Here is a 57671-nt window from a genome sequence, read left to right on the forward strand (position 1 = left end):
ACGGCGTCGCGCACAACCTGGAGATCGAAGGCATCAGACGGCTGTCCGAAATCAGCGGCTATCCCGTTGTCGCGGGCGGGGGCGTGACCGCGGCGGACATGCCCGAGTTGGCCCGCACCAAAGTGGCGGGGTGGTTCGTCATCTCAGCCATCGCGGGCAAGGCGGATCCCGAACTGGCCACCAGGGAACTCATCGAGGCCTGGAAGCAAGCGAAGCGGCAGCATGCATAGAATCTAGGCAGAGACTCATTCAGCGATCAGCCGCACGATCGGCACGAATGCGGAGCACACCAGCACACCCATCAAGGAGACGATTATGGAATCACCACAGGAACAGCAGACAACGGATGCCGGCAAACCATACATCAATACCGTAGCCGCACTGTGCATCGCACCGAGCGGAGTCGGCGATGAGTTGTCGGAATACGTGGCACAGGCCGTAGCCACCATACGGGACTCCGGTCTTCCCAACGAGACCAACGCCATGTTCACCAATATCGAAGGCGATCTCGATGAGGTGCTCGAAGTCGTGCGCGCCGCCACGATGAAGCTGGCAGGGCAGGGTTATCGCACGGGAGTCACCTTGAAGCTCGATATCCGCCCGGGATTCAAAGGGCAGCTCACCCGCAAGCCGCAATTGGTGGATGAGATCCTCGATAAGCGTCAGTGAACCCCACTGAACGCGGCTGAAACGACAGCGCCGCCTCATCAGGGTGATTTCGGACGTATCACGGTCCGGCATCATCCAGATGAGGCGGCTCTCTGATTTCAGGGAGACTATGGCTTCACCGGAATTATGGCTTCAAGTGGATTATGACTTCACCCCACCGAAACGGCGGTCGCGATGAATGTAATCGTCGATCGAGCGCCACAACACGTCGCGGCCGCAATCGGGGAAGAGTTCGTCAACGAAGTCGAGTTCCGAATAAGCAGCCTCCCAAGGCAGGAAATTGCTGGTGCGCTGCTCGCCCGAAGTGCGGATGACCAGATCGCAGTCCGGAATATCCGGGTTGTAGAGATGCTCGGCGATCATCTTCTCAGTGACCCTGCCGCCCTTGATCTTTCCTGATGCGACCTCTTTGGCGATGGCGCTCGCCGCATCCGCGATCTCCGCACGTCCACCGTAATTGATGCAGAACACCACATCGATAACCGAATTGTTCCTGGTGCGCTCCATCGCGACATCCAGCTCGTCGATCACTGACTTCCAGAGTTTCGGCCTTCTGCCCGACCAGCGCACACGCACACCCCACTCATCCATCTGCGCGACGCGGCGGTGGATGATATCGCGTGAGAATCCCATCAGAAAGCGGACTTCCGACGGACTCCTCTTCCAATTCTCCGTCGAGAAGGTATACAGGCTCAGATACCTGACCCCGGCTTCGATGGCACCTGCGATCGTGTCGAACACCACCGGTTCGGCCGCCTGATGGCCTTTGGTGCGTTCCAGTCCGCGCTGTTTGGCCCAACGCCCGTTACCGTCCATGATGACGCCCACATGCTGCGGTACCGCGCCCTTCGGAAACTCAGGGATCCGAGATCGGTCGGAGAAGGGTGCTGCCGGTATATCCAAGGAGGTGTAGTCGACCTGTTCAAAGCTCATGGTCACGAATCTAACAAGCGCAGTGAACGAATAGGACGCTCCAGATAATATTCGCCCCATTCCTCAACAATACGGTCGCATTGCCGGAGTCCGACCTCCTCCACATCACCGATAGCGTCCAGGACCGACCAATCGCCTGCGACCAGTGCCGCGATAAGACCCCGGCAGGGGGCGCTTACACGCCTGGCCTCGGGAGTACGGTCGTTGACGCACATCACGCCTCCGGCCGGAACCGAGAAGAAGTCGATATCCTCTCTGGCCCCGCAGACCACGCATGCGTCGAGTCTCGGCAACCAGCCCGCGAGCGCCAACGCCCTCATCACATACGAGGCGCTGATGACATGCGCCTGATGCCGCCCTTGGGCGAGCGAGGCCAACGCGGCAATGAGCAGGCCGTACTGTTCGGTGGCGGATTCATGCTCCGTGCTGACGAGCTTGTCCATCGTTTCGAGGATGACCGCGCCATTGGCATAGGAGTCGTAATCGGCGCATATCGGATCCGCATAGGTCGCGATGCTTGCGGCCTGGGCGATCCTGTCGAGGCTTCTGCCCTGCGCCACCAGAACATCCGCCCTCATGAAGGGTTCAAGTCTTGCGCCGAATTTCGATTTGGTACGTCGCACGCCTTTGGCGACCGCACGGATCTTACCGTGCCGTTTGGTCAGCAGGGTGATGATGCGGTCCGCCTCGCCCAGTTTTACCGTGCCCAGCACCACACCTTCGTCACGATATGTGGCCACGGCCCACCTCCCTGTCAGCTTTCGACACTACAACAGTCGGGCCTCGCCTCGTGGGATGGGCATGCCGCTTTCCTTTACCAGATGAACATTAATAGACGAACATGCCCCAGAAGGCGAAGACCAGCAGGATGCAGAACATCGCGATCGCCGTGACCACGAACAAGGCTCTGCCCAATCGCGTTGAGGCCAGGACGGGTTTCGCCTTCTGCTCCCGGATCATCGACTCCTCCTCGGCGGAGAGCTCCTTGCCTTTGCCACCCTGATGAACCTTGGTCAGCCCTCGCAGCGATGCCACCTCGAACAGACGTCCGAAGATCCTCGACCAGGCCCAGACCACCAGCGTGGATACGATCTGGATAACCGGCCAGCTCCAATAGATCATTCCCGCAGGTTCCGGGGCCCCTCCCCAGGCGAGCTTCACCACCCCCACGGCCACCTGTCCGAGTCCCGATATGAACAGCACCAGGGTCGCCAAGGTGGTACCGGTTATCATCAGCAGGATGCCGCCGAAACCGTGCGCGAAGCCAAGCGAGCGCCCTTTGCGTTTGATCATGCATTTGACTTTGGAGACCAGCGCGATGATGGAAAGCACGATGGAGGCCAGCATGAACAGCAGAGCCGCCGCATGCACGCCGATCATATAAATGGTCAGGGTCGGCCGTGCATGCAGATCGGTGGGTACCGCGATGGATTGCCTGATCGTTTCGCCGGCCACCCGTTCGGTGGTCTGTGTGAGGTCATTGACCTGCCCGACGGCCCAGTTCGTCATATCCTCCGGATAATGATCGGCCAGCGGGGTTCCTGATTCGGCTTCGTCACCAAGACGCAGGACGTGGTTCGCCACCGGATAGTTGCGCACCGTCACGTTCCAGTTCCCGGCCTGATGGGCCAGCTTCAGTATCTCCTGGGTTCCCTCGACCTGGGCCGTCATCACATCCTTGGAACCATACGCCACGAAGGTGGGGATCGCATACGCGCTCGCCTTCATCGTATCGATGTCGATGTTGTTCAGACCGAAGAGGGCGGCATCGGTGCTGAATAACCGACGCACGATCGATTGGTACCCCGGGTTCGCTCCCACCAGGGCGAAATCCTGTGCCGCCAGGAAACCCAAGGAGTGCCGAGGCGAATTCACCATCGGACTGAGCAGGATCTGGAATGCTATCTTCTTGTCCTGTTCAAGAAGATACGCGCTGATCCAGGTGCTCTCGCTGGTCGCGTATATGCCCACCTTGTCCGGGTTCACATTGTCCTGCTCGCGCAGATATTGCACCGCCTGCTCATACGCCTTGGCCGAGGCGGGATAGTCACGGGTCAGATCACTGGTATTCCATACGGGTTTGTCGATCACCACAGTGACGAAACCGGTGGAGGACAGATCATTGGCGACATCCCCGAAGGAATTGTCACTCGTCCCGTATCCGGCTCCATGCATGAACACCACGGCCGGCAGTTTTCCGCTTGCCCCGACGGGCTCCCTGATCAGCATGCTGATGCGCTGCTTGTCCCCGGTGGATTCCTGCGTGGCGGTAAACCACTCGTGATGTTCCTTGACCTTGTAATCGCCCTTCTTGCTCAGATGCACCTGATTGGGGTTGGAGAAGGACACGCTCGTATCCGAGGTCAGCGTGGCGACGCTCTGGTTCGTCGGCTCGTTGTTCCAAGGCACCGTGGTGATGTGGGACACCGAAGTGAGGATGCCGATCATCATGATGAAAATGGGAAGGCTGACCATCAACCGCCTTGACCGGCTCCACGGTCTGCTCGCCTTAGCTGTATATTCATCATTCGACACGGGAGACATTCTAACCGCACAGCCCGTACACCAGCCCGGGAAGCCGGAACCACCGGGCGATGCCGGACGTCCTGCCGAGGCATGGGATCCCGGCGTCAGACTGCAAAACACCGGGATTGCAGGCGATTCAGGAGCGTGCGCGCTCGCCTGTTATGACATGTGGGAGTGTTGCGGAATAATCGGCACCACGATCGGCCCACCGGCAACGGAACCTCCAAGCGACCCTTCAATGGAGCCATCCGAGGCGGCGCTGGCGGGAACCGCGGCATCGGTGGCCTGCTGCATATGGTCGGCTATCGCATGCGCCCGTTCGAGTAATGTGGCGACGATGCGATCCTCGGGAACCGTTTCGACTACCTCGCCCTTGATGAAGATCTGTCCTTTCCCGTTGCCGGAGGCGACTCCCAGATCAGCCTCCCGCGCCTCGCCGGGCCCGTTGACGATGCATCCCATCACTGCCACGCGGATCGGCGCCTTGATGTCCTTCAATCCATCGGTCACCGCATTCGCCAACTCAATGACGTCGACCTGCGCCCTGCCGCAACTGGGGCAGGAAATGATGTCAAAATGCCGTTCGCGCAGACCCAGATATTCGAGCACCTTGCATCCGACCTTGACCTCCTCCACAGGTGGTGCGGAGAGTGAAACCCGTATGGTGTCCCCAATGCCCTCGGCCAGCAGCACACCGAATGCCAGACACGACTTGATGGTGCCCTGCCATTGCGGTCCGGCTTCGGTGACGCCCAGATGCAGCGGCCAGTCACCCTGCCGCGCCAGCAGACGATAGGTGCGGATCATCGTCACCGGATCGTGGTGCTTGACGGAAATCTTGAAATCGTGGAAGCCGACCTCTTCGAACATCCGGGCTTCCTTCACCGCTGACGCGACCAGTGCCTGGGGCGTCGGGCCACCGTACTTCGCGTAGATGTCCTTATCCAGGCTTCCGGCGTTCACACCGATACGCAGGGATATGCCCGCCTGTGTGGCCGCCTCGCAGATGGAGGACCCCACCTCATCGAATTTGCGGATGTTACCGGGATTCACGCGCACGGCCGCGCATCCCGCATCGATCGCCTGGAAGACGTATTTGCTTTGGAAGTGCACATCGGCGATCACCGGTATCGGGGAATGCCTCACGATTGCCGCGAGCGCATCCGAATCGTCCTGACTGGGTACCGCGACGCGCACGATGTCGCATCCCGCGGCGGCGAGTTCGGCGATCTGCTGCAGTGTGGCATTCACATCGGAGGTTTTCGTATTCGTCATGGATTGCACCGAAATCGGCGCGCCCCCACCGACAGGGACCGGGCCGACCATGATGCGCCTGGAGTGACGCCGCTCGCTGAGCGCTTCGTCGGTCGGCATGGATGCCGCAGTGGTCTTGCGGAATGCGCCGGGCTCCCCACTGATGCCCTTCACGGCACTACCGGTGCCATGACTGCCATTGTCACGCTGATCGTTCATCTGCTCTCCCCTATCACCGCATCCGCGGCCTCCCGAGCCTGACCTTCGATGTCGAGCATCTCCTCGACATCCGCAAGGGCGGCACCCGAATCGAAATGCGCATCCATCCGATCAAGTACCTCAGTGACCGTCTCGATAATGCCCAGATACGGGAGGCGGTGTTCGAGGAAGGCTTTGACCGCCTGCTCATTGGCCGCATTCATGGCGGCCGTATGCTTCTCGGAGGCGGCAAGGGCCTGTCTCGCCAGGCGCACCGCGGGGAATGCGACATCATCCACTGCTTCGAACGTCCATTGGCTGGCCTGCGACCAATCGCAGGGGGATGCGACATCGGGCATCCGGGCCGGCGCAGACAGACCGAGCGCTATCGGCAGTCTCATATCCGGTGGCGAGGCCTGGGCGATAACCGCTCCATCGCGGAACTCGACCATCGAATGCACGATGGACTGCGGGTGAACGGTCACGTCGATGTGTGCCTGATCGATGTCGAACAGACGGCTGGCTTCGATGACCTCAAGACCTTTGTTCATCATATTGGAGGAGTTGATGGTGACCACCGGCCCCATGCTCCAGGTTGGATGCCGTAAGGCCTGCTCCGGTGTGATGTTCCGCATCTCTTCCCGAGACCAGCCACGAAAGGGCCCACCCGAGGCCGTGATGATCAGCTTCGAAACCTCGTCGCGTCGGCCTGAACGCATGGACTGCCATACCGCGGAATGTTCAGAATCCACCGGGTTGATCTGATCCCTGCGAATCTGCGCGTCAAAAAGCAGATGACCGCCGGCGACAACCGACTCCTTATTCGCCAGGGCCAGTTGTGCACCCGATTGCAAGGCCGCGATGGAGGGCCGCAGACCCACAGACCCCGTTATGCCGTTCAGCACTACATCCGCACCGCAGCCAGCGACATCGGCGACCGCGTCCTCCCCCACCAGAATGCGCGTTCCTACGACGCCGAGCTGCGCCAGCGCCTCATCGAGCGCTGGGGCTGCCGAAGGCGATGAGAGCGCCACGGTAGGCACGTTGAATCGTGCTACTTGCTGTGCAAGCAGCGGAATCCGTGCGCCGCCAGCGGCAAGGGCGAGAATGTCGAAGCGATCACGATGGCGGGCGATGACATCCAGGGCCTGGGTGCCGATCGAACCGGTGGATCCGAGAAGCACGAGGCTCCGGGGACTGTCGCTTACTGGTGGGAGTGGGTCCGAGGGATGCGGGGCATTCGATACAAGCGAATCCTGAACGTGGTGGGTAGTAGTCACCGGCGACCTCCGACTGTGGCATGCGTATGGCATCGATTACACATCACTGTGCACGCTATCGTGGGTGCTTCGTCGGGATAGCAATCATTATTGACACGATGTACACATCAATGTGCGGGCTCTGTGACGACCGCTCGCCCACGACACGACAGTCCGATTCACCGCCACTCGGGCGCAGGGCCCGTATACGCAAGAGTCCCACCCGGACAGCGCCGAATGGGACATGTGTTGCTTTGGATCTGTTGTGCCGCGTGCCGAAAGGATATGCCCTTTATGGCACTGCGTATCGCCGTGAAGCTACTCTGCGGGCTTATCCGTTGCGGATGACTCTCCGCTCTGCTTCGGCGCATCCGACTCATCGTTGTCGAAACTGGGGAAGGACAGATCAGGGATGTCCAGATCGACTTTGGGGAAGGTGGAGCTGTCAAGCAGGGAGGTCAGCTGGGCCAAGTACTGATCCGGATCCTCGCGCTTGTCCGGAACAGGAGTTGATTGGCCAGCGCCCTGTGTGGCAGCGTCACCCGTCTGCGGGCGTGATGCAGCGGATGCATCAGTTGCCTGTGACGGGAAGACCTGAGCGGGGGCTGATTGCTGCGTGTCCTGCCGACCTGTCTGTGCGGACCAGGAGTTTTGCGGGGCATCGCCACGAGACGGCGATTCCTGGGCCGGCTGTGCCTGTGAGGACCGGGCGAATGGGTTGACCGGTGTCGAAGCGCTCTGCTGCCCGTTATCCGAGGATGGGCTCGGTGCCGTCTGGCGGGTCCCCGTGGCGGGCTGCTCCGGCTTCCATGAACGAGGCTGCGCTTCGTTGAAGCTCAACGGATCGAATTGTTCGGTTGCGGCATCCTCCACCTCGAAACGCTGCTGTGCGGCCGCGGCGATGGCATCACCCTTGGGTGCGGCAGCTGCGCTTTGATTCACCTGTGTCGCCTGGGCATCCTGGCCATAGCCGGATGGGAGGGCGGCGCTCTCGTTGGAGACCGCCTGGGTGGCGGCTTCCTGGGACGGCGTGGACTGTGATGGTGCCGGCTCCGAGTGGTCGTGATGAACCTGGGCAAGGGCCGCGAGTGATGCGTTCGACGATGCCGGAGTTGCACCGGACGCCGCGACTCCCGCAACGCCAGACGCAGCACCCGCTGCACCCGAAGCTCCCGAAGCCTGGAAGATCGCTTTCTCGGCCGCATTCAGACGGTTGAAATCGTCGACCGAATCCTTTTCGTCGGCAGCGGGGGTCTCCTGGACAGGCTGCCCGAAGGCCATGGCCGCCTCTTCGGCATGCTCGGGTGCGAAGCCCTGGGGATGCTCCTCCTGCGAATGTCCGTTGTTACGGCCTGCCATGTCGAACAGAGGTGCGACCACCTGCGTTGCGCCATTGTTCAGGGAAGACTGTGAGGGGATGAAGCTGGTGGCCTCCGCAGAGGTATCCGCGGCAAGGTGTTGACGGGCCTCATCATCCGCCGGTGTGTAATCGTTGACCCTGATATAAGACTCGACGCGGGAAAGCAACTGAATGGCGAAGTTCAGGAAGTAATCCACCTGACGCTCATCGTATCCACGCTTGCCCCTGCTTTGGGTAAAGATGACGTTGGATACCCGCTTGGCGTTGAGATCGACCAGATCCTTGGCATCTTCGGAGTCGTGATCCTGATTCAGATCGACGGACAGTTTCCTGGAAATCTGATCGATCAGACGATCTACCTGTTTGCGTTTGTATGATGGGCGTTTCGGCTCACCCTCTTTGAACCGTTCCCCCAACAGACGCGAGGCGTGCTCACTGTATCTGCGGAACATGGATTCCGTCTCCGCCCGCCAGGCGACGCGGCCATGTTCGTTGAGCTCCCACGTTGTCCGCTTATCGACCACGGCACGTTCCAAACGCGCCAGCGTGGCATCGACCTGCGAGATGACATAGCCGTTCTTCTTGAGCTCGAAGGAGACATTCTGGATGTCGTCCTGACCAAGGCGTGGTTCATCGCTTTCATACAGGGCGTGAGCACGTTCGAGGAAAGCATCGACCTGTCCCGTGTCATAACCCCACTTGCGCTTGCCAGCGCGTGCGATCACAGATCCACGTTTCTCGGCATCCGGCTCTTGCGCCATAGGACATCGACCTCCCGCCCATCAGGGCATCAGACTCAGACAATCCAACATTACGTGATTGTTGCGACTCATTCAGTAAAGCACAATCAACACCAGGAAAACGAACATCGGCTGAAGCAAAGCTGTGAAGGCCCTGCATCGAGGCCACACTTCCCGTCCGCCATCAATATCCTACGCACCGTGTTTCCTGGGCGCGTTGTGCAAGCGCTCCAGTGATACGCTATTGTAGTTCGTTGCGGGCGATTAGCTCAGTTGGCTAGAGCGCCACCTTTACACGGTGGATGTCGGGGGTTCGAGCCCCTCATCGCCCACCCACAAATACCGGCTGAAAACGTTGAGATAACAACGGTTTCAGCTTTTCTTTTTGCCCACAATCTTCCATTCTGCCCACATCTAGCCCACTTGCTTTGACAGCTCTGTCTATAGCAGCGGACACATGGTCCGGATCCGAGTCGAACAGATCCGCGTAAATGTCCAAGGTCATCCACGCACTGTTATTCCCCAGCATGCGCGTCGCGACGCCTTAACGTTCGCTCAGGTATGCACGGCTCTGGAAGCCTGCCATATGCCTCAGATCATACGGAGACACCATAGGCAAACCCGCACGACGCAAGGCGGATACATACGAAGTTCTGTTATGCCCATGTCCTGTTATGCAGATCACTCACGGACTGCTCGTGAATCGGGTTGCCCGACGGTTCCAGGAACAACAGTTCATTCCCACCGAGCCGCGGTTCTGCTCGCGAGAGCGACAGTTCAATCAATAACCAAGGATAAAGGTATTCATACCAAAAACCTTTATGGCGACATCGAGAATGTGGCTGATGAAAACATCATCACTAGCCAACTCAAAGAGAAAGCGTATGCAATTCGATTCCTGGTTAGCGACACGGCTGACGGCGATCTAGAAACCCCCAGTGGATGAGCATGATGCATCGCACATCCTCGGATTCCTGGATATGTTGCTTGACTACATCTATCAGCAACCGATCGCCATACAGAAACGTCAAGACCTCAGAAAGAAGCGCAAGCAGGCCCACACTCGTAAGGTTTAACTTGTTGAGTTTATATACACATATCACCCCGTATCACTAAGTGCTGCGGGTTTATTCTTGCTATCAAATAGCATGTTCGACTCCCGCCAGAGGTCTGATGGTATTCATAGACTGACGACATGATTCAGAGCTCTTCACTTCGAGTAACAACGGCTGATGGCAGGACACTCTCCGGTCGATCTTTCGGGCCGACAGATGGAACCCCGATACTGTTCATTGCCGGAGCCGCGACGGGGAAGAGCATGAGCTTCGGCGACGAGCTTCTTGACAGGTTCAATGTACGTCTTCTGACCATGGACCGGCCAGGGATGGGAGATTCCAGCGGATATGAGACTCGAACGCTCGACTCCACCTCGAACGACTACCGTGTCTTCGTTGAGCAGACACTCGGCATACGGGGAGTATCCATATCGGTAATAGCCAATTCGCAGGGAGGCGTTTTCGGTCTTTCGACCGCATTACACGGATGGGTATCGCGACTGGTGCTCGCATCGCCTGCGGACGAGATCTCGAATCCGACCATTCATGCAATGCTGCCACATGAGGCGACACAGCTTGCTGATATTGCCTGTTCCGACCCTGAACAAGCCGCCAATATACTCGCAACCTTCACCCCGCAAGGCATGGAGACCATGGTCATCAATGGTTCGCACCCCAGTGATCAGGCCTTCTACCAGCAGCCAGCATTCCTGGCCCGTTACCGCAAAGCTCTTGAGGAAGGGTTCGCGCAGGACGGCAAGGGGTACGTTACCGACACCCTGATCGCCATGAGGCCTTGGAATCTGAAGTTGACTGATATTCACGTACCGACAACAATTCTGTACGGGGCACATGACCGAAGCCATTCACCGGACAAGACGGCAACGCTCACCAGCAGAATACCCGGCGCCAAGCGTGTGGTCATAGACGACGCTGGCGGGGCTTTACTCTGGACGCACTCCGAGCAGGTACTGCGAGCGGCGCTCGAAAACTGACAGATCATCTGATCGGCAGGATGCGTCACATGTCTGATCGCTTAGGCCACGGCTGCTAAAGGAGGTTCAAGAGAGCATCATGACAATTTCGTGCTCGCCTGTGACTTCATCTATATCCTCTTTCATTCTTGTGAAACCCTCACGGAGATAGAACGCCAAGGCTTTCGAGTTTTTTACATACACGTTAAGCGTGAGCGAACCGTGATCGTCTTTGACCGAATCAAGCAAAGCCTTCCCGATTCCCCGTGAACGGTATGCTCTGCAAACGAACAAACCTGCTATGTAATCTCCGTCAAGGCCGATGAAACCCTTCACGCCTTCGTCGTCATAGACCCGAATATCGGCGTTGCCGATCATGCCGCGGACTGCTTCAAAATTGCTGTTCCAATGTGTGATGGGAATAAAATCGTGTGCGTCCGTGTTGCCCTCGATCCACAGTTTCATCACTGTATCCAAATCGTCGGGTCTCATGACTCTAATCGATGCGTGTCCACAATTGCTCATGCGTATGGAGTATAGCCAACCCTGTTATAAATACACTTGCCCAACCTCGCCATCGATCAGAAAAACCACTTAGCCATCTCCGACACAGCCGCAACGGCTTTCGCGAAAGCACCAGCCCGGAGGCAACAATGAAACAATTCACCAAACAGGAGGAGACCGAGCTCAAATAACTCCATGAGCAAAGCTTCATCCGCAACAAAATCGCCCGACAACTCCACCGCAGCCCAGCACCATCGGCAAATACGCCAAACAACTCGGACTGAGCTTCGCCCGACTGCATTAATGACCCGTTGCATATCCATCCCGACAACATCGCACAATTCCTTGTCGATCAACCACAGCGGAGCTTGATTTTAACGACCGAAAAAATAGCCAACTCCGCCACTCGCCCCGAAGTACAACTGCCATCGATGAAGAATCGAAGCGATAGGAATGTTCGAACTGTGAATATCCGTTTCACTATTCCTCTCCAAATGTTGTCGCCGTAACCACTGGACACATCCTTACGCTTCGCGAATGTTGTGGAGACACTGTACATTCCATGCCCGAAAGAGTTGAGCCGGATACGAGGCAGAAACGTTCTTATTCACACGTTATCGTGCGTCCATTAGAACAGAGCGCTGTAAGAACGATCAACGGGGGGGTGCCGACCCTGCTCAATAAACTTCGGACATATTCACCACATACCTTGCAGTTCGTTCACCCTAGTATGTGACATGAAGACCACCTTTATCTCTTATTTCCAACGGAGAGCACGAACGCAACTGAGAAACGCAATAATTCGAAAACGCCAGAGGTTGCAGTCAGTCGAAAACCTTCTGAAAGCTCCGCTTTTTGTTTAGGTGGACAAGACATAATACCAACTCACCTCCTTTCGTGTAATTCAAAGAGGTGTGCCCCGTTTCATCGGCGAATATCACCATCCGAAATATAGGGCAGACGAAATCACATATACCAGGGCCAGCCCTAAGATAATCCATATTCCACCCCAGCGTTCCTGTCATAATTCGACATGGACATAAGTGGCCTCCATCAAATCATCTTCCTGATTTCCTGTAAGACGAATTTCACTGTATTTCAGCACTCAATGATTTCTGGCGCTGTCCGAAAGATTGTTGACTTGAGGGCCATTAAACGAGGACGAAAACCCAGGGATTAGCAAAACCTAATTGCTCTTTCACTTCAACAATGATTCAAAGCATTCAATCCCCCCCCGTTTTACTCTCAATAAGAGAATCCACCTTCCGTGCGGAAAATACGTAGCAAATAAAGTAATTCATCCTTGCACAGTCAGTCACAGTGTCCTGAAATGGCATCAAGAGAGCAACATCCCAACATTCACTGAGCAGAGTTTGCTCCGATCTAATCGACTACAAAACATGCTTCGTCTGGAGAGTATTGTTGACTCTCGACAACGAAGAAAGGTTCAGGTTGGAAAAGCAATCCAAAGCAGAGATTCCTGCACTACTAGAAGAAATCATTCTTCCTGTAACAGATGCCACGCATACCCATGTTTTTCGTGGGCAAACAAATATTAGATGGGAACCGATTCCCGGTCTATATCGGCGGCTGCTTAGCAATGGATATTCAAAACCCGAGATAACCGAAGCTTTAATAGAAGAATATGAGGAGGATTGTCTGTGCGAGGCTAACGGACTCGGTTTTTATGAATCAAACAGATTAGACACGATGATAAATCTGCAGCATCAAGGAGGCGCAACTCGACTCCTCGACGTATCAAGAGACCCTTTCATCGCCCTTTGGTTCGCCTGTGATGAGAACGAAGATGAAACAGATGGAGTCATATTCGACTATGCGGCCGAAAACTCAATAACTCCTAAATCTGGCCAGATAAACAGTTGGGATCAGCTATCATCTAATATTTCGCCAGGAGCCGCCTTGCTCTATTTTCCAACTTGGAAGAATGAACGCGTAAAAGCTCAATCAGCAGGTTTCTTGACATGTTCAATTCAAAATACCCTCCGTGAAGATTCACCATATACAAAAGACTCCCAGCATCTCACTATTAAAAAAACTATTATTCCAAATTTGCTGAAGAAATCAATACGAGATTACTTGATTAATTGCCGTGGAATGGATACTTACACAATCTATCCCGATTTTGAAGGGTTTGCATTATACAACTCAGCTACCCGCAGCTTCGCTCGATGCTATTCTCACCTTTACGGGCGTAGCGGCAATGGACTGTTCCCCGATCCCTACTCACCACCCTTAGATTAGACTTTTATTAAGCAACTCACCGATCCGCCCATCAGCCGCTCTTCTCTTGCGACTCCTAAGTTATTGCACAATCATTGTTATATGGCTTATTACTATTTCTCTTGATTTGCTAGACAGCCGCAGATCAGAAGGAATCGACCAAAACGTTCGTTCAACTCAGTTGAGTGGACAATCTAACACACCATCGATCTCATATCTATTTGTTGGACCTGAGCTAAAAGAGCTTCCACTATCTCTCTCTTCTTCATCAAACTGATTTTCCATCGAGTCTCGAATTTTCGAGATAAGATCAGATATTTCTGTAATATCAAAATTGTCTAATGGTTCATATATTTTTAAGAGATTTCCACATTCGATTGAAAGCGTATCGGCTAACACCGAATCTTCAATCTCTTCGTCTCGTAATCCTTCACAAATTTGTTTCTGAATATCATCCGAGTAATCTTCTGGGGAATCTAGTTGCTGCTGGATTAAATCTCTTTTTGCTTCATGTATCGCAGCTACCAGTTCATAACCAGGATTCTCACTTCTCAAATCGCCGAATGCCTCTGCACTTATGTCAAACTTGCAAAATTCCATTATCATCGGCTCCACTATTTCAATCATAGAGTCGAATTCATTTATATCTAATAGTTCTGGATTAAATATGCGGGTAAAACAATCTTCTTGAATATCTGGCTGCAAAAGAATACCAAAGAACTGATGAAGAAGATCGTCACTACGATCTGATAGAGCGCTAAATATAATTCTCCAACCATTCGAATAATCTAAGTTCCAAGTTCCATCATACGTATTCAGTGCGTTTGCCAACAGGTCAATACAAATCTCGGTATCGTCTTGAAATTTGATGAGCGTAACTATCCTCTCACCCTGAAACTTCATTGAATCTTGAAAGGCATCCCAGCGTTCCCACATTGTCGAATAGAATTCAACCATGGTGGTTGTATTTCGAATCTGATCAAGAAATTGCGACTTTTCTCTGATCTTATCCAGAAACCGAATAGATTTATTTTTTCTATCAAGGAAGTCGACAATACCTGGGTTCGCAAAACCGACTTCGCGCTCTCCAACACCAATTTTTTTAAATCCAAACCATGATTGATTCAACTTCTCAATAGCCAGGTATGGATCAAATTCGGAAGAAGAAAAATTTTTTGTTGACTGAGCTAATTTTGCTTCCTCAGTTTCTCGACCAGTAAAAGCAAATAGATTGAATAAAAGCCACTGTTCGTTTGACGATAGTCTCTCAAATATTGGGTTATAGATGTATTCTGGGTTATTCAACGTGTGCTGTATGAAGCCTAATACATCTGCATCATCTACGAAATGGTTAGAAATGTACTCTATAAGACGTGGATTAAAATTTTTATGCTCAATAATCTCGTAATATTGTTTTTCTATGGTTCTAGAGAACGAAAAGGACTTTTTTATAGGTTGTCTTAACTGTTCATAGTTGCTCTGGAACCTCTTCTTATCGATGTCTGATCGACGGTTATACACCTGCTCCAGATTTGATCTCAAAATCTTAGCTCTATCAAGATCGTTATACTCAACCATATCAAGAACGGCTATTGAATCCCTTAAGTCGCCAGATAACTTTGCATCAAGGTTATTGAATTGCTGTCTGGCCGATTTCAGTATCTGGGTTCTTGAGTTTAAAACTATATACAAATTTGCCGTGTATCTAAGCCTGTCTAACAGACGGTCAAGTTTCTGCAATTCCGAAGTATCTGTTTCGAGAGAATCACTGCCAAGGAAGTCATCAAATACAATAAATAAGATGCGATCGTCAGCTTTGAAGGATTCGCTATACTCTTTGATCACATCCTGCGCTTCATCAAGTGATCGCCAAATAACTTTCGCTTTTTGGTCTGGATCTAAGGAGAAACTATTAGCAAACAGATTTCCCAACATCTTACACAAGGATGTCTTACCTACACCCGGATTGCCATGAACAAGTAATATATGTCGATTCATTATGAGCTCGTGAGCCTTTTGCAAAAACTCTGTTTCCACATAGTAATGAGGATTAAAAGTAGGAAAGTCTTCCGACAAGATTCGGAATCGATGCTCTGTCAGAATTGTGGAAAGATTACCCCCAATAAGTTTATATTTCCTGAAAACACTTTCACAACATGATTCTGAACTAAGTTCATTGATTCTAGCTTTATCTATCAGATATTTATCTGAGGGGAACAGCTGTGGAAATTCGCATCGTAAATCATGCTGAACTTGCGGGGTTAAACCAACCGAAGTCACGAATACGTAGTGAAAGTCATTTGTCCAACTAAAGTCGATTGCAGTTTGCTGGATTTTCTGAATCTCTTCTACAACCTGTTTCTTGGCATTAGTTTTATATGGGCTCCACCTTTTAGCCTGTATAACAAGGGTCGGATTTGTCGAATCATCGAGCCCATCTATACCGTGATCTTTGCCTTCTGGAAAACCGTGAATTTGTTGATTATTGAAAAGAATTTTACTCAAATCAACTGCGAATCGCTCAAATTCCTCCGAGTCCAAGGAATCTGCTCTTACTCCAACATTACTCATTGTTTTGAGCTTACACTAACTCTTTATCGGAAAATCTAACGATATAAAAATACACTGACAGATTCTCCTTTTGAGGGCATACTCGAACAAATGCAAATCATCATGATCTCAAAAAACAACTTCTCACATACCACAGGCAGAGCCATCTAACTGAGACGAATAGATTGAAGATACTCATTCAACTCAGTCTCACCAGAGAAGGCCGTCTCAGTAAAAATGGCATCGCGGTATGAAGGCAATTTGTTACCTGTTGCTTGTAACAAAAGACAACACCCATTGCAAAAATTCGATGTGACGTCACTGTCGAATCAGCGCGATCACATCGCTCGACTTACCAAATTCGAAGCGGGAACCGATAGAATCACATGAACCTGGAGCACTACGCTGTTGCCAATCAACCACTTGCATGAACCTCAAATCATGCAACCGCTTACACAACACAGTCAGCTTCACATTCCAGAACGACCTCACTCGATAATTAAAATTGGCCTGCCCTCTGCATGAACATATTTGCTGCAATCCAAAACGCACCGCACAAATTAGCATCTCTACCAGCATCATGCCGAACACCCCACCGACAACGTTTTCTCTCATTCCACTTCGACACAACTTGACAAGCATCAAAAGACGGAGCAGTCAACGTCAGCAAGAAAAAACGGAACGCCTCGAGCTGTACACATTCACATAAACGCTAAGAAGAATCTTCATCGCATCCTTCATATACAACTATGAGCAACCGGAATAACGCTTTCTAGAATGATTCCCACATCGAACAGCAATCAACTCACCAGTGACAGCATCCATCAATCCAATCGGACGTTGACAAGGATGGACGTTGAACGCACCACCAAATGCAACTATCGCCAACATCATCAAGACCGTACAAGTGTCTACCTGTGAGCAGCAAAACCATGAGATCTCCACCACCCGCACCCCTCATCAATAACCTCATGTGTCTCTATAACCTGAGCAGACACACCATATAATTGACCGCGCTATTCGGACCACCGCAATATCACCAGTCGTCTGCTGCATAGTCTTATTTGGCGGGCAAGATGATACCTCCCGGTATTCCACCAGTGTCACAGCACAGCCTGAAAGTAACGCAGATGTCACCTTATTCACAACAACAAACCACAGAAAATAGATAGCTTCGAACAAACAACACATTCACACAGCAAATGTCGAGATTCGAACACCCTCATCGCCCCACCCAGATGCCCTTACCGGGACTCACGACATCATCAGAAACCTTGCGCGATCAGTCCATATGGGAGCGCAGCAACACCGGAATACGGGTATGACGATTTTCACTGTTATATTCTGCGGGCAGATTCTACATCGACGTGACCTGTCACCGAAAGGCATGTAGCCAAGCGGTGTTCGATGACGAGACGACCATTGTGGGTGCCGTCAGCATCAAGCGAAGCGTTGAAAGCGCCACCAGCGCGGCATGCAGCACCTGACATATCAGTGATTGGTGGGAGAAATCGACGAGCAATGGACACCGGTCATGAAGCCATACCTCATGGTTTCTCTCCCCCGCGACGTGCCTTTGGGTGCTCTACGCCTCGTGCTTCGTTGCGGTCAGATCCTGCGCGTAGTTCTCGACGGCTCGTTGATAGAGCGGTAGTGTGCGTGCGAGCGCGACAAGTGCAATCTGAAGTGCTTCGTCGCTGTATCCGGCGTCTCGAAGTGCGAGGGCGAGGAAGGCTTGCGCGGCGTCGCCGGTTATCTGATCCTGGGGGTGAGCGCGTAACAGGTCGATCGCGGCCTGGGGGTCACCGATGTTGCGCAGTGAACTGGCGAGTTGAATGATGGCTTGGGGTCTGCGGTCGCCTGTCAAACCGTGGTCGAGAGCGGAGCGGTACAGCGGGATCGCTTCGGTTTCCATGCCAAGGTAGTCGTGCACGGATGCCCATTCGTACAGCGCTTCGGGATCGTCCGCTGGACGTTGCGCTACCAGTTCTCGCATGGCATCCAAGGTTTCGTCGGGTCGTGTGTCGTCGGCCGTTGACCAAAACAGCTCGATCTGCTCATCCCAGCTATGCATGGCCTCATTCTCACATACGAGATGGATGTTCAACCGCCATCGCTTCGACTGCATATCGCTGGTATTCCGGCACTCCGTACGGACATGGTTGCATCCGGCTTACTTTGGGCACCATATGGGCACGAATCATCTGATGAGCCTTCTCCGTAGCGTTTCCTTAATGCTCGCAACGGATGGCGGAGCCTTTCCATGTTCCGCTGGGGGCGTTGGCTCCTAGGGCTTCGTATCCTGTTGGATATGAGCAATGAACAGCAGCAGGATCCGACCGTCGTGGCGTTCGTGTGCACACACAATGCATGTCGTAGCCAGATAGCCGAAGCGTGGGCCAACAAGTATGCATCAGAGGGCATCCGTGCGGTCTCAGCGGGAACCCATCCCGATGAGATGGTCGATCCTGGTGCCATAAGAATCATGAGGTCGAGGCATGGCGTCGACCTGTCCGGCAAACATCCCAAACGTCTGGATGCGGTGGGCAGAATCGATGTGCTGGTCACCATGGGGTGTGGCGTGGCCTGTCCATACGTACCGGGTGCGCGGCTTGTCGAGTGGGATATACCTGATCCAATGGGCGGCAGCGATGAAGCATACGATGAGGTCATCGAAGTGATTCGGAGCAAGGTCAAGGATCTTACCGCCGAGCTGGAGCGCCGACAATAAAGTATTCCGGAAATCATGCTGCGCAGCACACTCAGATCCTGCTCCCGGTCGGATCACTTCCCTTTCAGAGGAGCCTCGACCCTGAGCAGACTTATGAGCAGAATCACTTGCACCTGCGCTCCGCTTCCTTCGATTACGACGGCATGCTTGGGAAGAGCATTGCGCGTGTCGGTTTAGCTGTCGCTCGCAAAGCGATGACTTCCGATAAGTGGGCGTGCTCCGTTGATTCGCTTACAGTTTGCTTGCATAGCAGTAGGAGAGTTTGGATTCTCTGTATGCTCCGAACAGGGGGATCCTGGTGAATCCGTGTTTTTCGTAGAAGCGGATCGCATCGGGTTGACTGGTGCCTGTCTCCAGGACCAGGCATTTCGCGCCCCGATCACGGGCGGCGTTGCGCAAAGCCGTGAGAATCGCCGTGGACGCGCCTTTGCCTCTGGCTTTGGGCGTCGCATACATGCGTTTGATCTCCATGACATCGGATCCGAGTGCGCTGTCGTGGATGGATCTAAGCCCTCCGCACGCCACGGCGGTTCCATGAATGTCCCGAGCGATGAGGAAAACCGTCACGTCGTCGGCGGACGGTGGCGTACCCGGCTCGTGGGTGTCGTTGCCGTATCGTGCGTCGAGCTCGTCACGTTGCTTCTGGCGCAGCATGCGGCCTTCTTGCTGGTCCCAGGAGATTTCCTCCACATGCCAGTCGCTCATCATTGGCCTTTCTGTCGTGCTTGGCTGTCCTCGGGAAATTTACCAATCCCTAACGGAGATGGTGAGAGTGACGTGGCTCCAGGTTGACGAACGGTTGCACTGGGATGCCATGACCTTGATGCGCTGTGGTGCGCCGGTATGGTTCACGGCTGTTGCTGCACATCCGTATCGGGCGTGCCGTCAGGGACGGGTGCAAGGGGCTGTGCCTGATATTGGACGCCCGGCCCTGATGCCTGCATGTCCTGCTGATATCCGGGCTGCGGAGTGTAGCCGGTCGGGTACGCCGTTGCAGGCACACGGTCGAAGCGTGCACCGGCAGGCTGCGAGGGCAGGCACATCATCACGATGTTGGTAATCGCGCCTGCGAGCAGGACGAGCAGACCGAGAAGCAACACCATAACCGCCTGCATAAGATGCCCGCCTCCGGTACGGAACGGGAAATCATAGGGATGGAACAACGCCCACATAACCATTTGGAAAATGGCTGTCAGCATGATGATGGTGCCGGCAATCGACAACCCGCCGATAAGCCAGAGCCAGTGTCCGGACTTGTTGGCATCGTGCAGTCTACGGGCGGAAACGGCGTATTGAGGCACGAGGAACGCCAAGGACGTCATCAGAGAGATTATTCCGAAGGGATTTGTCTGCGTCCGCCCCTCTCCTGACGCGACGGGGAACAAATTGATACTATTCGTCAGGATGAAAATGCCGATCGACACAAGCGTTGTGAACAGGTAGCTCCACCAGTATTCGCTTCGGGATGCACGCCCGCTGAAAGTCGCGTACTTCCTCCAGAATCTGACGATGGCGTTGCCGAAACCGATCCCGTACCACGGCTGATCAAGCGGAGGCTCGCACTGGACGGGCTGCTGGAGTATCGGTGGTGTCGCCTGATATTGAGCCATGATGAATCCTTAATACAATAGTTTTGCTATCACAAAGCATACTTGCCCGGCGATCTTTACACCTTTCACCACCGAACACCACACGTTCACAACCGCTGTTGAGCAGTCGGGATTCTCAGCATGATGGCCGTGTTTTCCACTGCATCCAAGCTGATAATCGTCCATATTGAGCCAGCAGACTTCTGGCAGCCTCATCACGGTCACCAAGCCCCGCCTTCGTCAGAGTCCTGGACACGGCAGCGGCACGGCGTACCGATCGGGGATGCAGGGAGCAGCCCGGAAAATAACCCAGGCTCCGTCGGGTCCACTGATATCGTTTGAGATATGAGTGTGTGTCTGCGTGCTTCGAATAGCTCTGACCTTCAGCATCTCGCACCGATCGAGGAACAGGCGGACGTCCTGTTCCTCGAGTTGTTCCACCCGGAGCACTGGGATTCAGCGCCAACAGGCGCCGACAGGCTGGCCCAGGGTGGTTTCATCATAGTGGCCGAACATCAATCGGGACGTCTTGTCGGTTTCGTGCACGTCCTGGAACATTCCGGCATCGCCCATCTGGAACAGTTGTCGGTGCTTCCCGACTTCGGTAGAAGGGGAATAGGAGGCCGACTGGTCGGCGCGGCCGAGCAAGCGGCAAAGGATCGTGGATACCATGAACTGACCTTGCGGACATATGCCGACGTTCCATGGAACGCTCAGTTCTACCGTGGACTCGGCTTCAATGAAGAGGAGCCAAGCACCGAATTCCACAGGAATCTGGCAGCCGTCGAAAAGAGGATGGGACTGGATGAATTCGGGAGACGAGTACAAATGCATGTGATCCTGAATCCATGACCGTGTGGAGGCATCAGATCAGAATATCGACATCGCCCGGAGTGAGGTCGAAGCCGCGAACTTGACCATCGGCACTCCCGGATGCGCACTCCGAGCGCTCACTCGGAAAGCGCGGTCGAGGCCCATGCAGTATGTAAGGATTTCACTGGATGTCATTACGCGCATGACCAAGCGTGAGGTTTCAGCCTGTTACTCGGGCAGCACAATCACAAGGTCTTCGTGCGGGATTCCTCAGTTCCTCTCGGTGTAGGCCAAGCAATCACCACACCTACCAAGCCAAAGCCAACCCCACCGATACGATCAGGCCTGCTGACCACCCGGCAACTACCCACGGCGAGCAGCCTCAACATCCTAGACATTCTCATCGCGGCCGCAAAACCCGCTCCCGGCATCACGACGGGTGCGGGCTTTCTGCGTTTGGGATTGCCCTCAGACCTGTCGCCATTCTTTGCGAAGTATGGCGTATTCTCGGGTGTTCTCGTAGTGTTTCGTGCCATCCGCATTGTTGACGAATGATATGAACTCACGGTACAGAGCCTCCTGTCTCATACCCAGACGTTCGCACAGGCGTTGTGACGGGAGATTATCGTCTTCAACATAGGCGTAGATCCTGCGTGCCTGCCGATCATGGAATAGGTGGTTGAGAAATGCGATAGCCGCTTCGGTGGCATATCCCAGACCTCCGAATGTGGGATTGAAGTTCCAACCGACACCGTAGGTATCGGGTTGATCGAATTCAGCGAAGACACTGCCGATCAAACGGTCATCATCCTTGGTGCAAACGGCCAGTTGCAGATCATCGCCAGATTTCTCACGAATGTCCCGCTGCGCTGCGGCTAAGGAGCCCAGTCTTTCGCGAGCGAAGCAATGGACCGTCGGGTTTGCCCTGTATTCAAGGAGCGCAGCCGCATCCCGATCCTGATAGTTCCTGAGTACGAGCCTGTCTGTATTGATTGCTGTGATCATATCCGCATCCCTGGTAGTGGTGTCCTGCCGCGTCTGCGGGTCATCGGACGATACCGGTCTGAGCCGGCCACTTACCACGGTATAGGAGTCTCCTCCATCATGCCAGGCATACATATTGCATTCATATGCAGGAATATAGGTGGGCCCCGGTGGTATTGCTCGACACGAGATGCTCTATTTGAGTCCGGTAGACTCTCTGCCGCACCATAGCCGTATTGCTGTTTCACGTTGTATTGCAAGCACGGCATTGTTGTTCTCAGCAGACACGACCTCCGCTCCGCGATTCTCCTGGAGTCGCGCGTACTCTGGTGCCGGTCGGAACGTGGCTCATCCATAGGCGCAGCGTTGGGAGGTGGGAATGACGGGATTGATGAACGAGATCGCAGCCGTCGTGGTGCTCCTGTGCCTGCTTGTGGTCGTGATCGTAAAGCCGCGTCGCATACCTGAAGGTCTGGCGGGCTTCGCAGGAGCTTTGCTGCTTGTTGCCATTGGGGCCACCACCGCGACTGCCGCCGTTTCACAGATCGGCGAGCTAATGCCGACCGCGTTGTTCCTTGGGACATGTCTGATTCTTGCGGGGTTGTGCGAGAGGGAAGGTCTGTTCTCTTATCTCGGGAGAGTAACGGTCAGGCTTTCACACGGCAATCCTTCGCGATTGTTTCTGCTGTCCTTTCTCATGTGCGCAATAGTGACGGCTGCCCTGAGTCTTGACACAACCGTGCTGCTGTTGACACCGGTCATACTGCATATGACGAATCGGGCGCGTGCCGATTTCCGTCCGTATGTATATGCGGCCTGTCATCTGGCCAATACGGCGTCGTTGTTGCTGCCGGTGTCGAATCTGACGAATCTTCTCGCCATGAACAGCTCCGGTCTTGATTTTCTCGCTTTCGCCCGGACGATGTTCCTGCCGTGGTGCGCGGCTATTGCCGTCGAATACATCGTGATGCGCATAGCGTTCCGATTCTCTTTTTCAGATGAGGTCCTGCTCGAAGGCAGGGCCAAACGCGATGAGGACAGTACCGGTGAAGATTCGAAGGAAAATGTCCCGATCTTTGCCCTGTGTGTGGTGATAGCTTCCCTGGGCGGATTCATGGTCTCGAGTTCGCTGGGAGCTCCCCCATTCTGGGTTGCCCTGCTGGCTTGCATGGTGTTGTTGGTGCATAGGGTAATTCGCGAAGGTGCCGTCCTGGGGAAAGAGTTTCGACGGATATCCAAGGATTCAAACCTCTCGTTCCTGGTGTTCGTACTGTCTCTCGCGGTCGTCGTGTCCGCGCTTTCCGGAAATGGTCTGGGAAGTCTTCTCTCGCCTCTGTTCTCCGGCGAAGCGACATTGGTGAAGCTGCTGGTTGTAGCCGGCTGCTCAGCTCTGGCCGCGAATCTCTTGAATAATCTGCCGGCGGCGATGCTGCTGATTCCTCTGGCCGCATCCAGCGGATCGACCATGGTGATGGCGGTGCTCATCGGGGTCAATATCGGACCCAATCTCACCTACGCGGGTTCTCTGGCGACAATTCTGTGGAGACGAATCGTGCACAACCACGGCAAACGCATCACTCTCGCCCGCTTTACAGGCATCGGGCTCGTCAGTGTGCCCCTGTGCATATTCTTCGCGACACTGTCCCTCTGGCTCGTAACCCTGCACTGAAGCCCGCTTGATGTGCTGCACCATCATCATGCGGGACCACCAGCGCACGCACCATAAGCGCTCGATTGGAGGCAAGAGTGACTTCGTCGGCTTGTTCTGGTTTTAGACATATTAATCCATCTGTTGCCGGGATCGTTTTACTGCTTGTCGTTTCTGAAATGCCTGCTTTTATTCCAACTGGATTCTATAGGATTCATGCGCTTGCCTGAGGTGATTCTCACGCCTGTTGCAATCATTGCACTTCTCCCTTTTTATACTCCATCGGACCATGATGAGGATCGCGGTTGCAATGCTTGGGTGGTCGTATGGTTGCAGCATATGGAGGTTGGAGAACAAGACCGGAGGAAATGGACTGCAATGGGCGATGGCAACGGGTATCAAGACGCGATTACCATTCGAGAGGCAATGGACTTTATACGGAACAGGCAGTATCTTCTGCCTGGTATCCAGCGACGGTTCACGTGGGGCATGGATCGTATTGAAAAGCTGTTCGATAGCGTGATGCGCGGCTATCCCATCAATACACTCATGTTGTGGCGCGTCACCGATGATCTCGTCAAACGTAATTACCGTTTCTACAACTTCATTGAAAGCTATAGCGAAGAGCGGGGAGGAGGTAAGGGAAATAAGTATTTTGCGACTGACGGGTACGGCGACTTCTGTGCGGTCATCGACGGACAGCAGCGTTTGACCAGCCTGTATCTTGGTCTTCTGGGAACGTACTCTTCACATCAGCGGTACAAATCCTGGGACAAGACCGGGAGCTTCACCGAGAGGGTGCTATGTCTGGATCTGATTGGGCAAGACGATCAGGATGATGCGGACAATGCGTATGATTTCAAGTTCCGCGAAAATACCGAGCATGAACCCGAAGTCACCGTGGACACCTCGGGCATCAGGCATTTCTGGTTCGAAGTCAGAGAAATCATGTCCATGAGCGATGAGCATGCTGTGCTGGGATACATCCGAAACCATGATCTTGAGTCAACAACTGCCGCTTCTGACCGCCTGAAGCGGCTGCACAAGCGTATCCACATCGAACACACCTTGGTGCCATATGTGTTGGAGGACCAGGATCAGGACAAGGTTTTGGAGATCTTCACCCGCACTAACAGCGGTGGGGTGCCCCTGAGCAAATCGGATCTCATTATGGCGATCGCCGCGGCGAATTGGCCGGAGGTCAGAGACAAGGTGGACACATTAGCCGAAAACATCAACAAGGATACGAACAACGCTTTCAGTATCGACAAGGACTTCGTTCTCAAATCCTTCCTCGTTCTATACAATGACGATGTCACCTATAAAGTGAAGAACTTCGGGGCTTCGCAGGTCGCGATATTGCGACGACAGTGGGCAGAGCTGAGTGATGTCACTGAAGCTACCTTCGCCTTCCTGAAGAATCAGGGTTTTGACAATACCTCATTCAAGGCGAAAAACGCAGCGATCCCGATTATGCAGTACTTCCTAGAAACCGGCACATACCGAAAAGCAGAGAAATCAACATTCGACCAGGGTGTGTCCAGCGACATTATCCGTTGGCTCACGATGTGTTTCCTCAAGAACATCTTCAGCGGTCAGTCCGACAGTCTGCTTTCACAGCTGCGCAAAATAATCAGGTCCTGCTCCCGTCCGAATTACTTTCCTCTTGGTGAAATCATCGAGCGCTTCAAAGGCACTACCAAGAACTATTCCTTCGATGACGATTTCCTCGACGCGCTGCTTAATCTGCGCTTCGGCGACCGTAATGCAATCTATGTATTGAGGTTGCTTCAGGGAAGCCTCGACCCCGAGAAGGCATATGAGCAGGATCATCTGCACCCACACTCTGCATTCCTTGATGAGGAACAACTCAAGACTGTGTTCACCGACCCATCCGATTTCGCTTTTTCGCAGGATCCAGCCAACTGGGACACCCTGGCGAACATGCAACTCCTGGAAAAAATCAACAACATCAGCAAATCCGATATCCCCTTACACCAATGGGCAGCGGACACGGGAAGAACCGCCGCATTTTTCCTCGTCCCTCCTGACACCAGCCTTGAATTCAAGGACTTCCGGACCTTCATAGAGGCCAGGCGTAAAAGCATCAAACAGCGCATCCGGGAAGTAATCCAATAAAAGGTAGTCGCCCAAGAAAGTAATGACTGGTATAGATGCCACGTTCCCTGCGGCCCCAACCCACTTCTAGCTATCGTCTTCAGCTCACTTTGCACCCCTTGCTCCCACGGATGGTCTCTCAAGACTGTGTTCGCACTGTCAGGATGGGTGGGACGAAAGTGCTTTGTAGACGCTGGTTCTGCCGATGCCCATGGTTGCGGCTATCTCATTGATGCTTCTACCTTGCACGTGGCGAAGTGCGTGTACCCGTTGCACGGTGTCCTTATCCAGGACGCTGGGTCGGCCGCCTTTTCTCCCCCTGACTCTGGCGGCCTGCAATCCAGCCATCGTGCGTTCACGGATGAGGTCACGTTCAAACTGGGCAACCGCGGCAAACACATTGAAGATGAGCGTACCTCCGGCACTGGTAGTGTCCATGTTCTCGGTCAGCGAGCGGAATCCGACACCTTTCGCGCCAAGTTTTTCGACAAGATCGACCAGGTTCGCCACGGACCGGCCCAATCGGTCCAATTTCCATACCACGACTACATCTCCGTCAACGACGGTGTCCATCATCAGGTCAAGTTGCACCCTGTGACTGGTAGCTCCTGACGCGTAGTCCGAGTATATGCTGTCGCACCCCGCTTTGGTGAGAGCGTCTATCTGGAGTTCGGGTCGTTGTTCTTGGGTGCTGACCCTGGCGTAACCGATGTTCATCTTCCCATTGTTCGAGGACCGTCGGATATCGCTGATTGTGACGTGTAGAGCGACCACATCACATTCGGGAAAGGGTCCTTTCCCGAATGAAATGTTCCATATCGGCATAGCGCTGACGGTCATTGTTTGTATCTCTGCCGACAAGCGTTGTGCGTGGTTCACAAAGGCGGTCTTGACTTCCATTGATTCCTATATGGGAATCACTTAGGAGATATCATCGGAAACTCCGTTTTACCGCACTGGCACTGAATGCGTCTTCATCCGACACACCATTGCCACCTGATGCAGCAAGCGCCCCACTTTACAAGTGGGGCGCTTCGAAAAACCGCTCAGCTGAGGATGTTGGCGGTGGTTTCGGCTCGGTGGGCCTGGTAGTACGGGCGTACCGCGAACACCAGAAACAGTGTGGCGAGCACCAACAGGACGAGGATGCCCACACCCCCGGTGTACGGCAGGTTCGCCAGGGAGTGCGCCGGGTCGGCCACCATCACCGCGCGACCATCCCGGGACACGAAGGCCAGGCCGGTGCCATGGGTGCGATACGAGGCCAAGGTCACCTCACTGGCGTCGGTGTTCCACACCGGGAGCACCTCCACCATGAAGGCCGGCACCTTGAAATACCCCGACGGAGCCACACTCTCCCCCAACGAGAGCGCACGAGCCTCCACACCCAGTATGTTGAGCGTGCCGTCCGTGTGGGAGAAGACCTCACTGAGCACGCCGGTGTCGCCGGGCACCGCCAATCGGTACACGCCGTCCGACAGTCTCGTGAACCGCAGAACCTGCCCGTCGCGCGTCACCTCGAAGCCCGCGCCACCAAGCTTCCTCGACACATCGTCCTTGTCGACCTTCACCAGGTCCAACCCGAACACATACGCATGAGCCGTCGCGCTTTTGGACTCCACGCCCGGGCCCGCATCATCCCAACCCGGGGATACCCCTGCTACCCGTGAGCGGGTCAGGGTCGCCGTGTTCACATTCGGATGCAAACCCCCACCACCCGGAGCGGACAGGGACGCGCCCGTATTCAACACCGCCGCATACCGGATACGGATCAGCGAACCCACCGGAACACCGGCCTTGTTCGTCGTACCCGAGGAACCGTTGTCCCCGGCGAACAAGGCCTTCAACCCATCCACCGACACCGTCTGACCAGACACGGACACCATCAAACCCGGCGTGCCCGTCACATCCGTATCCGGGGAAGGCACATCCATCAACACCCGCACCGATGACGCGGCAGGCAAGGTCAAGCCCGCATCTGCCACATCGGACAGGGCGAACACGTAAGAGGAGTACGGCAAAGAAGCAAAGGACGACAGGTCGGGCACCTGGAGCGCGATCTCATACTCCACCTGACTCCCCAGGTCGAAACCATCCATACCCGCATCATTGAGCACACGCTTCGAGACATCCAACACCGAAGTCTTCAACGAAGCACGACCCAACCTCGGCTTGCCCTTGACACCGGCATCGGCGAAATCCACCATACGGCCATCACCACCGTCCAACGCCGGGTTGAAGACCCTGGTGCCCACGATGATCGGCAGGGAACCACCAGACGCCTGACTATCATCCACCACCAAATACAAGCCAGGACCAGACACCGGCAACACCACCGTCGACAGGGAAGAGAACGTGCCCGCCGGCAGGCTGCCCGCCACCGGCCCCAGGGACCCAGTGTCACCCGCCAACGCCTGGGCGAACAACTGCAGACTGCCCGCATACAGACTGAACGCACTGGTCACATCATCACTCAACGGGCTGGTCGGATACCCCAACCAATGCGACCCCACCCAACCGATGGGATTACCCGCATCCACACCCACACCACCCGCCACACCAGCAGCAGCCAGAAGCGCCGACACCAACCCAGCAGGAGTCGTCAACTTCACCGACCCGAGCGCACCCGTATGATCGAACACCGTATCCGCATAATCACCGATTTTGTACGCTTTCAACCCGCCCGACGTGACACCCGTCACCTCAATGCCATACGAGGGAGGAACCTGCACCTTCCAGCCCGTGATCGTGGCCTTCACCGGCTCCGTCGCCCTATTCGTCAACCCGACCGTGGCACTGCCATCCTCTTGACCCCACACATACAGGTCATAATCTTTCGTGGCATCCGGCATCAGAGTCTCAGGCAAGGCCATATTGCCGCCAGCACTCGTACGACCAGAACCCAACACCATGGAGGTAACCGGATCCACAATCTTCCAACCCATGTCCGAGCCCAGATCAGAACTACCCGACAGACTCAACATCCGCGAACCCGCAGCACCCGACACCGAAGCCGACCACGAATCCAGCTGCTTGCCCGACTCCACATAGGTCAACCGCAAATCACCAGACATACTCTGACCCTGATCGCCACTATCCGCCGACAACACCAACCCATCAAGACCCAAACGAACAGCAGGACGCAAACCCATAGTAGAGAGAAATACGTTGTGATAGTCGACGGAACCGATATCACGTACATAGAACGCCCAGAAGGGGTCGCTCCATCTAGGAGAACGCAACCAAGAGCCAGAAGCACCATTAGCGCAACTATATGAAGGACATGCAGAATTTCCAGCATTTACACTAGTCGTTGTGTAGTCAAAATACTTGTTCATATCACCGATGGATAGTGGAAACGCACGGTATTGATTCGATGAAGGGGAAAACGGCGTAGCTGTAGGCTCACTACCAGCGCTGCACCCGATCGAGTACGGTGCCGTGCACACGCCCTCCACCGGGGCCACACGAATTAGAGACTGTTCGAATGAGGAATAATTCTGCGCCCCCACAGCATCCGACACCTGGGCCAGATTTGACTGATACGCACCCGTAGCACTATCAAAAGAATGACCGCCAATGTACGAGCCATACGTATCAAACGGGAAACCAGCGGTCACTGTGTCATCGGCCCACAACAAGGCCTCATTCGCCGCAATCGCTGTCGTAGACGACGCCGAATAATTCGCCACCAGCCCTGGCACAGAATAAATTGACCTGCCGGACTCACTAGCTATTTCGCCTATCGCCAGAGTCTTGTACCCACCCGAAACCGACGCACCACCATAGGTGCCCGTATTGCCCTGCTTGCCGAACACGATCCGACGCGTATTCACCCAACCATCCGCATATATTCCCGGCGTCTCATTATCCTTATCCACCACCGGAAGCGCACCCGCATTCAATGTGCTGAAATACCCGTCAGGCCCCAGATCAACAGGAGCAGCAGACGCCCGATCCACCGGCAGCGCCACCAGCACAAGAGGCAGGACCAGGAACAACGACAGCAGGAAGGCAACTACTCGCCCCCCCCCCCCCGCGACGGGCACCAAGCGAACAGACGCATAACGACCAACACGATCAGACACACGAGGACCAATAGCACGCAAGCCACCCATACGAACACTCCCGCCTCAACACCGTTCCCCTGACGACGGCAATCCCATCAGCCGAGGTGTCGGGTTGCAGAGCATTCCCAACAGCCACACCGTCCACAGGAAAACACATGACCATACAATATGAACAACATCATACAGTATGTACACATTAATGTTTCGCGACAGCAATTCACGCGCATGGAGCACGCAGTACAGGCCGGAGGCCAATGCACGAGCCTCACAGGCCGGCAGCGATCTACAGGCCCTCGTCAAACCCGCAGGCCCGGCAAGGCGCACTTCCCCACCAGCACACCACAACAAGAACGATGCATACGCCATCACACCCGTCATCACGCTCAACGCACACACTCACTGCGCCCAATCATCGCGCCGTTCGGCGCGCCACATCCTCCAACCCAATACCGACCCTCGACGCTGCTTATGTGCACCAGAACACTGTAGCCACCTGCCGGCAACTTCAAGACCTATATTCCAAAGATCCGATGCATGGAGTCATTGCTTTCATTCAATACATACAGGGTGCAAGCACGCGTCAAGGGACCTATAGCCACGAGCCCGTCAATAAAGCCGTAACGCCATTCAAGAAGTGGAACGAACCACAGATGCGGCATCAAGCACAACCCGGCAATATTCCCGCATTTCCAACCGTTCAAGGCGATTGGCTGTGGGACTCAATTCTCTTCTGAGGCGGGGTATGTCAGTCTGCGAAGTTGTTGTTGACGGTTTGCATGGCGACGCCGTCCTGCATGATGCTGAATCCATGCTGCTGGTAGAACGAGGCGTTCCTGCTTTCTTCAGGCATGACTTCAACGTAGAGATAGTCCTCGTAATGGTCTTTGACCATTGTCATCAGATGCCCGGCTATACCGTGACCCTGGTATTCGGGATCGACCAGCACATAATGCACGTAGGCGGTCATGCACCCGTCATCAAGCACGCGTACCAGCCCGGCCAGGCGTCCACCCTCCCACGCGCTGAACACCATCGAAGACCCCATAAGTGCGTCATACAGATGATTCGGATAATCGGCGGACACCCAGCCCACGGAAGCGAACAACCGCCGCACGTCATCCTTGGTGAAGTCCCGTTCCGTGGTGTACGTGATATCCATTGCAGCCTGTTTCCTGTTCGTAGGTGTCGTAGGTATGGAACCGCCAACACTAATAGCCGGGGCCAAGTACCGCCACACCCTTCCAGACTATGGAAGGCACACACTCCCGCCTCGCTTTCAGCCCTATCTAGCGCGCTTCGCAGCCCATTGGGTGGGGCGCACAGGGATACCGGAGACCGGGACTTGCGTGAGATACTGCTTGCAATGAATGATTGGCCCGCTGCTCAACCGCTTGATACCACCAGGCTTTTCCTGAAACCCCTGAGTGTGGCCGATGCACAGGAAATGTCCCATGTGCTTGGCGATACCAGCCTGTATCGACACATCGGCGGAACACCACCGACGCTGCAGCAGCTGACCGAGCGATACACCCGGCAGTCGCTCGGACACTCCCCCGATGGAGAACAGGGCTGGCTGAACTGGATTGTCCGCCGACAGGATACCGACAGGGCCGTCGGCTTCGTGCAGTCACCCTGCTTCATTCCGGCGAATCCCGTAGCGCCGAAATCGCCTGGATGATCGCCCCTCAGCATCAGGGTCTCGGTTATGCCAAGGAAGCCGCGCGCCGGATGGTGGACTGGCTCATCTCAGAGGGAACGAGCACCCTCATCGCCCACATCCACCCGATGAATCAAGCTTCAGTGGCGGTGGCACGCAAACTGGGCATGCACGCGACCACAACCATCATCGACGATGAAGTACGTTGGGAAGCATCACTGCCGCGATGACCCTGCAATCCAAGAGTCAGCCGTGATGGAACCACCCGATTGGGCATCTCCGAGGGGATAACACTCCATCCCGAGGAACGGCTGTTCAGAAGTAGAAGAGCTCCTCGAACTTGACATTCAGCGCGGTGCACAGGATCAGCGCGAGCTTGGCCGTGGGGCTGAACTGACCTGTTTCTATGGAGCTGATGGTGTTGCGCGACGTCCCTACCAACCCGGCAAGTTCCGCCTGGGACAGACCCGCTTGCTTGCGCAAGACCTTGAGATTGTTATGCAGAACAAGATCGGCGCCACCGCTCATGCCGTCACGCCGATCATGTAAGCGACTATGAAAGCAACCGCAAGAAGCAACGTAACGATGGACAGCACCAGGTAACGAGCATTCCGGGTGAACCGGTACAGAGGCACCCACTTGACGGAGAGGAACGCGAAGAACAGAGCCCACAATGGCAGTGAGTATGTCACATCGACCCCACGCAGCAGATTGAATGCGTTGATTATGACGAATGCTGCGGCGAATGCCAACTCTCCAGCATAGCGTCCCCGGTCCCCGGAATACAACAGCCCCTCGTCGCTTCCTTCCTTGCGGCTCCTGTTCAGTATCTCGTTCCTATCCATGACGCACCTCCAATATTCTGACAATAAAACTTGGCAAAATAAGCATATGACATGCCAAGTTAACTTGTCAAATCGAAAGGAAATGTGCCCACCGGGTATATCCGGCCCGATTCTGCTACAGTGCCAAGCAATCACATGCGCACCCTCCCAATCCGACGACCTTGAATGCGGCGTTCCAGTGATGAGGGTGGGTGCGGGGCGGATCCCCAGTATGGAAACATGGGACGATTCGAGGGAGAGGGATTTCGGTATAGAGGAGATCGAACTTCGCCCGTGGACGGCGTGCTACCATATCCAGTCAGAACCCGCTTGGGTCCCCGGACGATGGTCAAGTACCCGGACAGCGACAAGACTTGCCGAAAGGTCAGTCATGTTCGCATGGGTCGTTCTCATCATTTCCGGCATATTCGAATCCGTATGGGCCACAGCCCTGGGCAAGTCCGAGGGACTGTCCAAAGCAGTGCCGGATATCATCTTCATCGTCGGCTTGATACTGAGCATGGCCGGTCTTGCCTATGCCATGCGCGACATCCCCGCCAGCACCGCATATGCCGTGTGGGTCGGTATCGGGGCGGCCCTCACCGTTATCTATGCCATGCTTTCCGGCGATGAGACATTCAGCCTGCTGCGGGTGCTGTTGATCTGCGGTCTGGTCGCCTGCGTGATCGGGCTCAAACTGGCCCACTGAAGGGGCCATGGACCAGCAAGCCATTGCATAATCAGGAATCGAGGTTCCACATGAACGACATCACCTTCACCACATGCACCTTGGAGGATATGGACAGATTACGCTCGCTGTGCGTAGACACCTTCAGCGACACCTTCGCCAAGGACAACAGCACCCAGGATATGGATGCATATCTGGAACGTTCATTCTCCCAGGAACGAATGCGTTCGGAGCTGTCCAATCCCGAATCCACCTTCATCATGGCCTGCGTGGATGGCGTGCCCGCAGGATACATGAAACTCAACACCGGGAGGGCGCAGACCGAAACCATGGGCGATGACACGATGGAGATCGAACGGCTCTATATCCTCAACCGATTCAAACGGCATGGACTGGGCACCGCCCTCATCCAACAGGCTGAAAACGCGGCCATGGCACAAGGCGCACCAACCATCTGGCTTGGCGTATGGGAGCACAACGAGCCCGCAAAGCGGTTCTATACCAGGATGGGGTTCATCACAACGGGGCAACATGTCTTCATGCTCGGCGATGACCGACAGATCGACCACATCATGCGCAAAGGGATTCAACGCGCCTGAAGCGATCGACACCGTGCCACTGACACATTCACACTTCGGATTCGACGTGCGGATTCGGTACGGATTCGACATTCGGATTCACAGGACGCGGTTCGCGCCTGCACCCGAGGCGAAGCGGGAATACCTGAGCATGAAAGCAAGTTGACCAGATATGGTGACGACGACCGAAGTACTGAGGTATACAGCGTTCGCAGAGACCCCGAATGGCGGAAATCCAGCAGGAGTGGTGCTCGATGCGTCCGCACTCACGGATGCGGAGATGCAGGAGATCGCCGCAGCAGTGGGCTATTCGGAAACGGCCTTCGTGATGTCCTCGGCATCCTCCAGGCGCAATGAAGATTCTGGGATCGAGGGGACGGCACAGGGAAAAGCGCTTCAACACGGTTACCGCATCCGCTACTGGTCACCTGCGGCCGAGGTCCCGTTCTGTGGTCACGCAAGCGTGGCGACAGCCGTCGTCCTCGCGGAACGCGACGGAACCGGCTCCTTCGTGTTTCATACGCCCGCAGGCGACATCCCGATTGTCACCAGCCGGTCCGGTACCGCGCAGATTCAGGTCGCCATGACGAGCGTGGAACCCGGCATTCGTGAGTTCGACCCGGGCATACTGGATGCACTGCTGAACATACTCGGACTCGAAGCATCCGATATCGATCCCAGATTCCCGCCGAAGGAAGCCTTCGCGGGGAATTGGCATCCGATACTCGTGCTGAACGACGCCAACATCTTCAACCAATTCCGATTCTCGCCTCCGGCGGTCGCGGATCTCATGCGTTCACAGGGTTGGACCGGAACCGTGACCATACTGCACGAAAGCGCTCCGGATGAGTTCCAGGCCCGCAACCTCTTTCCTGTCGGTCGTATCAGCGAGGATCCGGCGACCGGTTCAGCCGCGGCCTCAACCGGTGCCTATCTCAGATCCATTGGCTATAGCCCGGCAGGCAGCCGGGTGGTGATCCACCAAGGCATGCATGTGGGACGCCCCAGCATACTGACCGCTCTGATACCCGAACAGGGCGGTATCACCGTGCTGGGCAGCGCGACGCCCATTGCAGGATAAGCAGACCTTCACCCGCTCCAGCCCACCTGCCAGGGGCCGGGCTCATTCAAAATCCAGCAGATCCTCATATGAGGGCAATGGATCCTCATCCGTACCCTCATCATCGTCTTGTTCTCCGTCCTGCTCCCCATTCGTTTCCCCATTCGGGTCCTCGGATTCCGATGAGTGGCGGGCCTGGTTCCACATCAGATTTATGGCTTTGCCCGCGATATCCGCCATGTCGACATCCCTGTCGAGCAGCCACTGGATCTGAAGACCGTCGAGAAGCGCCTGCATGACCCTCGCCATTTCCTCAGGCGTGAGATCCGTCTGCATCTTCTCCTTCTCCATGACCTTTCGCGCGGCGTGCCCCACGAGCAGCCGCTCGATTTTGCCTCGCTGCTTGAAGTAGCGGTGTGCGGGACTCGTGGGATCCGAAGCTTTCACGGACATATGCGCATACAACTCCACAAGACCGGGCGTCCGGCTGTTGCGCTTGACGATTTCCATAACCTGCTTGATCGACTGCTCGGGATGGCTGATGAGCTGCTTAACCCGACTGGCAAAATCAGGAAAGGATGAAGCGGCGGAGACCATGTCATTGGCGTCACGCTGTTTCAGCGCCTGCACCATCAGATCGTCCATCGAGTCGAAATAGTGCAGCACACCCACATCGGTGATGCCCACAGCCTTGGAGATCTTGGAGAGGGTGGTCTGGTTGAAGCCGTCGATCGCGATGATGGTGAGCGCGGCCTCAAGTATCTGTTTTCGCCTCGCTTTGCCCTTGGAGTATGACCCCCGGTCTCCGATTGCCATAATGCGAACGACCTCCCATAGGTAAATGAATGTAGAAAAGGCAGTATATAGGTTCCACCATTACATATTCCATGAAATAATCAGCATTCTTAACTAAAAGTGATGTTGGACACAGCGCCTATGGACCAGCCAACGCCGTCATATCAACGTTTCCACACATCCTCAGGCGATCCGGCCATCATCACAAATCTTCAATAGCGGAGCCATACGGTGATCCGCATTGTTTGCCCAGTACAGCCCGAACCTTGAATCCGGGCGGATTCGAGGCCGTTAGGCATCGGACGCTTTCGCCTGAGGTTGAATTTCATCACGGGGTTGACAGATAAGGGAACAAAGGATTGACTTATTAATCGTTGACATATTAATCATTGATTTGTTAATCATTAATGTCTTGATCATTAACCTGCCGCATACCGACTGCCTGGATGTCGTTCGCCATGTACCGGATCGATGGATGCATGCCCAGCGCGCACCATCATATCGATGCATCAGCAACGAACACAGAGCGGTCATCACCGCCGGAAAGAGGGGAACCGTGGTAGACAATCGAATGGATGTGCTGCTGGCCACAAGCCGACTGAGCGCGCGAATCAGCACCGCCTTTGAATCATGCACTGGCAGCAGCATCACCCGTTTCACGATCCTGTATGCCCTGAGCACCTCTTCCCCGCTCCCCCAGACGGAACTTCGTTCCCTCCTAGGCATCAACGCGAGCGCCGTCACCCGGCATCTGCAGTTGCTTGAAGACCGCGGACTCATCACCAGGGAGCGCGTCCCCGGAGACCAACGCAATGTCGCCGTGTCCATCACGCAGGACGGCTTGGGTCTGATCGCAGGATGTTCGGACAAACGAGAGCTGTTCCTGGACACACTGTTCAAGGGCCTCGAACACGATCAGATCAAGACCTTGCTTGCCGCCTTCTCAGGCATCGAATCGCAACTCGACCAGGCGACGACCCTCTGCGAGGAATCCGACCACGCCAGGACCGACACCCATAGCACCCATAGCACCCACCATAAGGAAATCTGACATGACGCAACTCAGCACCAATGACTTCACCGAGATACTCGACAACCGTCGTTCGATCCGTAAATACGACCCGAAGGTGAAAATTTCACGTGAGGAAATGCTCGAGATGCTTAACGAAGCCGCGAAAGCACCTTCTTCGGTGAATATGCAGCCTTGGAGGTTCCTCATCGTCCAATCCGATGAGGGCAAGGCAAAGCTGAATCCGCTGATCCGTTTCAACAAACGGCAGAACAAGACATCGTCGGCGATGATTGTGGTGTTCGGCGATATGCGCTGCTATGAATATGCGGATCGGATCTATGGAGAGGCATCCGAAAAGGGCATCATGCCGAAGCTCATGGCCAAAGCCCAGTTGTCCGTCATCGTCCCCACCTATAAGAAATACAGCCGCAGCAAAATGAACGATGTCGTGAAGATCGATTCGAGTCTGTTTGCCATGCAGTTCATGCTTGTCGCGCGGTCCCACGGATATGACACCAATCCCATCGGCGGCTTTGAAGAGGACCAGATAGCCGAGGCCTTCGAGCTGGATGCCGAACGCTATGTGCCCGTGCTCATCATGTCGGTGGGTAAGGCAGATGCCGATGGCCACGAGTCCGTTCGTCTGCCCGCCGAAGATCTCAGCTGGTGGCGCTGAGACAGCGCTCATGCCGATGCTGATGGAGTCAGCATCGGCATATGACTGAGACAACGCCACATTGAAAGGATTCTCCAATATGCTCGGATTGTTCGGATCGCTTCTGGTATTACTCGCAGGGCTGCTGCATGGATTCATCTTCGTGCTGGAGTCATTCCTGTGGACCAAGGAATCGACGATGAGGACCTTCTCGATCCCAACCCGCGAAGAAGCAGAAAATACGCGCGAGATGGCATTCAATCAAGGCTTCTACAACCTGTTTCTCGGCATCATGGCAGTACTGGGAGCGATTGTGTATCTCTTCGGCTCGCACACCATCGGCCTTACGCTGATGTTCGCCGGAGCCATAGCGATGAGCCTTGCCGCCGCCGTACTGCTCCTTTCGAGCCCGGGAAAGCGAGGAGCGGCGCTCAAACAGATGGCGCTTCCCCTCCCCGGGGTGATACTGCTGGGGCTTTCCCTGCTCCTCGCCTAATCGGCGCATCGTCGCAACCCTGTCGATCGGACGGTGCGCACAATCATGCAGTGCGGCAATCGCGATCCATGCGCTTCACACGGATGCGGATGAAGCCTTCGCCCTTCCGTAGGTCGTGAGTCTGGCGATGATGATGAATGCCATGCATACCGCTCCGAATCCGACGATCACGAAGAGATTCGGCATGATGGTGAACAGATTGCCCCTGTCCAAGCCTATGCGCCGTATGGCGTCGACGACCCAATATGCCGGGGATATCCTCGCCAACGGTTGCGCCCATGCCGGGAAGGTATTCACAGGGGTGAGGGAACCTCCTATGCAGGCCATCAGCATGCCGAGCAGCATGGCGACGGCCAGCGCGGTGTGTTCGGATGCGCACCACAGCGATACCGCCACACCGAACAAGGCCAAGGCCACGCAAAAGACCAGGGCGGTTATGGCAAGCGCCGCGATGCTCCCATTAGGCCGGTAACCGCATATCAACGTTCCCGCGACAAGCACGATTCCCATCTGTGCGATCTGCAGAACAATGGCCACACCTGCTTTGCCGACGATGACATCTCCGACGGAGAGCGAGGAGACCCTCAGACGATCCCAGGTTCCCCAATGCCTCTCGTTGAAGAACATCTGCACGATGAGCTGAACGGAGAAGAAGGAGAACAGGATGGCGAATCCGGGCACCGCCTGTTCGGCTCCCGTGGCATGGATGTACCCTTCGGACACCAGTGTGGCCTTGTTCCCCGGCACCATGAAGGGCGTCAATATGATCGGCACTATCGTGATGAGCAGCAGCACGGAAGGCTCCTTCATCTGCAGCATCAGATTCAATCTCGCGACGGCCGCGCTTTTCCTAATCGACATGCTCATGCCTCCCTCTGCTCGGAAGCTGATCCGACAATGTTGAGGTATGCGCTTTCCAAGTCCGGTCGTACCATGTCAACATCCGCCAGCACCCTGCCGCGGCAGTGCGGATCACGCAGCAACACCGCCAACGCCTGACCGGGATCAATGCCTGCGCCACGCGAACCGCGTGAATCGACTCCGGACACATCGGCTTCCAGATAGTCCCCTGAGCGATGCCAGCCCGTCACCTGGGGCTGCTGCGATCCTTCGAAGCGGACACGTATGGAAGGGCTGGCGTGCGAGGAGACGACACGGCGCAGACTCCCTGAATCAGAGATGCTTCCGTTGACCAGAAAAGCCACATGTGCATCGAGCGCCTCGACCTCCTCCAGGTAATGGGTGGTATAGATCACCGCCGTTCCCGATTCGGCAACGCTTCTCACGGTGTGCAGGATGCTGGCTCGAGCCTCGACGTCAGCACCAACGGTCGCCTCGTCGAGGAAGAGTATCTTTGGGCGATGCACCAAGGCGATTCCGGTGTGCAGCCGTCGCTGCTGCCCGCCGGATAGCCGCTCGGCTTTGAGGTCCCGTTGCGCCGAAAGGCCGAGCATATCAATGGTCTCGTCAGCGTTCTGATGCGCGGCCCTTGTGGACAATCCATAGAGCAGGGCGAAACCGAGCAGGTTCTGCAGAACCGTGAGCTGTGGATACACCCCGATCGACTGTGGTGCAAGACCCAGGCATCGGCCGAATGCCGAGCGTGATGCCGAGGAAGGAATCATGCCACCCGTGCGAATCTCCCCCGAATCCGGCTGCTCCAAACCGCAGGCGATTGAGACCAGTGTGGATTTCCCGGCGCCATTCCTCCCCAGGAGCGCCAGAATCTCCCCGTATTCCACTCGGAGATCGACATCCCCAAGAACGTTCACACCGCCATAGCTCTTCCTGATATGCGAGCACAGCAAGGCAGGATAATCTCCGCTATTCAATTGGAACACCTCTCGTTCATAGCCAAGTTAACATTGTTTACATCATGATGTTAACACTGTTAACATGTATTTGAATCATCCTTCACCCGCCTCGGTGCGCCCCCCTACTCGAACAGGAATTGCCTGGCATGGCAGCAAGGGAACACATCTGCCAGAAAGATGTGAAAGAATATGCTTCAGGTGGGGATGCACGCAATCCTCAGGGCTGTGGGGATTCCGAACACCCGACGGCGCACCGGCTCCGATGGCGGTGTTCCGCATGGCAGGAAACAGGCGCTCCCGCTTCCCTCCCCTCCAAGGATCCGGGCTGATTCGATACGAGATGGAAGGCACCCATGGAGAGCAGCATGACGGGAAAACGACCGTCGTTGTCACGCAAATTCATTCTGGAACAGGCCTTGTCCATTCTGGATCAGGAAGGCCTCGAAGCGCTCACGCTGAGGAGGCTCGGTGAGGGGATGGATTTTTCCTACACAGCGATATACCGCCATATTCCCGGCAAGGCCGCCCTGTTGGAGGGCATAACCGAAACCCTCTGGCTCAAGGCTTTGAACAGGCTCGGAAGCGGATCACATGACGATGCGACATGGCAGTCCATACTCGAACACGTTGCCGTCAACCTCCGGGACACCCTGCTGGAGCATCCGAATGCGATACCGCTTTTGGCCACTCACCCGATCAGCACTCGCAACGAGCTGATGGCCATCGCACGGACATTGGATGACATGGTCGAGGCCGGTTATGAGATCAATGATCTGAGCATCAATCTCATCATGAACCTCACTGTGTTCACCATCGGACACGTGCTTGCCGAAAGCGCCCCGCCCGCAGGCGGAACAGGCGGGAACCCGGATGGACGCGCTTTGGCCGAGGCCGCGCAGGACTCCGAGTCCTTGGGCAGATTGCTGCATCCACTCCTTGAGACGGATCAATACAATCTGGAGACCCAGTTCCTCCAAGGCGTGCGTTCCATCATCAAGGGATAGCAAGAGGGCCGATGCGCCCCAGCCCGGATATCGCAATGCGCAGAATATGGGAGTGTTTCACCCCCTCCACAACAGCGACACGATGATGCGCCTTACCATTTTCGTGCGTGAAGTTCGAACCGTCACAGGGGGCAATGTGGGCATCATTGGGCATGACGACCCCCACGGCGGTCACCGAAATCCCTACAACGGAGCCGATAAGAACGGCGCAGACGATACTCCGGCATGGCGCGGAATCGCCGTATGCGTAGTCATGGTCATCTTGCTGCTTCCATTCCTGGCAATGCTGCGAACCGCCGGCATCGGCACTCGGGCCAAGACCCTGTACCGGAAGGGATCGCACGCGATAGAGCGAATCATGACCCCGACCCTGCTCGAACACTCGGATGGGTACAGGCCCGCAGGAGAGATTCCCGTGCCGGGCAAACGCAGTGAAGACCATATAGTCCGCATCATCAGATCAGGAAGAACCGACAGATACGTATGCTGGACGAACGGAACGCTGCGCAGGACGACGCTCACCATACCCGGTGCCAAAGCGCAAGGCGTTCAGGGACGCAGTCTGGATATGCATATCACGCTTCGCCATCGGCCTTCGGTCATATTCGGAACGCCGTACATCAATGCGAAGAATGTCATCAACGCCACGGACGCCGGACTCGTCGGCAATGGGGTCACCGACAACACCGCGCGACTGAACGCGATACTGCGTCTACTGCCCGAGTCCGTCAAGAAGACCGTGGCATTCCCAGACGGTCATTTCGCCTTCACCGGCGTGATCAACATGGTCAGCAACCTGAGCATGGTCGGCAGGCATGCCCACACCTTCATCCAGATGCCCGCCCACCGTCACGGAGGCATGGTCATCTGGTATCCCGCCGGAAAGGCGCGAGGATACGATGGCATGCACGACGTGGAGTGGAAGAGCATCATATTCCGCGGCGACTACAGCGATCTGACACCCACGCAAACCATCTACCAGCCCCTGATCCACGCCCACAACATCGTCTACGATGACTGCACCTTCAACATGGTGCAGCGACCCTACGGCCATGTGCTCGATGTCGACGGCAGCAGTGGCGTGACCGTCCGCAACAGCACCGTCATCGGATCCCCCAACCGCGGACAGACCTTCAAGGAGGCCTTCCAGATGGATGTCGCCGCCCGAGGGGCCAGTGGATATTACGACAAGCAGACGGTGTTCAACAGATTGCCCACCAAGGACATGACCATCGAGCACAACCGCTTCCTGCCCTTGCGCAATGCCGAGGGAACTCTGCTGCTGCCATCGGCCGCACCCTTCGGCACCCATATGGCCTACGCGCTGACAACCGCCGACGACAGCTACATCCATCATGGGATATTCAAGGACAACTACGTCGAAGATCCCGTCTACTACGAAGGTGCGGGGACGGAGAACAGTGCGGTGATACATTTCGACGCCGCCAACGACATCACCATCAGCGGGAACACCTTCGTATGGACCGGCGAGACGCCTCAGTCGTCGTGGGCCGTGGCATTCTACGCCCGTTCCAGGTTGATGGTGAAACCAAGCCAATGGCATGGCATCAGAATCACCGACAATGTATTCAAAGGATTCGCGCCGAGCAAAGGCGCATTCACGCTCTACCGCGAAGCGGGGAGCGTCAGCGGCCCGGGCAGGTCGCTATCGGATGTGGTCATAAGCCATAACACCTTCAAAGGGACTCCCCTGCGCACCGCCCTGCATTGGCTGCATGATTACTCAGGAAGCTTCGTGACCACATACGGCCAGCGCATCCAGGGCTCCGACAACACAGTCGATGACGCGATACGACTCGATGCCACCAGCAGCACGACACACAGCGGGTGAGCAGCAGGCAGGATCCCCGTGCAGACCGACAGGCAGGCCACGCGTGCATCTATAACTTCGATTGATTGCCACCCCACTCCACATGTGATAACCAGATGGTGTTTTTCCAGTCGCAGAACTGATATCTTATTTACCATCCTCTGATGCATCAGTTGACTCCCTACTGTTTTCACGCGCGATGAGAGTACAGCCATCGCAACGAAGGTCTCACTCTTGAGAAGGAAAGATATGAAACACCACAAAGCCATATCCAATGCCGTCAAAGCCATATCGGCACTAGCCGCGGTCGCCCTGCTCTCCTCCTGCGGCGCCTCGAACTCACAGACCTCATCACAGGATGACACGGAATCATCAGAGATATCCTTCCTCTACTCTCCATATGCCGATTACGCACCCTTCTTCCTGGCCAAGGACAAAGGATATTTCGAGAAGGCGGGCGTCAACGTCAAGCTGATCGCCAAGGGCGGATCATCGGGCGAGACCTATCAGCAGGTCAGCACCGGCAATGTGACGTCAGGCGGCGCCTCATGGGGTGCCGGGCTCTTCAATGCCGCATCACAGGGTGCCTCACTCTCGGTCATCGCGAGCGTCTCGAAGATTCCGGAGAGCGGTAAGAATCCTTCGCCCTTCGTCCTGTCGACCAAGTCCGGAATCAAGGAGGTCTCACAGCTGAAAGGCAAGAAGATAGGCATCCCCGGCCCCGGCGGCTTCGGCCTGTACTCCGTGTACCTTGCCCTGCAGCAGAGCGGCATCTCCCTGGACGACGTCGAGCTGGTGAATATCAGCCCGGCCGACACCCCCACGGCACTGGCGAACGGCAGCGTGGCGGCGGCCTGGACCATCGAGCCCATCGCCTCCAAAGTCATCGCCGAAGGTCTTGCCACGGAAGCGCTGGATGTGGATTACCAGGCTGGTACCGAGCTGGGCACACTGGTGTTCAACAGCAGTTATGCCGACGAACACGCGGACTCCGTCGAAAAATTCACGGCCGCCTATCTGCATGCCGTCAAGGAACTCAATGACGGAGGATGGGATGACTCATCCAATCAGAAGATCATCGCTAAATACACGGAGCTTCCCGTCGAGACGCTCAAATCAATCGGCTTGACGGTGCAGGATCCCACAGGCGCGATCGACTGGTCCGACGTCAAGAAGCAGGAGGACTTCTTCCGCGAACGCGGATCGCTGGACTATGACGGAAGCGCCGATTTGGAGAAACTCCAGAAGCAGGAAATCCTCAGCAACGCACAGCAACAGGAAAGCACGATCTGGAAGGATTGATGTGTCACACGTGTCTATCAGTCATTTGTGGAAGGTCTACCCCTCACACCACGACGGCGATGCTGTCATCGCCTTGAAGGATGTGTCCTTCGACATCGATGAGCATGAGTTCGTCTGTGTGCTCGGTCCGTCCGGATGCGGGAAGAGCACCCTGCTCAGAATCGTCGCAGGATTGGAATCCGCCGACTATGGACACGCGTCCACACACGGACGTCCTTCGGTCGTCTTTCAGGAGCATGGCATCTTCCCCTGGAAGAACGTCGAAGACAATATCTCGTACCCGCTGGCTCTACGGCATGCTCCGCGTTCAGAACGCAAAGCTGTCGTAGACAGGCTGGTGAAGATGGTCGGGCTGAGTGGTTTCGAACGCTTCCACCCCGATCAACTGTCGGGCGGCATGAAGCAACGGGTCTCCGTCGCCAGGGCATTGGCCGATAACGGCGCGATCCTGCTGATGGACGAGCCCTTCGGCGCATTGGACGAACAGACCCGTGTGACGTTGCAGCAGGAACTGCTGACGATCTGGGAAGAGACCCGAAAATCGGTGCTGTTCATCACGCACAGCGTCGATGAGTCCTTGATCCTGGCGGATCGCATCATCGTCATGTCCGGCAGACCCGGACACATACTCAAGGATATTCGCGTGCCCTTCCAACGGCCGCGCAGTCTCGCCGCGATCCGCCGTGACCCGGAATATGCACGCATCACGGATGAACTATGGACGCTGCTGGACCAGAGCCAAGCCGAAAGCGAGGAGGAGGCGGCACGATGACTTCTTCAATCCAAGAACCGAGCCAGGAAGTACGGCATGCCCTGAAAGCCTCTCTCAAACAGAGGAAAGGCTCACGGGCGATTCGTATCATCGGGCCGTTCACACCGCTCGCCCTGCTGGTCATATGGGAGTTCGCCTCGCGCTTCGGCTGGGTGGACGCCCGGTTCTTCCCCGCACCCAGCTCGATTTTCTCCACATTCGTGGAGCTGCTGCAATCGGGGGTGCTGATGGATCACACTGTCATCAGTCTTGTGCGCATCCTCGTAGGGTTCACCTTGGGAGCGATACCAGGTGTACTCGTCGGCGTACTGCTGGGGTCCCTGGAATGGGCACGCATATTGTTCGAACCCATATTCGCCAGCATGCTGCCGATTCCGAAAATTACCATCTATCCGCTGCTGATGCTTATTTTCGGCCTCGGCGAGACCAGCAAGTGGCTCATCATCGCGATCGGGGTGTTTTTCACAGTGATGTTCAATACTCTAGGAGGTGTGTTACAGACCAATCTTCTACTCTTCGACGTGGCGAAAGCGAACGGCGCCAACCCTTGGCAACAATGGGCGGGGGTGGCCTTGCCCTCAGCGCTGCCCAGCGTGTTCACAGGCTTGAAACTCGCATTGGGTGGCTCATTCGTCGTGCTCGCGGCTTCGGAGTATGTCGGTTCCCAATCCGGTTTGGGCTACATGATCTGGAGCGCCTGGTCGACCTTCTCGGTTTCCAAGATGTACGTGGGCATCGTCGTCATCTCGGTACTGGGATACTGCGCCACCTCCCTCGTCTCACTCGCGCAACGACTGCTGGTCCCTTGGGCACGCCGATGACCCATCAGGATGCGGATATGGCCTATCGCTGGCTGCACAAGCAAATATTGATGAACCACTTTGAACCCGGGCAGGCGTTGGTGACCCGTGCTCTGGCCGCAGAACTCCACATATCGACGACGCCGGTCAGGGATGCACTCAAACGTCTTGAATCCGAAGGATTGGTGTGGGTCAAACCACGTTCCGGGTGCATCGTGGCCCCCATCACCTTCAAGTTGCTCAACGACATACTCTGGGTCAGGGAGGCGACAAGTCCCGCATGCGCCAGATTGGCCACGATCCGGGCTACGGATGAGGAGTTGGAGCAACTCGGCGCCTTCGCCGAAGGCCGGTACGCCGATGCCAGCAACGTCGAGCTGGTGATGAGCGCTTCGCATCGCTTTCATTCCGAGGTGGCGCGTCTGACCCAGAACGATTACTTCATTCGCATCACCGACCAGACCCTGGAGGAGATCGATCGCATATTCTCCTACTGCGGGCATGACCCTCTCTCCCCGCAACCACCTCTTGACGATCATCTGAAACTGGTCGAGGCGATGAAGGAACGCGACGCGGAGAAAGCCGCCTCGATCGCGACCCTCCACTTGAAGCACACCAGATCGGTCACCTTGGATCTGGTGATGCAATCGGGAAAACTCTAGGAACGACCATGGCGCTTGCATCAATATCCACCGTATCCGCGTCGATTGGCGATGTGATCCTCGCCAGGCATCCCCGTGCACGGATCGCGGATGTCGACCGAGCGGTCGAGGTCATCGCATCCGCCCACCTTCTGGGACTGCACGCCTTCGGCATCGACATGCTGCTGCGGGACATCGATGGCCTTGGCGGCACAGGCGCGATGGAGCGTGGGACATCCGGCATCCCGGAGAAGACGGATGCCGAAGCTGACGATCCGACGATTATCGAGGCGGCAGACACCATCGGTTTCCTGGCCGGGGCAATGGCGATACGCCATGCCGAACACAATGCACAGGCATCGGGCATCGGCATGATCGGCATCCGCAATGTCGGCGCTTTGGGTGTGTTGGGATCATACGTTCGGCAACTCGCACAGGACGGTTACCTGGGCATCATGATTGCCAATTCACCGGCGATCGTGGCCCCGTACAACGGCCTGCGGGCGGCGATAGGCACCAACCCCGTGGCGTATGCGGCACCCAGGGAGGACGGAAGACCCCTCGTGGTCGATTTCGCCACATCCGCGATAAGCATGAATGAACTCCGGGAACATCAGCGATCTCAAACGGCGTTGCCTCCGGATTCGGCCATTGATCGGGACGGACATCCCACATGCGTTGCCGATGATGCAGCTGCACTGCGAGCGAAAGACATGACCGCATCGCTGATCGGCCTCCAGGTGGAGATCTTCTCATCCGCGCTGTTGGGGTGGCGGCATGGTGACTCTGGCCGCTCCGCAAGCCTCCTGGCCATCGATCCGCGGCGTTATGGAAGCAAGACCGAAGAGCTGAGTGAAAGCATCGAGGACATATGCGCAAGCTGGACCAAGGCGGGAGGCCATGTACCCTCCCGATATGATGCGCTGTCCTCGATCGACCCGACAAGCGTTATAGACATCCCCGACGCCTCGCTGACAGCCCTTGAAAGGCTCCGCATCGAAAGGAAGCGCGATGAGTGATGCACTCGTCATCCATATCGACCCTGTTGAAGGGCCGCTCTGGCTCAGGAGAAGGATCACGGTCGATGGGGCGACCCCCGGAAGCATGGTCACCCTCAAATCCACAACCCTGCGCAATGGCATCCCCTGGTCGGCTTCGGCATCATATCTTGCCGATGCGGAGGGGAGGATCGATCTCGACACACAGACACCCGGCTTCGGCGATCACCGCAGCCCCGATGCGATGGGGCTGATCTGGGCGCAACAACCGGAAGTGGACGGTGCGTCATTCGATATCACCACGATGCCCGCCATCGGTGAGATATCCACCACAATCACGGCCAGGGAGGAAAGCGCTACCGGGTATTACGACCATCCGCAGACCTGCGCCAGCGGCAGGATGGCATCGGCGGTACTCGTACAAGGCCTGAGGGAAGCCGATGTCAGCCGTGAGAAGCTTGATGCGGAAGGCTTGCACGGCACGGTGTTCCGTCCAAGCGGCAGTGGACCGTATCCGACGGTTATCGTGATGAACGGTTCGGGTGGCGGCATCAATGAGATCAGGGCAGCCGCATATGCCGCCCACGGCATACAGGCCGTCGCCCTCGGATACTTCAGAAGCGAGGGCCTGAGCCCCTATATATCGAACACAGCTCTTGAGTACTTTGAACAGGCCCTCGATTACGTGCAGCGGAATCTCAACCCTCTCGGAAAACCCGCCGTCAACGGGCAATCACGGGGAGGTGAGCTGACCCTACTTCTGGGAAGCCTGTACCCCGAGAAGATCGGCGCACTTGTCGCATACACCCCATCCGCCTTCATCTGCGGAGCCCAGGGCGCCGCAGATCCGAAAGAAGGATGGTCGGGGGCAACATGGAAGCTCGATGGCCGGCCTCTGGAACATCTCTGGCACAACAACGCCGGCGTAACGTGGAATCCTTGGGACGGGATGCAGCCACCCTCACGCGATCGCAACATCTATATCGACGGTTTGCATGATCGCGCCACGGCTTCCTCTTCACGCATAGCGATCGAACACTTCACCGGCCCGGTCCTCGCAGTGAGCGGCGCCGACGACAGACTCTGGCCAGCCGGGTATTCGGCACGCCTCGCCTTCGCCACACTGGCCCGGCACGGCCATCAATCCCAACGCCTGCATTTGGACTACCCTTACGCCGGGCACGCGATCGGCATGCCCTTCGTCCCCAGCACACAGATTTATAAGCGTCACCCTGTTTCGGGCATCGACCTATCGACCGGCGGCACCCCGCAGGGAAACGCCGAGGCAAGCGCCGACTCCTTCGCCCAAACATGCGATTTTCTCATACGATCCCTTGCACAGACCGACACCAGGGAAAGCAGATGAAAGGAACCGAGGATATGCTCACCGAAAGCTACACCGAGGAATGGAGACATTGGCACGACGCTCGCGTCGATGGACTGAACGCACCCTACGGGTGGCTGTCCCTGATCAGCCAGGACTGGCTTGAGGACAACGTCCCGCAACGCATAGACGGGATACCCGGCACCTGGCTGCTCAGGGATGGCGAAGTAAGCTATCTTCCGGATCCACAGGGCGAAGCCGTCTTCATAGACAAGCAGATCGCCACACAGCCGACGCATATTCCGCTCGGATATAACCCCAACTGCGGGTTCGGATCCAGCGTTGAGATTTCATATCGCGATCTTGAGATCGAGCTCATCGCCCGAAGCACCGATGGGGATCGACGCATCGTGGGTGTGCGCGTCCGCGATCCGCAGCAGGCGCTCCTGCGCCATATCGACGATATCCCCACGTATCCGCTCTCGGAGCGCTGGATCGTGCCGATGCGCTTTCGTGAGGATGAGGCTCAGTTGTTCCCGGCCCAAACGGTCGAACAGCATGTGTATGAAACCATCTACCACTTCGGCCAGATCGAGACGAGCATGGAGGGTCAGGACTTCATATTCGATGTGAACGGCAAGAAACGTCCGGACGGTTATGAAACCATCGTGCATCTTCGGGATGCGAGCAATGGAAAAACAACCTACGGCGCGGGACGCTTCGTCATGATGATGCTTGATGAGATCAGGAACGCCACGACACTGGACCTGAACCGTCTGGTCACCTTCCCCTGCGCTGTCACCAACTTCGTGACATGTCCCCTGCCGCCGCTGCGCAACCGTGTTCCGTTCGAGATCACGGCTGGCGAGCAGTTGCCCGTCGAACACATCGAGCAACGAATCCAGACCTTCCACGGGTAGACGATCCGCCCCTCACCGGAACGGCATACGGCCGGCGCCCCTCGCGGAGACGCGGAAGCACCCGACGGATGATTGTGGCCCGAAGCGTTCAGCCTCGGGCCACAATCATCGGCTACATCATCCGCTACATCATCCGGCAGGATCCCGCATCATATATCCCCTGCCGGTAATGCCGTTATCCTTTACGGGCCGATGACCTTCTGTTCAAGGCCGTGATGCCAAGACCCGCTCCGAGCATCACCAGCACTGCAACCACAACGGCTGCGATATCTGCCCCTGTGCGTGCGAGCTTCTTCTCGGCCACGGTGCTCCCTGTCGGGGACTTAGGCGTTGATGATGTCGATGTGGGAGGGGTGGAGGAGGTCGTGTGCGGGGTTGACGGTACCTTCACCTTCACGGTGGTGGTGCACTCCGGGGTGGTGGATTGCTTCTCGACGGTGCAGTTCGAGGTCGGTGGATCGAAGCCTTCGGGAGGGGTCCCCTCCCCCGAGACCATATTCGTTATTGCGGCACCGTTAGCCGCCTTGTCGGACACCGCCACCTTATACGTGATGGTTACGGATTGCCCTGTCTTCAGCGGGCCCGTCCAGGTCAGCTTGCTGCCTTCCTGTGTGATCTCGCCTGTCTGGGTACCGGCGATGGTCGCTTTGGCCGAACCTTTCACATAAGCCGCATTGCCGAGTGCCTTGGAGAGATCATCCACGATCGTAGCCGGATCGAGGTCGAGATTTCCGGTGTTGCTGCCTGTCACGGTATAGGTGATCGTATCCCCACGCCGCACCGATGAGGATGCCTTGACGTCGGAAGTCTTCTCGACATGCAGTCCGGCAGCACCCTTGGTATTGCCGATGTTGCCGAGCTCAACGGAAAGATCCTGCGCCGAAACCGTGAATGCAACGGGCTTCGAGTCGAGGAGATAACCCTGCGGGGACTTCGTCTCCACCAGTGAATACCTGCCCCAGGCCAGACCGCTCACCTTGATGCTGCCGGCCGTGGCATCCGAATCATTGGCCCCGTTATCGACAACGCTTGCCTTGCTGCCATCGGATGAGGTGATCGTCCATTCGGAACCCGCCAGCAATCCAGCGCTCGATGAATCGATCTTGGACCATCCGACGCTTCCGGGAACCTGAGTGACGGTGTTGGTCAGGGTCACCTTTGTGGTCGCGTTCTGGCATCCCACCGTCACCTCATTCGGCGAAAAGGACGGGTCGGCCCAATTGAGCGCCGCCGTGTCTGCGGGTTTGTCCTCTGTGAACGACACTCTGGCGCCCCGTGGGAATCTGCTGACTGCTGACCGCCGTTCCATCGGCTTTGACGGTCAATCTCCCGCTTCCGGCCGCGTACGTCGCATCGCTGTCGCTCGATCGAGCTTCACCGTTGGCGGCGCAGTACTGGTAGCTGCCTGCCGGATAACTGTAGTTGACCGTGTATTCCTGCGATGGATCCACCGCCGATGCGGCATTTCCCGTAATCCGCTTCTCCACGGAAACATCGCCTGTGGTGTAGGTCGGCACCGTGGCGCTCGACTCATTCGAAGTCACCGTATTATCCGAGGTATCCTGACCGGTCGCGGTCGCCGTATTATCGAAGCTTCCGGCCGCGGCTTCGTCCGCGGTTAACGGTCCATAGCTACCCTTGCATGTCATGGAATTCGCCGGCGTCAGTCCGCCTTGCGGTTCGACGCAGCTGATGGTGCCGTTACTGGACTGTCCGTTGATTTTAGGATCGCTTACTGCGATATTCCTCAAGGTTTCATCCCCGGTATTCGTCACCAGGAAGGAGTAGGGAACCATGTCTCCAGCCTTGAATACCGTCTGCGTCGTACCACCGTTCGTGGTGTCGTGGTTGACGGTCTTCACCAGGTTCAGTGCGTTCAGAGCCTTCACTGATTTCACGGTCACCGTTCTCAGCAGATGGGCCTCGTGGCCGCCGCCGGTTGACGAGGCGAAGCCGAATTTCACCGTGGATGGCAGAGGGGTGGTCAAGGTATACGTGGAATTGACCACACCATTGAGGTATACGGTTACGGTCGGATTCGGCTCCGCATCACTTGTGGGTGAAATAACAACGCGCACGAGGGTGCCATTGTTCGAACCACTCTGCCCCGCCACTGGCGGCTGCGTTTCAAGAAGCGAGCTGCTGCTTGAGTATGACCCGTTGGAATTCTGTTGCAGGCAGTAGCCTGAGGTCCCGTTACCCGCGCCTCGAAGTGCAACACTGTTCGGCGTCCGTTGCGTTGACGGCGAGGTGCAGGAAGTGCCTACATACGGCTGCGCTGCATAATTGCCGTATACATCGAGCCCCAATCCCAGCACGCCGTTATTGACACCGGACTGGTTCTCTATGCTCGCATATCCGAGCGCTCCACCGTAACCGCTTCCGCTCGGTCCGGTTTTATCGAGTGTGTAAGAGCCATCCGTCAGGAAGAAACCGATGCCATCCGCCCCTCCGAGTCCTGCACCGCTGGTGTGGAACTGGTACTGGTAGAAGCTGATATCCAGACCCTCGCGTGAAGGTACCGCACGGTTGAACAGCACATCGCTGGCAGTACCGCCGGAATTATCCGTCAGCTGCAGGAAACCGTTGCTCTGCCCGGTGAGGTAGCCCGTGTCCTGCGTCTTGCTGCATGCTCCCAGAGTCGATTGCCCCGCCTGCGGCGACGTCGTGGCGGCGGTGAGGCATGCCCCTCCGAAAGGCAGCCAATGCGAATCCTGGACACTTGAACCGGTGAAATCCTCATTGACCAGAACAGAACCCACGCCGTCATCTGCGGAGGCGGATTGTGGAGCGATCAACGCTCCAAGCGACAGCATGGCGAGCACTACGAAAAAGGACACAATTTGCATATTGTGCCCTAAGAAATGTATTGATTTTTTCCCCATGCCGGACAGCATAGCAAAACCTTGTGATTTTCAGTATTGACCAAAGCCATTCCAAGACAATGAACGCTACGCATGGCAGACGACATCCCGGGCATACCCGGGCAAGCTTTCTGCAGGACCGTTGCCTTGCAAGGCTTCTCCTATATGGATAATTCAGGAAAAGAAAATCGGGGCACGCCAATGACGCGTGCCCCGATACCCGCCGGCGATCAACAGCCGGATGAAAACACTGAAATTTCTGTGCTACAAGGTAATCAGCTATTCCGACGACGGATCCTCATCACAACCAAGGATGCGCCCATCAGCAGGATCACGATCGAAACCGTTCCAAGCGCCAGAACGTCAGAACCCGTTTTGGCCAGAGGTGTGGAAGATTCCTTGCCTGTGGAGACATGCGCCGGGGTACCGCTGTTGCCGCCCTTGCCGCCGGAGGGATTGCCCTGCTTCGCGCTCTTACCCGGATTGGGCGTGGAGGGCGAATTCGATCCCCCATTCCCCGTATCGTTTGATGAGGCCTTGACCACACTCGGCACGCTTTGCCCGGCGGTCACCGACAGCACGTTGCCCTTGCTGTCCAAGGTCACCTTCGCGCTCATCGCCGAAGCGAGATCCAGGTTGTAGTACCCCTGTGAGGAGGATTGCAGAGGATTGCCGGAAACCGGCAGCGCCGTCTTCGCCAGAACTTCGCGACGCTGCGCACTCGTCAGTGTGGGATAGGCAACGGTCAGCAGGTTCTCGGCGCCCTGCGGCACCTGTTCGACCGAAGTAGAGACAGCTTTCTGCAAAGCAGTCGTCTGGTTGCCGCTGGCGGTGAATCCATAGGTCATACGGCTTTGATAGGCCTTGATGGCGGAGCTGCGGTCGGTCACCGCCTGCGTGGATACCGGATCGACGAATGCATTCGTGTATCCATTCGCACCGTTGGCACCGGTCGCCTCAATGCATTGCGCGAGTGTGGAACCGTAGCCGCTGGCGGCGCACTGCTTGGACAGATATGCCACCAATTCCTGCCGCGCCGGCTGCAACTGGTCCTTCACGAAGGTGGGATCGGACCAGCGCGCGACGTTGGCCACATCACCATCGATTCTTCCGCCGATGATATCCAAGGGATAATGAACGCCGAGAACAATCCTGTTATTGCCTGCTTCCGAACCGCGGGCCAGAATCTCGGGAGCCAACTCGGGCAGCAATGTCGCCAAGCCGACGGCTCCGGAAGTCGCGTAAGTGGTATGTCCCGATGGGAAGGAGCCCGAGGTCACCATCGAATCGTATGAAGGATCATGCTTGGAACCATTCGAGTCCGTCCATACCGGAACCTTGACGATGTCTACCGTCGCATCAAGCCCGGCAGCAGGATAGCCCGCATTCGTGCGGTCCACATAAGGGCGTGGGTGGTTGAAGGTGTTCTTGGCCTTGGACGTGGACAGGTAATCCCCCAAGGTGGACACGCCATAACCGGTCTGGTTGGTCTGGGTGAAGAGCTTGGTGAAAATGGGCAGGCTGCCATCGGCGATGCCTTGTGACAGGTATTTGCCCAGCACAGGACCCAATGAATCGGGCAGGGTCTCCCCCAGCTTATAGTCGGAGTCGATCAGCGCGCGCTGCTGCTGAGCCGTGGGGTTGGTGCCATCGGAACCTTTCGCGGCGGCCTTGTTGATGGCGCTGGTGAGCTCGTCATTGTGCCTGAGCACCGAGGCATTGCCGACGACGCCTTTGCCGAAGGTGCTCAGATCACCGGAGACGAAGGGGGTCGAGGCCTTCCATAGTGAGCTGAAATCGCCAAGCAAGGAGACCAGATCAGGTTGATTGCCATCCGACTCATAATCCGCGGTGTCGATGTTCAGATTGAGGACGCGGGTGGTCTGCGTGGCGCCGAAATTATTGTCGCTGATGATGCTGAGGGCTGCGCTGTCACCATCTCTGTTGGTTATGGCCATCCCCTCATAGTTATCCATAAGAGGGTTCTTCTGGGTGGCACCGGCTTTGGCTGTGGCACCAAGCGTCTTGCAGTTGGTCAGATTCGCCAGAGTCCGTGAAGCGAGGAAATCGGTGCTGGGGGCGGCGGAGAGATTGGACACGGATGAGACATCGACCTCCGAGCTCAATCCGCTGGCCTTTGAAAGAATCACGTCATTGCCACTGGTTTTGCTGAAGGAACGCTGCAGCACCAGTACGCTATCATCCGAAAGCGCGGCGATCTCAGAAACGCCTTTTGCGCTGTCCGCAACCTTGAAAGCGACCTGCTTGCTCAGCTTCCATTGCCCTTGGGCCCCGGACAGATCATCGCGGTACACCAGGAAACGCCTCGACAGCGTATCCGAGGATGATGCATCGCCCGAGAGCGTCCCCTCCATAGCGGCGACGATCTGATGCCCGGCGGGAGAGATCGTCAGCCCCTCAAGAGTCAGATTGTTGCTGGCCTCGCCGCTCGGTGCCGTGCTGTCGTTATGCACCCGGAAACGGTCGGGAACGGCAAGCTCGCTTTTCTGCACGCCGTCCCTGCCGAAGATGCGGATGGATGGCTCGGTCTCCGAACTCACCAGATAATCACCATCGGGAAGAACCGCAAGTCCCTCGTTATCGGAAGTGTTGCCGGTGTATGCGGTACCGCTTTGATCCTTGAGGATCAACGGGTCACGGGTGATGGCAGGCTTGCTCATATCATTGCCCAGGAACCATATCCTGGCTGTCGTATCACCATTGTTGTCCAAGCTCGACACGTAGGAGTCGCTCTGTTGATCCCAGGCCAGCGAGGACAGGCCGCCGACCTTCTCGTTCTTGTAGCTGACGTTGTCCAAAGCGTCGGTGTATCCGGCCATGCTCACATCCGCCGAGCATGCATCCGACGGTGCAGCCACGGCTCCGGGCACCGTATTCGTTTCTGCGGCCTGGGCCGCAGGTATGGCGCCGACATTAATCGTGGTCACGCATACGGCAGCCGCGGCGATGGCAACGACCCAACGTCGAGCATGCCTTGATTCCCTGTTTTCTAGCATATTCCCCTTCATCCTCTATGGCGCCCCTATTCCCCTGACCGGCTGTTTACAGGCGGGTACTCGGTCACCATAGGCGAGGCTAGTCGCCGGAATCGGCGCGACTGGGCCACTCGAACCAACAGGTCGACAACCTTTGATGAATTTCCGGTAACCATGATGGAACACGCGAAGTTTCACCGCTTCGTCAGCAGCATACTTGGCCATAAGCGACCATCAAGCGGGTCAGGCACGCCATCGTGCAAGCCTGCGCACCTATCCCCCAACTGATCTCATGCCTGATGAGCGGCAGCGGGGATGCGAGGGGCCCGGCCCTCAATCGGGCAATCAGCGGATGCGGTTCACAGCCTGATATACCAGGCATCGCCTGATTGCTGCTGTGCGATGAACACGATCCCCGAGGGCACGACGTCAACGCATGCAGGAACATCCTGCCGTCCTATGCGATGACCGCGCATGGCCGTGGCGCATGCATGCACCGTCACCCCCTGCGGAATCTGCGACTGCGATACATCCAAGATGCCGGGTATCGCCGAATGGTTGGCGACGATATGAATCTCCGAGGCGCACGCCGGGTCCCGGATGATCTCGCCACTGAGGCGCAAGGCCCGCCGAACGTCCTCAGGACTGTCGGAAGCGTGCAGGATCAGGGGTCCGACCTCCACATCATCTGCTGACATGCTCAACACCTTCCACACGACCTGCGCATCGTCTCGGATGCGCATACACCCAACTGAAAAGACTACAGTGAGGCGGACCGCAGCGGGGCAGGCAACGTCCGCAATCCGATCCTTACCTGCGGCAACGCCACCTGTGTCACAGACGAGGCACCGGCCCGCCTCAGTTCCTTTTCAGGGAATTGAAGATGGTCGACTGCACGAATTCATCCCCCACGTTCAGCAGACTAAAGGATTGTCCGTCGCCTTTCGCTTCGGCATCATAGATCTGCTGATATTTGACTTTCCCGCCGGTCTGCAAATCGACCAAGGTCTGTGCCTCCTCGTCCGATATCTTCTGCGCATTCTCACCACTCAAGGAATCCTTCGCGGCAACATAACCCCAGCGCGTGGTCCAAACCGCCACGCTGTGCGTCGAATCCAGTTGGGCATGGGCAACCATCGCACTGCCGATGTCGCCGGCCGTGATATTCGCCGTATCGACCACACGAAGCTGGCAGAGCGCCCGATCAGGATAATCCTTGGAATAGATGGTGACCGTATCGCCGCTCTGTTGCACAACCACACGGTTCTGCCAATAATCAGGTATATCGAACTGGTACTGGTCCGCCGTCACGTGCTTCGAATCCTCCTGCTCCTTCTTCTGGACGCTCGCATTCACGGCATCGATCGCCTTCTGCAACGCCGTCTGGGCATTCTCGTAGCTTGAGGTGCTGCTGGTGTCATTCGCGGCTACGGTCTTTTCGGCGGCTGTGATCGCCTCCTGCAGACTGCTTCGCGTCGCATTGTCCGCGACCTTGCCTTCCGTGGAGGAAAGCAGGCTTCGCGCCTTCGTCAACACCGAGTTCAGGCCATTTTTCGCATCATCCACGGTCTTCTGTTTCTTGCTGGCACTGACGGCGGTCACGGCATCGCTGACGGCCTTCGTGTTGTCCTGAAGCACCCCCGCATTCATCTCCAACGCCGCCGCATTGCTGTTCAAAGTGTCGCGATCCGCATTCGCGGAGCAATCACTACGCGTCGGAACATCAGCTTTCAGCGCGTCCTGAAGATCGCTCACCGTCGCTGAGTCATCCACCTGATCCTGCCCCACGGACCCGGCATCAGCAGACGCCTTCGTTTTCGCGGCCTCGAACTCCTTAAGAGCCTTGTCATAGGCAGTGAGATTGCTTCTGCAAGCCTCCAAAGCCTCCTGCTGCCGCACCGATGTGATATGACCATTGAACGCCCGTACCCCGAAGATGCCGGCTGCAATAAGCACCACTGCGACACAGAGCGCAATGAGCAAACGTCGCCAATGGCGACCATGCCCTTGCCCATCATCATGTCCGCCATCACCCGGATCGGCCGGACCGCCACCTTGGAAAGCTGGCACCTGCACCGCTTCCAAAACCTGTGTATCTTCGTTCTCAGTCGACACCGCTGTTCCCTCTTCCCAGCTTGCATGCCCTACTTGCCGGACATTGACGGCCCTTCATGCGCTAACACCAATGTTAGCGTCACTTCGAGCCCCATCAGAATGCCGTCAGGGCTCCCCTGATGAGGACAAGCATAGCCAAGGCCAAAGGTGGCGGCCATATCAAGGCCCCTTACATCACCGAATCAATGCATACTGGAGGAAGGAGCGACCACCGTCAACACACAGACAGTGTTCACTCACCAAATCAAGCCAGGGATGTTGCCTGCACGGTCCATCTGTACAAGGTCCATCTATACACAGTCCGTTAGC

Annotated in this window: 51 protein-coding genes, 1 tRNA gene and 1 riboswitch (1 of these 53 running past the window's edge); of the genes, 27 read left to right on the plus strand and 25 right to left on the minus strand. The window is 56.2% G+C overall.

The genetic code is table 11. From position 1 onward, the window contains the following. A protein-coding gene (locus BPSY_RS09990; RefSeq protein ID WP_238556850.1) for a thiamine phosphate synthase crosses the window boundary here: on the plus strand, positions 1-230 show its 3' end. Its footprint begins 553 nt before the window's first position; only the last 230 of its 783 coding nucleotides appear in the window; its start codon lies beyond the left edge, outside the window; its stop codon occupies positions 228-230. A gap of 85 nt (positions 231-315) precedes the next feature. Then, entirely contained in the window at positions 316-669 is a 354-nt protein-coding gene (locus BPSY_RS09995) for a thiamine-binding protein (protein WP_033497377.1), read from the plus strand. A 141-nt stretch (positions 670-810) separates the two neighbouring features. Here the strand turns inward: BPSY_RS09995 and BPSY_RS10000 are convergent, their stop codons facing one another. The 6 genes from BPSY_RS10000 to BPSY_RS11200 all read right to left on the minus strand — a co-directional run bounded on the left by BPSY_RS10000 (position 811) and on the right by BPSY_RS11200 (position 8960). After that, complete coding sequence (locus BPSY_RS10000) at positions 811-1602, minus strand: isoprenyl transferase (RefSeq protein WP_033497375.1); 792 nt, start codon at positions 1600-1602, stop codon at positions 811-813. A gap of 2 nt (positions 1603-1604) precedes the next feature. Then, positions 1605-2342, minus strand: a complete 738-nt coding sequence (recO, locus tag BPSY_RS10005) for a DNA repair protein RecO (RefSeq protein WP_033497373.1) — start codon at positions 2340-2342, stop codon at positions 1605-1607. Positions 2343-2430: 88 nt separating this feature from the next. Then, positions 2431-4146: an alpha/beta hydrolase family protein gene (locus BPSY_RS10010; RefSeq protein WP_081884398.1), complete on the minus strand. Its 1716-nt coding sequence runs from the start codon at positions 4144-4146 to the stop codon at positions 2431-2433. 141 nt (positions 4147-4287) lie between these two features. Beyond that, the gene (gene ispG, locus BPSY_RS10015) at positions 4288-5502 is read right to left on the minus strand and encodes a flavodoxin-dependent (E)-4-hydroxy-3-methylbut-2-enyl-diphosphate synthase (RefSeq protein ID WP_051921970.1); all 1215 of its coding nucleotides are present in this window, start codon (positions 5500-5502) and stop codon (positions 4288-4290) included. Positions 5503-5597: 95 nt separating this feature from the next. Beyond that, on the minus strand, positions 5598-6764 hold the full coding sequence (gene dxr, locus BPSY_RS10020) for a 1-deoxy-D-xylulose-5-phosphate reductoisomerase (RefSeq protein WP_033497369.1): 1167 nt from the start codon (positions 6762-6764) through the stop codon (positions 5598-5600). A 393-nt stretch (positions 6765-7157) separates the two neighbouring features. After that, positions 7158-8960, minus strand: a complete 1803-nt coding sequence (locus tag BPSY_RS11200; RefSeq protein WP_051921912.1) for a DivIVA domain-containing protein — start codon at positions 8958-8960, stop codon at positions 7158-7160. Between the two features lie 237 nt (positions 8961-9197). On the opposite strand from BPSY_RS11200, the gene BPSY_RS10030 reads away from it, so the two are divergent. The 3 genes from BPSY_RS10030 to BPSY_RS10035 all read left to right on the plus strand — a co-directional run bounded on the left by BPSY_RS10030 (position 9198) and on the right by BPSY_RS10035 (position 10989). Continuing rightward, positions 9198-9271: transfer RNA gene (locus tag BPSY_RS10030), tRNA-Val, on the plus strand. Positions 9272-9603: 332 nt separating this feature from the next. Then, the gene (locus tag BPSY_RS12125) at positions 9604-9885 is read left to right on the plus strand and encodes a DUF4145 domain-containing protein (RefSeq protein WP_157809795.1); all 282 of its coding nucleotides are present in this window, start codon (positions 9604-9606) and stop codon (positions 9883-9885) included. Between the two features lie 249 nt (positions 9886-10134). After that, the gene (locus BPSY_RS10035) at positions 10135-10989 is read left to right on the plus strand and encodes an alpha/beta fold hydrolase (protein ID WP_033497367.1); all 855 of its coding nucleotides are present in this window, start codon (positions 10135-10137) and stop codon (positions 10987-10989) included. Between the two features lie 66 nt (positions 10990-11055). Here the strand turns inward: BPSY_RS10035 and BPSY_RS10040 are convergent, their stop codons facing one another. Further along, positions 11056-11433, minus strand: a complete 378-nt coding sequence (locus tag BPSY_RS10040) for a GNAT family N-acetyltransferase (RefSeq protein WP_202961810.1) — start codon at positions 11431-11433, stop codon at positions 11056-11058. Positions 11434-12924: 1491 nt separating this feature from the next. On the opposite strand from BPSY_RS10040, the gene BPSY_RS11500 reads away from it, so the two are divergent. Continuing rightward, positions 12925-13734, plus strand: coding sequence for an FRG domain-containing protein (locus BPSY_RS11500; RefSeq protein WP_157809796.1), 810 nt, complete (start codon positions 12925-12927; stop codon positions 13732-13734). Positions 13735-13890: 156 nt separating this feature from the next. On the opposite strand, the gene BPSY_RS10050 is transcribed toward BPSY_RS11500, so the two are convergent. Further along, positions 13891-16284 carry an nSTAND3 domain-containing NTPase gene (locus BPSY_RS10050; RefSeq protein ID WP_033497361.1) on the minus strand — a complete coding sequence of 798 codons (2394 nt, stop codon included), beginning with the start codon at positions 16282-16284 and terminating at the stop codon, positions 13891-13893. Positions 16285-17848: 1564 nt separating this feature from the next. Beyond that, entirely contained in the window at positions 17849-18337 is a 489-nt protein-coding gene (locus tag BPSY_RS10055; RefSeq protein ID WP_033497359.1) for a tetratricopeptide repeat protein, read from the minus strand. A gap of 237 nt (positions 18338-18574) precedes the next feature. On the opposite strand from BPSY_RS10055, the gene BPSY_RS10060 reads away from it, so the two are divergent. Further along, positions 18575-18994: an arsenate-mycothiol transferase ArsC gene (locus BPSY_RS10060; RefSeq protein WP_033497462.1), complete on the plus strand. Its 420-nt coding sequence runs from the start codon at positions 18575-18577 to the stop codon at positions 18992-18994. Between the two features lie 231 nt (positions 18995-19225). On the opposite strand, the gene BPSY_RS10065 is transcribed toward BPSY_RS10060, so the two are convergent. Further along, complete coding sequence (locus BPSY_RS10065) at positions 19226-19699, minus strand: GNAT family N-acetyltransferase (protein WP_033497460.1); 474 nt, start codon at positions 19697-19699, stop codon at positions 19226-19228. Between the two features lie 143 nt (positions 19700-19842). Continuing rightward, positions 19843-20604 (minus strand): DUF805 domain-containing protein, encoded by a 762-nt coding sequence (locus BPSY_RS10070; RefSeq protein WP_033497357.1) that lies wholly within the window; start codon positions 20602-20604, stop codon positions 19843-19845. 324 nt (positions 20605-20928) lie between these two features. Between BPSY_RS10070 and BPSY_RS10075 the strand changes: the two genes are divergently transcribed. Continuing rightward, positions 20929-21435 (plus strand): GNAT family N-acetyltransferase, encoded by a 507-nt coding sequence (locus BPSY_RS10075; RefSeq protein ID WP_033497355.1) that lies wholly within the window; start codon positions 20929-20931, stop codon positions 21433-21435. A 429-nt stretch (positions 21436-21864) separates the two neighbouring features. Here BPSY_RS10075 and BPSY_RS10080 read toward each other — a convergent pair whose 3' ends face one another. Beyond that, a complete protein-coding gene (locus BPSY_RS10080) occupies positions 21865-22401 on the minus strand; it encodes a GNAT family N-acetyltransferase (RefSeq protein ID WP_033497458.1) in 537 nt (178 codons plus the stop codon). A gap of 358 nt (positions 22402-22759) precedes the next feature. Between BPSY_RS10080 and BPSY_RS10085 the strand changes: the two genes are divergently transcribed. Both BPSY_RS10085 and BPSY_RS10090 read left to right on the plus strand, forming a co-directional pair. Further along, entirely contained in the window at positions 22760-24049 is a 1290-nt protein-coding gene (locus BPSY_RS10085) for an SLC13 family permease (RefSeq protein WP_033497353.1), read from the plus strand. A gap of 195 nt (positions 24050-24244) precedes the next feature. Further along, positions 24245-26167 (plus strand): DUF262 domain-containing protein, encoded by a 1923-nt coding sequence (locus tag BPSY_RS10090; protein WP_081884404.1) that lies wholly within the window; start codon positions 24245-24247, stop codon positions 26165-26167. Between the two features lie 138 nt (positions 26168-26305). On the opposite strand, the gene BPSY_RS10095 is transcribed toward BPSY_RS10090, so the two are convergent. From BPSY_RS10095 to BPSY_RS10105, 3 genes are all read right to left on the minus strand, one after another. Beyond that, the gene (locus BPSY_RS10095; RefSeq protein WP_033497456.1) at positions 26306-26863 is read right to left on the minus strand and encodes a recombinase family protein; all 558 of its coding nucleotides are present in this window, start codon (positions 26861-26863) and stop codon (positions 26306-26308) included. 329 nt (positions 26864-27192) lie between these two features. After that, positions 27193-29220 carry an isopeptide-forming domain-containing fimbrial protein gene (locus BPSY_RS10100; protein WP_034886830.1) on the minus strand — a complete coding sequence of 676 codons (2028 nt, stop codon included), beginning with the start codon at positions 29218-29220 and terminating at the stop codon, positions 27193-27195. 1741 nt (positions 29221-30961) lie between these two features. After that, positions 30962-31375, minus strand: a complete 414-nt coding sequence (locus tag BPSY_RS10105; RefSeq protein WP_033497595.1) for a GNAT family N-acetyltransferase — start codon at positions 31373-31375, stop codon at positions 30962-30964. A gap of 204 nt (positions 31376-31579) precedes the next feature. Here BPSY_RS10105 and BPSY_RS11205 point away from each other — a divergent pair, with 204 nt between their 5' ends. Continuing rightward, positions 31580-31894, plus strand: a complete 315-nt coding sequence (locus BPSY_RS11205; protein ID WP_152596828.1) for a GNAT family N-acetyltransferase — start codon at positions 31580-31582, stop codon at positions 31892-31894. Then, complete coding sequence (locus BPSY_RS11210; RefSeq protein ID WP_051921916.1) at positions 31891-32103, plus strand: GNAT family N-acetyltransferase; 213 nt, start codon at positions 31891-31893, stop codon at positions 32101-32103. Before BPSY_RS11205 ends, BPSY_RS11210 begins: the two co-directional genes overlap by 4 nt. An 85-nt stretch (positions 32104-32188) precedes the next feature. Here the strand turns inward: BPSY_RS11210 and BPSY_RS10115 are convergent, their stop codons facing one another. Then, positions 32189-32401, minus strand: coding sequence for a helix-turn-helix transcriptional regulator (locus tag BPSY_RS10115; RefSeq protein WP_033497597.1), 213 nt, complete (start codon positions 32399-32401; stop codon positions 32189-32191). Beyond that, complete coding sequence (locus BPSY_RS10120; protein ID WP_033497599.1) at positions 32398-32718, minus strand: DUF6442 family protein; 321 nt, start codon at positions 32716-32718, stop codon at positions 32398-32400. The genes BPSY_RS10115 and BPSY_RS10120 overlap by 4 nt, the downstream gene beginning before the upstream one ends. Positions 32719-33016: 298 nt before the next feature. Next, positions 33017-33079: riboswitch (guanidine-III (ykkC-III) riboswitch) on the plus strand. A gap of 9 nt (positions 33080-33088) precedes the next feature. Here BPSY_RS10120 and BPSY_RS10125 point away from each other — a divergent pair. The 3 genes from BPSY_RS10125 (at position 33089) to BPSY_RS10135 (ending at position 35044) form a co-directional block, all read left to right on the plus strand. Then, a complete protein-coding gene (locus tag BPSY_RS10125) occupies positions 33089-33406 on the plus strand; it encodes a DMT family transporter (RefSeq protein ID WP_033497601.1) in 318 nt (105 codons plus the stop codon). A gap of 50 nt (positions 33407-33456) precedes the next feature. Then, positions 33457-33984: a GNAT family N-acetyltransferase gene (locus BPSY_RS10130; RefSeq protein ID WP_033497603.1), complete on the plus strand. Its 528-nt coding sequence runs from the start codon at positions 33457-33459 to the stop codon at positions 33982-33984. Positions 33985-34135: 151 nt separating this feature from the next. Then, on the plus strand, positions 34136-35044 hold the full coding sequence (locus tag BPSY_RS10135) for a PhzF family phenazine biosynthesis protein (protein ID WP_033497605.1): 909 nt from the start codon (positions 34136-34138) through the stop codon (positions 35042-35044). Positions 35045-35086: 42 nt separating this feature from the next. On the opposite strand, the gene BPSY_RS10140 is transcribed toward BPSY_RS10135, so the two are convergent. After that, complete coding sequence (locus BPSY_RS10140; RefSeq protein ID WP_033497607.1) at positions 35087-35839, minus strand: TetR/AcrR family transcriptional regulator; 753 nt, start codon at positions 35837-35839, stop codon at positions 35087-35089. A 535-nt stretch (positions 35840-36374) separates the two neighbouring features. Between BPSY_RS10140 and BPSY_RS10145 the strand changes: the two genes are divergently transcribed. The 3 genes from BPSY_RS10145 to BPSY_RS10155 all read left to right on the plus strand — a co-directional run bounded on the left by BPSY_RS10145 (position 36375) and on the right by BPSY_RS10155 (position 37981). Then, positions 36375-36869 (plus strand): MarR family winged helix-turn-helix transcriptional regulator, encoded by a 495-nt coding sequence (locus BPSY_RS10145; RefSeq protein ID WP_157809745.1) that lies wholly within the window; start codon positions 36375-36377, stop codon positions 36867-36869. 1 nt (position 36870) lies between these two features. Next, positions 36871-37506: a nitroreductase family protein gene (locus BPSY_RS10150; protein ID WP_033497610.1), complete on the plus strand. Its 636-nt coding sequence runs from the start codon at positions 36871-36873 to the stop codon at positions 37504-37506. 79 nt (positions 37507-37585) lie between these two features. Beyond that, positions 37586-37981, plus strand: coding sequence for a DUF1304 domain-containing protein (locus tag BPSY_RS10155; RefSeq protein WP_033497612.1), 396 nt, complete (start codon positions 37586-37588; stop codon positions 37979-37981). A 75-nt stretch (positions 37982-38056) separates the two neighbouring features. Here the strand turns inward: BPSY_RS10155 and BPSY_RS10160 are convergent, their stop codons facing one another. Together BPSY_RS10160 and BPSY_RS10165 are read right to left on the minus strand one after the other, a co-directional pair. Then, positions 38057-38848, minus strand: a complete 792-nt coding sequence (locus BPSY_RS10160; protein WP_238556851.1) for an ABC transporter permease — start codon at positions 38846-38848, stop codon at positions 38057-38059. After that, a complete protein-coding gene (locus tag BPSY_RS10165; protein WP_033497664.1) occupies positions 38845-39813 on the minus strand; it encodes an ABC transporter ATP-binding protein in 969 nt (322 codons plus the stop codon). Before BPSY_RS10165 ends, BPSY_RS10160 begins: the two co-directional genes overlap by 4 nt. A gap of 347 nt (positions 39814-40160) precedes the next feature. Here BPSY_RS10165 and BPSY_RS10170 point away from each other — a divergent pair, with 347 nt between their 5' ends. The 9 genes from BPSY_RS10170 to BPSY_RS10210 all read left to right on the plus strand — a co-directional run bounded on the left by BPSY_RS10170 (position 40161) and on the right by BPSY_RS10210 (position 49387). Next, positions 40161-40799, plus strand: coding sequence for a TetR/AcrR family transcriptional regulator (locus BPSY_RS10170; RefSeq protein ID WP_160247987.1), 639 nt, complete (start codon positions 40161-40163; stop codon positions 40797-40799). A gap of 283 nt (positions 40800-41082) precedes the next feature. Beyond that, entirely contained in the window at positions 41083-42651 is a 1569-nt protein-coding gene (locus BPSY_RS10175; RefSeq protein ID WP_157809746.1) for a glycosyl hydrolase family 28-related protein, read from the plus strand. 228 nt (positions 42652-42879) lie between these two features. Further along, positions 42880-43932, plus strand: coding sequence for an ABC transporter substrate-binding protein (locus BPSY_RS10180; protein ID WP_051921918.1), 1053 nt, complete (start codon positions 42880-42882; stop codon positions 43930-43932). Positions 43933-43942: 10 nt separating this feature from the next. Continuing rightward, positions 43943-44704 (plus strand): ABC transporter ATP-binding protein, encoded by a 762-nt coding sequence (locus BPSY_RS10185; protein ID WP_202961811.1) that lies wholly within the window; start codon positions 43943-43945, stop codon positions 44702-44704. Then, positions 44701-45525 carry an ABC transporter permease gene (locus BPSY_RS10190; RefSeq protein ID WP_033497618.1) on the plus strand — a complete coding sequence of 275 codons (825 nt, stop codon included), beginning with the start codon at positions 44701-44703 and terminating at the stop codon, positions 45523-45525. The genes BPSY_RS10185 and BPSY_RS10190 overlap by 4 nt, the downstream gene beginning before the upstream one ends. Before the next feature lie 17 nt (positions 45526-45542). Beyond that, entirely contained in the window at positions 45543-46166 is a 624-nt protein-coding gene (locus BPSY_RS10195; RefSeq protein WP_274518469.1) for a GntR family transcriptional regulator, read from the plus strand. Positions 46167-46174: 8 nt separating this feature from the next. After that, positions 46175-47164: an Ldh family oxidoreductase gene (locus BPSY_RS11215; RefSeq protein ID WP_051921919.1), complete on the plus strand. Its 990-nt coding sequence runs from the start codon at positions 46175-46177 to the stop codon at positions 47162-47164. Further along, on the plus strand, positions 47157-48509 hold the full coding sequence (locus BPSY_RS10205; RefSeq protein ID WP_033497620.1) for an acyl-CoA thioester hydrolase/BAAT C-terminal domain-containing protein: 1353 nt from the start codon (positions 47157-47159) through the stop codon (positions 48507-48509). The genes BPSY_RS11215 and BPSY_RS10205 overlap by 8 nt, the downstream gene beginning before the upstream one ends. Further along, positions 48506-49387 carry a DUF1684 domain-containing protein gene (locus BPSY_RS10210; RefSeq protein WP_033497621.1) on the plus strand — a complete coding sequence of 294 codons (882 nt, stop codon included), beginning with the start codon at positions 48506-48508 and terminating at the stop codon, positions 49385-49387. Before BPSY_RS10205 ends, BPSY_RS10210 begins: the two co-directional genes overlap by 4 nt. Before the next feature lie 175 nt (positions 49388-49562). Here the strand turns inward: BPSY_RS10210 and BPSY_RS10215 are convergent, their stop codons facing one another. From BPSY_RS10215 to BPSY_RS10235, 5 genes are all read right to left on the minus strand, one after another. Next, positions 49563-50651: a DUF7927 domain-containing protein gene (locus tag BPSY_RS10215; RefSeq protein ID WP_157809747.1), complete on the minus strand. Its 1089-nt coding sequence runs from the start codon at positions 50649-50651 to the stop codon at positions 49563-49565. After that, the gene (locus BPSY_RS11665) at positions 50578-52236 is read right to left on the minus strand and encodes a DUF7507 domain-containing protein (RefSeq protein ID WP_051921920.1); all 1659 of its coding nucleotides are present in this window, start codon (positions 52234-52236) and stop codon (positions 50578-50580) included. Before BPSY_RS11665 ends, BPSY_RS10215 begins: the two co-directional genes overlap by 74 nt. A 290-nt stretch (positions 52237-52526) precedes the next feature. Further along, positions 52527-55268 (minus strand): esterase-like activity of phytase family protein, encoded by a 2742-nt coding sequence (locus tag BPSY_RS11220; protein ID WP_051921921.1) that lies wholly within the window; start codon positions 55266-55268, stop codon positions 52527-52529. Between the two features lie 338 nt (positions 55269-55606). Further along, positions 55607-55945: a DsrE family protein gene (locus tag BPSY_RS11225; protein WP_152596830.1), complete on the minus strand. Its 339-nt coding sequence runs from the start codon at positions 55943-55945 to the stop codon at positions 55607-55609. A gap of 160 nt (positions 55946-56105) precedes the next feature. After that, positions 56106-57362: a hypothetical protein gene (locus BPSY_RS10235; RefSeq protein WP_033497625.1), complete on the minus strand. Its 1257-nt coding sequence runs from the start codon at positions 57360-57362 to the stop codon at positions 56106-56108. Between the last annotated feature and the right edge of the window lie 309 nt (positions 57363-57671).

The organism is Bifidobacterium psychraerophilum (assembly GCF_000741705.1).
Lineage (GTDB): Bacteria > Actinomycetota > Actinomycetes > Actinomycetales > Bifidobacteriaceae > Bombiscardovia > Bombiscardovia psychraerophila.

Bases quoted from the DNA above. Each gene is read 5' to 3' on its own strand.
- BPSY_RS10190 (WP_033497618.1), top strand. From the start codon at position 44,701: ATGACTTCTTCAATCCAAGAACCGAGCCAGGAAGTACGGCATGCCCTG.
- BPSY_RS10000 (WP_033497375.1), bottom strand. From the start codon at position 1,602: ATGAGCTTTGAACAGGTCGACTACACCTCCTTGGATATACCGGCAGCA.
- BPSY_RS10150 (WP_033497610.1), top strand. From the start codon at position 36,871: ATGACGCAACTCAGCACCAATGACTTCACCGAGATACTCGACAACCGT.
- BPSY_RS11665 (WP_051921920.1), bottom strand. From the start codon at position 52,236: ATGCAAATTGTGTCCTTTTTCGTAGTGCTCGCCATGCTGTCGCTTGGA.
- BPSY_RS10035 (WP_033497367.1), top strand. From the start codon at position 10,135: ATGATTCAGAGCTCTTCACTTCGAGTAACAACGGCTGATGGCAGGACA.
- BPSY_RS10070 (WP_033497357.1), bottom strand. From the start codon at position 20,604: ATGGCTCAATATCAGGCGACACCACCGATACTCCAGCAGCCCGTCCAG.
- BPSY_RS10180 (WP_051921918.1), top strand. From the start codon at position 42,880: ATGAAACACCACAAAGCCATATCCAATGCCGTCAAAGCCATATCGGCA.
- BPSY_RS10065 (WP_033497460.1), bottom strand. From the start codon at position 19,699: ATGAGCGACTGGCATGTGGAGGAAATCTCCTGGGACCAGCAAGAAGGC.
- BPSY_RS10060 (WP_033497462.1), top strand. From the start codon at position 18,575: ATGAGCAATGAACAGCAGCAGGATCCGACCGTCGTGGCGTTCGTGTGC.
- BPSY_RS10120 (WP_033497599.1), bottom strand. From the start codon at position 32,718: ATGGATAGGAACGAGATACTGAACAGGAGCCGCAAGGAAGGAAGCGAC.
- BPSY_RS10075 (WP_033497355.1), top strand. From the start codon at position 20,929: ATGAGTGTGTGTCTGCGTGCTTCGAATAGCTCTGACCTTCAGCATCTC.
- BPSY_RS10085 (WP_033497353.1), top strand. From the start codon at position 22,760: ATGACGGGATTGATGAACGAGATCGCAGCCGTCGTGGTGCTCCTGTGC.
- BPSY_RS10095 (WP_033497456.1), bottom strand. From the start codon at position 26,863: ATGAACATCGGTTACGCCAGGGTCAGCACCCAAGAACAACGACCCGAA.
- BPSY_RS10195 (WP_274518469.1), top strand. From the start codon at position 45,543: ATGGCCTATCGCTGGCTGCACAAGCAAATATTGATGAACCACTTTGAA.
- BPSY_RS10130 (WP_033497603.1), top strand. From the start codon at position 33,457: ATGAACGACATCACCTTCACCACATGCACCTTGGAGGATATGGACAGA.
- BPSY_RS10040 (WP_202961810.1), bottom strand. From the start codon at position 11,433: ATGAAACTGTGGATCGAGGGCAACACGGACGCACACGATTTTATTCCC.
- BPSY_RS11200 (WP_051921912.1), bottom strand. From the start codon at position 8,960: ATGGCGCAAGAGCCGGATGCCGAGAAACGTGGATCTGTGATCGCACGC.
- BPSY_RS10135 (WP_033497605.1), top strand. From the start codon at position 34,136: ATGGTGACGACGACCGAAGTACTGAGGTATACAGCGTTCGCAGAGACC.
- BPSY_RS10090 (WP_081884404.1), top strand. From the start codon at position 24,245: ATGCGCTTGCCTGAGGTGATTCTCACGCCTGTTGCAATCATTGCACTT.
- BPSY_RS10105 (WP_033497595.1), bottom strand. From the start codon at position 31,375: ATGGATATCACGTACACCACGGAACGGGACTTCACCAAGGATGACGTG.
- BPSY_RS10210 (WP_033497621.1), top strand. From the start codon at position 48,506: ATGAAAGGAACCGAGGATATGCTCACCGAAAGCTACACCGAGGAATGG.
- BPSY_RS11210 (WP_051921916.1), top strand. From the start codon at position 31,891: ATGATCGCCCCTCAGCATCAGGGTCTCGGTTATGCCAAGGAAGCCGCG.
- BPSY_RS11205 (WP_152596828.1), top strand. From the start codon at position 31,580: ATGAATGATTGGCCCGCTGCTCAACCGCTTGATACCACCAGGCTTTTC.
- BPSY_RS09995 (WP_033497377.1), top strand. From the start codon at position 316: ATGGAATCACCACAGGAACAGCAGACAACGGATGCCGGCAAACCATAC.
- ispG (WP_051921970.1), bottom strand. From the start codon at position 5,502: ATGCCGACCGACGAAGCGCTCAGCGAGCGGCGTCACTCCAGGCGCATC.
- BPSY_RS10160 (WP_238556851.1), bottom strand. From the start codon at position 38,848: ATGAGCATGTCGATTAGGAAAAGCGCGGCCGTCGCGAGATTGAATCTG.
- BPSY_RS10055 (WP_033497359.1), bottom strand. From the start codon at position 18,337: ATGCATAGCTGGGATGAGCAGATCGAGCTGTTTTGGTCAACGGCCGAC.
- BPSY_RS11215 (WP_051921919.1), top strand. From the start codon at position 46,175: ATGGCGCTTGCATCAATATCCACCGTATCCGCGTCGATTGGCGATGTG.
- BPSY_RS10175 (WP_157809746.1), top strand. From the start codon at position 41,083: ATGCTGCGAACCGCCGGCATCGGCACTCGGGCCAAGACCCTGTACCGG.
- BPSY_RS10140 (WP_033497607.1), bottom strand. From the start codon at position 35,839: ATGGCAATCGGAGACCGGGGGTCATACTCCAAGGGCAAAGCGAGGCGA.
- BPSY_RS10050 (WP_033497361.1), bottom strand. From the start codon at position 16,284: ATGAGTAATGTTGGAGTAAGAGCAGATTCCTTGGACTCGGAGGAATTT.
- BPSY_RS10155 (WP_033497612.1), top strand. From the start codon at position 37,586: ATGCTCGGATTGTTCGGATCGCTTCTGGTATTACTCGCAGGGCTGCTG.
- BPSY_RS12125 (WP_157809795.1), top strand. From the start codon at position 9,604: ATGTCCTGTTATGCAGATCACTCACGGACTGCTCGTGAATCGGGTTGC.
- BPSY_RS11225 (WP_152596830.1), bottom strand. From the start codon at position 55,945: ATGTCAGCAGATGATGTGGAGGTCGGACCCCTGATCCTGCACGCTTCC.
- BPSY_RS10100 (WP_034886830.1), bottom strand. From the start codon at position 29,220: ATGTCTGGTGATTTGCGGTTGACCTATGTGGAGTCGGGCAAGCAGCTG.
- BPSY_RS10205 (WP_033497620.1), top strand. From the start codon at position 47,157: ATGAGTGATGCACTCGTCATCCATATCGACCCTGTTGAAGGGCCGCTC.
- BPSY_RS10010 (WP_081884398.1), bottom strand. From the start codon at position 4,146: ATGTCTCCCGTGTCGAATGATGAATATACAGCTAAGGCGAGCAGACCG.
- BPSY_RS10170 (WP_160247987.1), top strand. From the start codon at position 40,161: ATGACGGGAAAACGACCGTCGTTGTCACGCAAATTCATTCTGGAACAG.
- BPSY_RS11220 (WP_051921921.1), bottom strand. From the start codon at position 55,268: ATGCTAGAAAACAGGGAATCAAGGCATGCTCGACGTTGGGTCGTTGCC.
- BPSY_RS10080 (WP_033497458.1), bottom strand. From the start codon at position 22,401: ATGATCACAGCAATCAATACAGACAGGCTCGTACTCAGGAACTATCAG.
- BPSY_RS10115 (WP_033497597.1), bottom strand. From the start codon at position 32,401: ATGAGCGGTGGCGCCGATCTTGTTCTGCATAACAATCTCAAGGTCTTG.
- BPSY_RS10125 (WP_033497601.1), top strand. From the start codon at position 33,089: ATGTTCGCATGGGTCGTTCTCATCATTTCCGGCATATTCGAATCCGTA.